General features: G+C 53.7%; 57 protein-coding genes, 1 tRNA gene and 2 pseudogenes (1 of these 60 only partly in view). 34 read left to right on the forward strand and 26 right to left on the reverse strand.

Features of this window, described 5'->3' with window-relative positions; all coding sequences use genetic code 11:
* Positions 1-461: 461 nt before the first annotated feature.
* Positions 462-683, reverse strand: coding sequence for a methyltransferase domain-containing protein (locus MELB17_RS26550; protein ID WP_413540299.1), 222 nt, complete (start codon positions 681-683; stop codon positions 462-464).
* Positions 684-722: 39 nt separating this feature from the next.
* Between MELB17_RS26550 and tnpA the strand changes: the two genes are divergently transcribed.
* The 3 genes from tnpA (at position 723) to MELB17_RS18610 (ending at position 3,690) form a co-directional block, all read left to right on the forward strand.
* The gene (tnpA, locus tag MELB17_RS26555; protein ID WP_007351877.1) at positions 723-920 is read left to right on the forward strand and encodes an IS66 family insertion sequence element accessory protein TnpA; all 198 of its coding nucleotides are present in this window, start codon (positions 723-725) and stop codon (positions 918-920) included.
* Between the two features lie 161 nt (positions 921-1,081).
* Positions 1,082-2,356, forward strand: a complete 1,275-nt coding sequence (locus tag MELB17_RS18605) for an MFS transporter (protein ID WP_007351878.1) — start codon at positions 1,082-1,084, stop codon at positions 2,354-2,356.
* Between the two features lie 203 nt (positions 2,357-2,559).
* Positions 2,560-3,690 carry an L-dopachrome tautomerase-related protein gene (locus MELB17_RS18610; protein WP_007351879.1) on the forward strand — a complete coding sequence of 377 codons (1,131 nt, stop codon included), beginning with the start codon at positions 2,560-2,562 and terminating at the stop codon, positions 3,688-3,690.
* 24 nt (positions 3,691-3,714) lie between these two features.
* Here MELB17_RS18610 and MELB17_RS18615 read toward each other — a convergent pair whose 3' ends face one another.
* From MELB17_RS18615 to MELB17_RS18625, 3 genes are all read right to left on the reverse strand, one after another.
* Complete coding sequence (locus tag MELB17_RS18615; RefSeq protein WP_007351880.1) at positions 3,715-4,908, reverse strand: CaiB/BaiF CoA transferase family protein; 1,194 nt, start codon at positions 4,906-4,908, stop codon at positions 3,715-3,717.
* Between the two features lie 200 nt (positions 4,909-5,108).
* The gene (locus MELB17_RS18620) at positions 5,109-5,690 is read right to left on the reverse strand and encodes a beta-class carbonic anhydrase (RefSeq protein WP_007351881.1); all 582 of its coding nucleotides are present in this window, start codon (positions 5,688-5,690) and stop codon (positions 5,109-5,111) included.
* Positions 5,691-6,415: 725 nt separating this feature from the next.
* Positions 6,416-6,835, reverse strand: a complete 420-nt coding sequence (locus tag MELB17_RS18625) for a VOC family protein (protein ID WP_007351882.1) — start codon at positions 6,833-6,835, stop codon at positions 6,416-6,418.
* 546 nt (positions 6,836-7,381) lie between these two features.
* On the opposite strand from MELB17_RS18625, the gene MELB17_RS18635 reads away from it, so the two are divergent.
* Complete coding sequence (locus tag MELB17_RS18635; RefSeq protein ID WP_050774962.1) at positions 7,382-8,059, forward strand: substrate binding domain-containing protein; 678 nt, start codon at positions 7,382-7,384, stop codon at positions 8,057-8,059.
* Positions 8,060-8,071: 12 nt separating this feature from the next.
* On the opposite strand, the gene MELB17_RS18640 is transcribed toward MELB17_RS18635, so the two are convergent.
* Positions 8,072-9,031, reverse strand: coding sequence for a LysR family transcriptional regulator (locus MELB17_RS18640; protein WP_050774963.1), 960 nt, complete (start codon positions 9,029-9,031; stop codon positions 8,072-8,074).
* Positions 9,032-9,148: 117 nt separating this feature from the next.
* Here MELB17_RS18640 and MELB17_RS25165 point away from each other — a divergent pair, with 117 nt between their 5' ends.
* Positions 9,149-9,388: a hypothetical protein gene (locus MELB17_RS25165; protein ID WP_036185521.1), complete on the forward strand. Its 240-nt coding sequence runs from the start codon at positions 9,149-9,151 to the stop codon at positions 9,386-9,388.
* Here MELB17_RS25165 and MELB17_RS24020 read toward each other — a convergent pair.
* The 9 genes and pseudogenes from MELB17_RS24020 to MELB17_RS18670 form a co-directional block, all read right to left on the reverse strand.
* The gene (locus MELB17_RS24020) at positions 9,316-9,585 is read right to left on the reverse strand and encodes a HigA family addiction module antitoxin (RefSeq protein WP_007351888.1); all 270 of its coding nucleotides are present in this window, start codon (positions 9,583-9,585) and stop codon (positions 9,316-9,318) included. The genes MELB17_RS25165 and MELB17_RS24020 overlap by 73 nt on opposite strands.
* A gap of 10 nt (positions 9,586-9,595) precedes the next feature.
* A pseudogene (locus MELB17_RS24025) lies at positions 9,596-9,874 on the reverse strand (type II toxin-antitoxin system RelE/ParE family toxin).
* A 232-nt stretch (positions 9,875-10,106) separates the two neighbouring features.
* Positions 10,107-11,677: pseudogene (locus MELB17_RS18650) on the reverse strand (transposase).
* Between the two features lie 117 nt (positions 11,678-11,794).
* The gene (locus MELB17_RS24030; protein WP_083796434.1) at positions 11,795-12,085 is read right to left on the reverse strand and encodes a HigA family addiction module antitoxin; all 291 of its coding nucleotides are present in this window, start codon (positions 12,083-12,085) and stop codon (positions 11,795-11,797) included.
* A gap of 17 nt (positions 12,086-12,102) precedes the next feature.
* On the reverse strand, positions 12,103-12,393 hold the full coding sequence (locus MELB17_RS18655) for a type II toxin-antitoxin system RelE/ParE family toxin (RefSeq protein ID WP_007351891.1): 291 nt from the start codon (positions 12,391-12,393) through the stop codon (positions 12,103-12,105).
* Between the two features lie 450 nt (positions 12,394-12,843).
* Entirely contained in the window at positions 12,844-13,086 is a 243-nt protein-coding gene (locus MELB17_RS18660; protein WP_007348099.1) for a BrnA antitoxin family protein, read from the reverse strand.
* Positions 13,061-13,354 carry a BrnT family toxin gene (locus MELB17_RS24035; protein ID WP_007348098.1) on the reverse strand — a complete coding sequence of 98 codons (294 nt, stop codon included), beginning with the start codon at positions 13,352-13,354 and terminating at the stop codon, positions 13,061-13,063. The genes MELB17_RS18660 and MELB17_RS24035 overlap by 26 nt, the downstream gene beginning before the upstream one ends.
* A gap of 372 nt (positions 13,355-13,726) precedes the next feature.
* Positions 13,727-14,848: an IS91 family transposase gene (locus MELB17_RS18665; RefSeq protein ID WP_007351893.1), complete on the reverse strand. Its 1,122-nt coding sequence runs from the start codon at positions 14,846-14,848 to the stop codon at positions 13,727-13,729.
* On the reverse strand, positions 14,848-15,699 hold the full coding sequence (locus MELB17_RS18670; RefSeq protein ID WP_007351894.1) for a tyrosine-type recombinase/integrase: 852 nt from the start codon (positions 15,697-15,699) through the stop codon (positions 14,848-14,850). The genes MELB17_RS18665 and MELB17_RS18670 overlap by 1 nt, the downstream gene beginning before the upstream one ends.
* 742 nt (positions 15,700-16,441) lie before the next feature.
* Here MELB17_RS18670 and MELB17_RS18675 point away from each other — a divergent pair.
* The 10 genes from MELB17_RS18675 (at position 16,442) to MELB17_RS18720 (ending at position 24,992) form a co-directional block, all read left to right on the forward strand.
* Positions 16,442-17,743, forward strand: coding sequence for a tyrosine-type recombinase/integrase (locus MELB17_RS18675; RefSeq protein ID WP_007351895.1), 1,302 nt, complete (start codon positions 16,442-16,444; stop codon positions 17,741-17,743).
* Between the two features lie 2 nt (positions 17,744-17,745).
* Positions 17,746-18,264, forward strand: coding sequence for a hypothetical protein (locus tag MELB17_RS18680; protein WP_036185523.1), 519 nt, complete (start codon positions 17,746-17,748; stop codon positions 18,262-18,264).
* A gap of 91 nt (positions 18,265-18,355) precedes the next feature.
* The gene (locus MELB17_RS18685) at positions 18,356-18,625 is read left to right on the forward strand and encodes a helix-turn-helix transcriptional regulator (protein WP_198136521.1); all 270 of its coding nucleotides are present in this window, start codon (positions 18,356-18,358) and stop codon (positions 18,623-18,625) included.
* Positions 18,622-18,894 carry a hypothetical protein gene (locus MELB17_RS18690; protein WP_007351898.1) on the forward strand — a complete coding sequence of 91 codons (273 nt, stop codon included), beginning with the start codon at positions 18,622-18,624 and terminating at the stop codon, positions 18,892-18,894. The genes MELB17_RS18685 and MELB17_RS18690 overlap by 4 nt, the downstream gene beginning before the upstream one ends.
* Complete coding sequence (locus MELB17_RS18695; protein ID WP_007351899.1) at positions 18,891-21,137, forward strand: hypothetical protein; 2,247 nt, start codon at positions 18,891-18,893, stop codon at positions 21,135-21,137. Before MELB17_RS18690 ends, MELB17_RS18695 begins: the two co-directional genes overlap by 4 nt.
* A complete protein-coding gene (locus MELB17_RS18700; protein WP_007351900.1) occupies positions 21,137-21,529 on the forward strand; it encodes a hypothetical protein in 393 nt (130 codons plus the stop codon). Before MELB17_RS18695 ends, MELB17_RS18700 begins: the two co-directional genes overlap by 1 nt.
* A complete protein-coding gene (locus tag MELB17_RS18705) occupies positions 21,526-21,981 on the forward strand; it encodes a hypothetical protein (protein ID WP_007351901.1) in 456 nt (151 codons plus the stop codon). The genes MELB17_RS18700 and MELB17_RS18705 overlap by 4 nt, the downstream gene beginning before the upstream one ends.
* A gap of 85 nt (positions 21,982-22,066) precedes the next feature.
* Positions 22,067-23,932 (forward strand): head maturation protease, ClpP-related, encoded by a 1,866-nt coding sequence (locus MELB17_RS23360; RefSeq protein ID WP_007351902.1) that lies wholly within the window; start codon positions 22,067-22,069, stop codon positions 23,930-23,932.
* A 247-nt stretch (positions 23,933-24,179) separates the two neighbouring features.
* Positions 24,180-24,404 carry a hypothetical protein gene (locus MELB17_RS18715; RefSeq protein WP_007351903.1) on the forward strand — a complete coding sequence of 75 codons (225 nt, stop codon included), beginning with the start codon at positions 24,180-24,182 and terminating at the stop codon, positions 24,402-24,404.
* Positions 24,405-24,494: 90 nt separating this feature from the next.
* The gene (locus MELB17_RS18720) at positions 24,495-24,992 is read left to right on the forward strand and encodes a terminase small subunit (RefSeq protein ID WP_007351904.1); all 498 of its coding nucleotides are present in this window, start codon (positions 24,495-24,497) and stop codon (positions 24,990-24,992) included.
* A gap of 357 nt (positions 24,993-25,349) precedes the next feature.
* On the opposite strand, the gene MELB17_RS18725 is transcribed toward MELB17_RS18720, so the two are convergent.
* Positions 25,350-25,435: transfer RNA gene (locus MELB17_RS18725), tRNA-Leu, on the reverse strand.
* A 208-nt stretch (positions 25,436-25,643) separates the two neighbouring features.
* Positions 25,644-26,276, reverse strand: coding sequence for a class I SAM-dependent methyltransferase (locus tag MELB17_RS18730; RefSeq protein WP_007351905.1), 633 nt, complete (start codon positions 26,274-26,276; stop codon positions 25,644-25,646).
* 233 nt (positions 26,277-26,509) lie between these two features.
* Here MELB17_RS18730 and MELB17_RS18735 point away from each other — a divergent pair, with 233 nt between their 5' ends.
* From MELB17_RS18735 to MELB17_RS18755, 5 genes are read left to right on the forward strand one after another with little or no spacing between them, the layout of a single operon-like run.
* Complete coding sequence (locus tag MELB17_RS18735) at positions 26,510-27,937, forward strand: cytochrome ubiquinol oxidase subunit I (protein ID WP_007351906.1); 1,428 nt, start codon at positions 26,510-26,512, stop codon at positions 27,935-27,937.
* A gap of 2 nt (positions 27,938-27,939) precedes the next feature.
* Entirely contained in the window at positions 27,940-28,941 is a 1,002-nt protein-coding gene (gene cydB, locus MELB17_RS18740) for a cytochrome d ubiquinol oxidase subunit II (protein WP_007351907.1), read from the forward strand.
* Complete coding sequence (gene cydD / locus MELB17_RS18745; protein WP_007351908.1) at positions 28,942-30,708, forward strand: thiol reductant ABC exporter subunit CydD; 1,767 nt, start codon at positions 28,942-28,944, stop codon at positions 30,706-30,708.
* A complete protein-coding gene (gene cydC / locus MELB17_RS18750) occupies positions 30,701-32,338 on the forward strand; it encodes a thiol reductant ABC exporter subunit CydC (protein WP_007351909.1) in 1,638 nt (545 codons plus the stop codon). The genes cydD and cydC overlap by 8 nt, the downstream gene beginning before the upstream one ends.
* Before the next feature lie 28 nt (positions 32,339-32,366).
* Positions 32,367-33,524 (forward strand): iron-containing alcohol dehydrogenase, encoded by a 1,158-nt coding sequence (locus MELB17_RS18755; protein ID WP_007351910.1) that lies wholly within the window; start codon positions 32,367-32,369, stop codon positions 33,522-33,524.
* Between the two features lie 32 nt (positions 33,525-33,556).
* Here MELB17_RS18755 and MELB17_RS18760 read toward each other — a convergent pair whose 3' ends face one another.
* The 3 genes from MELB17_RS18760 to MELB17_RS18770 form a co-directional block, all read right to left on the reverse strand.
* Positions 33,557-34,798 (reverse strand): saccharopine dehydrogenase family protein, encoded by a 1,242-nt coding sequence (locus MELB17_RS18760; RefSeq protein ID WP_036185527.1) that lies wholly within the window; start codon positions 34,796-34,798, stop codon positions 33,557-33,559.
* A gap of 84 nt (positions 34,799-34,882) precedes the next feature.
* Positions 34,883-35,821 (reverse strand): electron transfer flavoprotein subunit alpha/FixB family protein, encoded by a 939-nt coding sequence (locus MELB17_RS18765; RefSeq protein WP_007351912.1) that lies wholly within the window; start codon positions 35,819-35,821, stop codon positions 34,883-34,885.
* On the reverse strand, positions 35,821-36,570 hold the full coding sequence (locus MELB17_RS18770; protein WP_007351913.1) for an electron transfer flavoprotein subunit beta/FixA family protein: 750 nt from the start codon (positions 36,568-36,570) through the stop codon (positions 35,821-35,823). The genes MELB17_RS18765 and MELB17_RS18770 overlap by 1 nt, the downstream gene beginning before the upstream one ends.
* A 373-nt stretch (positions 36,571-36,943) precedes the next feature.
* On the opposite strand from MELB17_RS18770, the gene MELB17_RS18775 reads away from it, so the two are divergent.
* Positions 36,944-38,596 (forward strand): electron transfer flavoprotein-ubiquinone oxidoreductase, encoded by a 1,653-nt coding sequence (locus MELB17_RS18775; protein ID WP_007351914.1) that lies wholly within the window; start codon positions 36,944-36,946, stop codon positions 38,594-38,596.
* A 60-nt stretch (positions 38,597-38,656) separates the two neighbouring features.
* On the opposite strand, the gene MELB17_RS18780 is transcribed toward MELB17_RS18775, so the two are convergent.
* The 5 genes from MELB17_RS18780 to MELB17_RS18800 all read right to left on the reverse strand — a co-directional run bounded on the left by MELB17_RS18780 (position 38,657) and on the right by MELB17_RS18800 (position 43,165).
* Positions 38,657-39,118 carry an FKBP-type peptidyl-prolyl cis-trans isomerase gene (locus MELB17_RS18780; protein WP_007351915.1) on the reverse strand — a complete coding sequence of 154 codons (462 nt, stop codon included), beginning with the start codon at positions 39,116-39,118 and terminating at the stop codon, positions 38,657-38,659.
* A 106-nt stretch (positions 39,119-39,224) separates the two neighbouring features.
* Positions 39,225-40,271, reverse strand: coding sequence for a phosphohistidine phosphatase SixA (gene sixA / locus MELB17_RS18785; RefSeq protein WP_036185531.1), 1,047 nt, complete (start codon positions 40,269-40,271; stop codon positions 39,225-39,227).
* A 64-nt stretch (positions 40,272-40,335) separates the two neighbouring features.
* The gene (locus MELB17_RS18790) at positions 40,336-41,364 is read right to left on the reverse strand and encodes an NAD(P)H-dependent glycerol-3-phosphate dehydrogenase (RefSeq protein WP_227498975.1); all 1,029 of its coding nucleotides are present in this window, start codon (positions 41,362-41,364) and stop codon (positions 40,336-40,338) included.
* Between the two features lie 85 nt (positions 41,365-41,449).
* Positions 41,450-41,941, reverse strand: a complete 492-nt coding sequence (locus MELB17_RS18795) for an STAS domain-containing protein (protein ID WP_007351918.1) — start codon at positions 41,939-41,941, stop codon at positions 41,450-41,452.
* An 18-nt stretch (positions 41,942-41,959) separates the two neighbouring features.
* A complete protein-coding gene (locus MELB17_RS18800) occupies positions 41,960-43,165 on the reverse strand; it encodes a PP2C family protein-serine/threonine phosphatase (protein ID WP_007351919.1) in 1,206 nt (401 codons plus the stop codon).
* 148 nt (positions 43,166-43,313) lie between these two features.
* On the opposite strand from MELB17_RS18800, the gene MELB17_RS18805 reads away from it, so the two are divergent.
* On the forward strand, positions 43,314-44,786 hold the full coding sequence (locus MELB17_RS18805) for an HD domain-containing protein (protein WP_007351920.1): 1,473 nt from the start codon (positions 43,314-43,316) through the stop codon (positions 44,784-44,786).
* On the opposite strand, the gene MELB17_RS18810 is transcribed toward MELB17_RS18805, so the two are convergent.
* A complete protein-coding gene (locus tag MELB17_RS18810; protein WP_007351921.1) occupies positions 44,761-45,837 on the reverse strand; it encodes an NAD(P)/FAD-dependent oxidoreductase in 1,077 nt (358 codons plus the stop codon). The two genes, MELB17_RS18805 and MELB17_RS18810, sit on opposite strands and share 26 nt — an antisense overlap.
* A gap of 40 nt (positions 45,838-45,877) precedes the next feature.
* Between MELB17_RS18810 and MELB17_RS18815 the strand changes: the two genes are divergently transcribed.
* The 10 genes from MELB17_RS18815 to MELB17_RS18860 all read left to right on the forward strand — a co-directional run bounded on the left by MELB17_RS18815 (position 45,878) and on the right by MELB17_RS18860 (position 54,517).
* A complete protein-coding gene (locus MELB17_RS18815) occupies positions 45,878-46,834 on the forward strand; it encodes an acyl-CoA desaturase (RefSeq protein ID WP_036185550.1) in 957 nt (318 codons plus the stop codon).
* Positions 46,831-47,298: a nuclear transport factor 2 family protein gene (locus MELB17_RS18820; RefSeq protein ID WP_007351923.1), complete on the forward strand. Its 468-nt coding sequence runs from the start codon at positions 46,831-46,833 to the stop codon at positions 47,296-47,298. The genes MELB17_RS18815 and MELB17_RS18820 overlap by 4 nt, the downstream gene beginning before the upstream one ends.
* On the forward strand, positions 47,295-48,089 hold the full coding sequence (locus tag MELB17_RS18825) for an SDR family NAD(P)-dependent oxidoreductase (protein ID WP_007351924.1): 795 nt from the start codon (positions 47,295-47,297) through the stop codon (positions 48,087-48,089). The genes MELB17_RS18820 and MELB17_RS18825 overlap by 4 nt, the downstream gene beginning before the upstream one ends.
* 33 nt (positions 48,090-48,122) lie before the next feature.
* Positions 48,123-49,388, forward strand: a complete 1,266-nt coding sequence (locus MELB17_RS18830) for an NAD(P)/FAD-dependent oxidoreductase (RefSeq protein ID WP_007351925.1) — start codon at positions 48,123-48,125, stop codon at positions 49,386-49,388.
* A 72-nt stretch (positions 49,389-49,460) separates the two neighbouring features.
* Positions 49,461-50,354, forward strand: a complete 894-nt coding sequence (locus tag MELB17_RS18835; protein WP_007351926.1) for a DUF1365 domain-containing protein — start codon at positions 49,461-49,463, stop codon at positions 50,352-50,354.
* A complete protein-coding gene (locus MELB17_RS18840) occupies positions 50,342-51,625 on the forward strand; it encodes an SAM-dependent methyltransferase (RefSeq protein WP_036185534.1) in 1,284 nt (427 codons plus the stop codon). Before MELB17_RS18835 ends, MELB17_RS18840 begins: the two co-directional genes overlap by 13 nt.
* A complete protein-coding gene (locus tag MELB17_RS18845; protein WP_007351928.1) occupies positions 51,622-52,143 on the forward strand; it encodes a DUF2878 domain-containing protein in 522 nt (173 codons plus the stop codon). Before MELB17_RS18840 ends, MELB17_RS18845 begins: the two co-directional genes overlap by 4 nt.
* Entirely contained in the window at positions 52,140-52,949 is an 810-nt protein-coding gene (locus MELB17_RS18850; protein WP_007351929.1) for a hypothetical protein, read from the forward strand. Before MELB17_RS18845 ends, MELB17_RS18850 begins: the two co-directional genes overlap by 4 nt.
* 89 nt (positions 52,950-53,038) lie before the next feature.
* Positions 53,039-53,851: an exodeoxyribonuclease III gene (gene xthA, locus MELB17_RS18855; protein ID WP_007351930.1), complete on the forward strand. Its 813-nt coding sequence runs from the start codon at positions 53,039-53,041 to the stop codon at positions 53,849-53,851.
* Between the two features lie 36 nt (positions 53,852-53,887).
* Complete coding sequence (locus tag MELB17_RS18860; RefSeq protein WP_007351931.1) at positions 53,888-54,517, forward strand: TetR/AcrR family transcriptional regulator; 630 nt, start codon at positions 53,888-53,890, stop codon at positions 54,515-54,517.
* Between the two features lie 24 nt (positions 54,518-54,541).
* Here MELB17_RS18860 and MELB17_RS18865 read toward each other — a convergent pair whose 3' ends face one another.
* On the reverse strand, positions 54,542-54,994 hold the full coding sequence (locus MELB17_RS18865; RefSeq protein ID WP_007351932.1) for a phasin family protein: 453 nt from the start codon (positions 54,992-54,994) through the stop codon (positions 54,542-54,544).
* A gap of 158 nt (positions 54,995-55,152) precedes the next feature.
* Between MELB17_RS18865 and MELB17_RS18870 the strand changes: the two genes are divergently transcribed.
* Entirely contained in the window at positions 55,153-55,584 is a 432-nt protein-coding gene (locus MELB17_RS18870; protein ID WP_036185558.1) for a TIGR01244 family sulfur transferase, read from the forward strand.
* A gap of 45 nt (positions 55,585-55,629) precedes the next feature.
* A protein-coding gene (gene hemH, locus MELB17_RS18875) for a ferrochelatase (protein WP_007351934.1) crosses the window boundary here: on the forward strand, positions 55,630-56,451 show its 5' portion. 294 nt of this gene lie beyond the right edge of the window; only the first 822 of its 1,116 coding nucleotides appear in the window; it begins with the start codon at positions 55,630-55,632; the stop codon falls past the right edge of the window.

A 56,451-nucleotide genomic window follows, 5' to 3' on the forward strand; every position in this document is an offset into this window, starting at 1 on the left:
CACCGCAGAAGCCAGATCAGACACAACGGCAACAGCCAAAGCAAAGGCAAACACGGGGCAGCGCCGGCCAGCTGCAAGTGAAGTCGAATGCACAACTTAAACCCAGTCAATTAATGTCTTGACTCAGGGGTCCACCACATTCTTCACCTTTAGGTAGTCTCGTTCGGCTTGAGTCAGCCCAATGTCATTTGTAGATTGGGCGGTTGCAGGATTCAGAGTCAATAGAAACCAGCCTGCAATCAGAGTGATGAAGAACCTTTTAACATAATATTTTTGGCTAGACTTTATGTACAAGACTTTTACTCTGAACCATCTTGCACGTATTTGTTTCTTATACATTTTATGTTTTGCCGTTAGCAAGAATATCAAAAAATCTCCATGTGGCTTATGCACCACGCTTGCATCTATAATTTCAACTTTTTGAAAACCAGATTTTTTTCAGCATCAACAATTGGCTCTCATTAAAAACCAAAATGGTAGACGCCGCTATCTTCTGTATGGAAACGTCCACCTTCCTTGTCAAGATCAGATATAACAATTATTCCGCCATTATTTTGCAGAGAATGGAATTTAACGAACATCGCACCAATACCTTTTACATGGTGCATTGTCATTGAAGATATAACCCCGTCAAATGTATCAGTGAAATCTGTAGATTCTAAGTCAATTTCCAGGATATCAATGTCCCAATCAAGACTGCCTCATTTTCTATCAAACTGATCATGCCCATCAAGCACTCCCTTTCCGATGGCGACGCCCACCAGGACAGCCAGCACCGTATTGGACAAGGATTTGAGTTGGTCGACGTGTCCGGCAGCGCTTACTGCAAGCAACAGTCACTGATCTATCATCAATTCGTTTACTGGCGCCGGAAGCTGGCTCCGACTGAAGACTGTTGTTTTGCGCAGTTAGGAGAATAGATCTTTCCCGGTTTTGTGAAAGGAAAAACCGGGACAGGTTTATTTTTAAACACTATTTCTGGTACAACTAAAGCCCAAATTACATCTATGAATCTGACCCGACTTCCGGTTTCCACGCTCCTGTTTCCGGGAATCCTCAATGCCTGACTGGCGGAGGTGGCATGAAGTCTCTCTCGAACACAGGGTTTGCGCTCTTTGGTGCAGCGCTGATCGCGATCAGCTACGGGCTCGCGCGCTTCGCCTTTGGTCTATTTGTACCCCCTATCCGGGCCGAGCTGGGTCTTACGCCTGAAGTAATCGGTATCATCGGCGCGCTGCCGCTTGTCAGTTTCCTTCTGGCGACGTTGGTGGCACCGCTCTCCGCCGATCGTCTCGGTGCCCGCAACACGGCCGTCCTGTCGTGTGGTTTCGGCGTCGTCGGTATGGCGCTTATCAGCCAGGCGTCTGGTGCTCTGTCGCTCGGAGTGGGCGTGTTCGCGTGCGGCATCTGCACAGGCCTTATGATGCCGGCGCTCACGGCCGCCATGCAGGCTATGGTGAGCCGCGCGGTGCACGGCCGTGTCAGTTCAGTCATGAATGCGGGCACCAGCATTGGCGTGGCCGTTGCCGTACCGGTGGTTCTTTTCCTGTCTGGCGCCTGGCGCTCCGCGTACCTGTACTTCGCCATTCTGGCGGGGATTGGCGTCATTGCCGCGTGGTACTTTATCCCTTCCGTGTCTCGGGTCATTCCCGCGAACGCTGCGTCGACAACTCCAATCAGCGCCCTGCAGTGGTGGCGTCTGTTCAGGCTTTCGCTGTTTGCATTCGTGATGGGCTTCGTTTCCTCTGCGTACTGGATCTTCGCACCCGATTTAATGGTCACCCTCGGCGGCCTACCGCCCTCTGCAACCGGGTGGCTGTGGCTAGCGGTTGGTATTGCCGGCATCGGAGGTGCCGTGGTGGCCGACCTGGCCGATCGCAACAACCCACCCATTACACACTCACTGATGCTGGTGATGTTATCCGCGAGCTTGGCACTGCTTGCTGCCAGCCCTGATCAGCTGGTACTCGCGGCATTCTCTGCGCTGGTCTTCGGTCTGGCCTATATGAGCCTGACGGGGCTCTATCTGATGACCGGCATTCGCCTGTTGCCGGGCCGATTGTCGATGGGGCCGGTACTGCCGTTCATGGCTGTCTCGCTCGGGCAGGCAACTGGCTCGCCCGTTGTCGGCATGCTGGTGAGCGAATTTGGCTACGCCAATGCATTTGCCACCTTTTCCGCGATCGGCATCCTGGTAGCAATGTTGTCGCCCCTGTACCCGCGCTACATTGACCATGAGCCCGAGGAGGAGCAGATTGAAGACCAAACCGGCCTGCAGGCGGCCTACAATTACCAGCTCCTGGACGAAGATGGAGAGCCTCTGGCACCCGTCGCGGATGAGGCCGAGAACCCTTAGCAGACCACAGCATTTTGCTAGAGTCATCAGGATTCGAATAACACTGGTTTTATGACTATTCCTGCAGTTTTTATCACTAATAATCCGCTGACAATACCGTAGATTGCTTTTAAAGGTGGGTGACGACTCAGTTTATTGGCATTTTTTGATCGGTCGTCTGACGCAACTCGTACATGCAGGCTCAATCGGTTAAGGAGTAAGTTATGAAGATTTGTGTTTCACCGCAGGCACTGGGCGCGCTGCTGATAACGATGCTTCTAGTCGGTTGCAGTGCCGTTGGCAACGGGAATCACAGCGCGGCCGCCGCACCAAACGCCCCGACACTCGAGCCGGTGCGCGGAGAAATGCGAACCGTCGCAATGCTGCAGATTCGCCCCGGCAACGTTGCCGTCAGTGCGGAAGGCCGTGTTTTTTCCACCATCCATCCGATGGACGGCGATCACGACGTCCAGCTTATTGAGGTGACCGGCCCCCACAGCTACCGTGCCTGGCCGTCCACCGGGGTTCAAACGCACAATGGTAACTACCAGGATGCCACGATCGACTCGCCGCTAGGCATCGCACTGGATGGCCAAGGTGGGCTCTGGATTACCGACACGGGCAAGCATCTGGGCAAAACCCGAATCTGGGGGTTTAATATCGCCTCCGGTGACTTGATCCGGAAAGTAACCCTGCCAGCAGATGTGGCGCCGAAAGGCAGTTTTATTCAGGATCTGGTGGTTGACCGGGACCGGGGCTTTGCCTATCTGGCGGATATCGCCAATCCCGGCCTACTGACGGTAAACCTGGCAAGTGGCGAAACCTGGCGCTTTCAGGGTCATGCATCGCTTCAACCGCAGGCCGATGCGCGCATGGTGATCAATGGCGAGGCCATACAGTTTGGCGGCGCATCAGCGAACGTCGGGGCCAATCCCATCACCCTGTCGGATGACCGCAGCACCGTCTACTTTGGCGCCATGAATGGTCTGGACTGGTTCAGCGTGCCAGCCAGACTGTTGCGCGAGCATGCCAGTGCCCAGCGAGTTGCGGATGCGATTGTCCGGGTTGGGCCCAAACCGGTGTCTGACGGTGCCGATACCGACGCTGCAGGCCGACACTTTTTCACCAACCTGAATCACAACGGCATTGATGTGCTGCCACCCGGAGGTAATTTGGAACCCCTGGTACGAGACGAGCGTCTCAGCTGGCCTGACAGTGTCCGCATGGGCCCGCAGGGCTGGCTCTACGTTGCGGTCAACCAGCTGCACAAAGCGCCACCGTTCACAGGTGGTAAAGATCAAGGCAAGCCGCCCTACTCTATCTACAAGGTCTGGATTGGAGAGATTGAGAAGTAATACTGAAATCCATCGTGGCAGCTCTTACTCTGGCAGGCCTGCCACGCCTGTATCGACCATCGTTTGTATGTCACCCCCGGAATAGCCACAGCCTGCCAGCAAAGCCACGGTGTCCTGACCGAGGGCCGGGGCGCCTTGCAAAGGTTGCGTTGGCGCGGCTGAAAATCGGGCCGGGGCGCGGGTCTGGCGAATATAGCCAGCCTGCGGGTGGTTGTACTCCACCAGTAAGTCATTGGCCTGAACCTGTGGATGGTTCAACACCTCCGTGCGGGTCAGTACCGGCGCGCAGGGCACCGACTCTTCTTCTAGTCTCGCCAGCCAATGCTCTGCCGAGTCTGACATGATAACGGACTGGATCAGATCAAGCCGAGCGTCGATGTTTTTCTGCCGTAGCTCTGCCGTCAAGAACCTCGGGTCCTCGGCCCATTCCGGCCGATTCACAGCACGGATCAGCGCCTGCCACTCGCGGTCATTCTGCACCGCGATGGTGACATAACCGGTGGTCGTCTCGTAGATCAGATCCTGAAAGCTGGCGGCGGCCTGCTGTGGCAATTCGCGTTGCACAAACGTTTGGCTGCCCATGTCAGAACTCCACAGAAACGCGATGATGGCGTCCAGCATGGACAGCCGGACATGTTGACCCTCACCGGTGCGCTCGCGGGCAAACAGGGCCGCGGTGATGGCCTGGGCAGCCGTTACGCCGGTGAGTTTGTCAGGCAGGATGGTTCTGACCAGTTGCGGACGCCGTTCGTCAGTGCCCGCCTGCACCGTGGCCAGACCAGACAGGGCCTGAATCAGCGGATCGTAAACCGGCCGCTGGGCGAAGGGACCGGTGTCACCAAACCCACTGATGGACACCATAATCAGGTTCGGAGCAACCTTGCGCAATTCGTCCTCGCCCAGGCCCATCCTGTCGATCACACCGGGGCGGAAATTCTGCACAAACACATCGGCGGTGGCCACCAGCTTTAACAGCGCTTCGCGACCCGCCGGCTCTTTCAGGTTGAGCGCCACCGACTTCTTGTTGCGGTTGTTATTGAGAAAAGACGCTGACACATTGCCCTGCCGATTGGCGGCAGACCGAGTGAAATCGCCGCCGGACGGATTCTCGACCTTGATCACCTCGGCGCCCTGGTCTGCCAGCATCATGGTAGCCAGAGGGCCAGACACCATGGCGGTCAGGTCAATAATTCGGATGCCGTTGAGTGGGCCAATCATGTGAGTGCTCCTGTCGTCAGCTCAATTTATACCCGGTTCGCCATAGCCCGCGTACCTTTGGAAGATGGTTTTATATTTGCCACCGCAATGGTACCAAATACATCGTGTGTCCGGATGACAGAGACGTAAAGTGGTGTAGTTGTAGCGTAGCGAAAACCGCGCCGATTTTAATCGTCCAAGTGAATTTGCTTTGTTAAATTTTAACTCGCCTTTCCCGCTTCTGTTGCTTCAGGAACCTCAACAAGACTTCCAGTTTTACAATCGTAAATATAACCATAAATAGGGATATCGCGAGGAACCATTGAATTACTTCTAATTCGCTCTACATCAGATAACACGCTTTTAGCTTGATCCGTAATAGTAAGCCACTCGATAAAATTACCGTCTGTCGTGCCACCACCAGCATTACTATCATGCCAGCCTGATGCGTCAACACTGGCTGTTTTTAGACTTCCAGACAACAAATCACCCATAATCTCATTATTGAATGTTTCCATTCCGCAATCTGTATGATGGATAACAAACCATTCTTTTGTACCAAGTAATTTGTAAGAAATTACTAATGAACGGATGGCATCATCACTTGCTCTGCCGCCTGCATTACGAATCACATGGGCATCGCCTTCGGCAAGACCTGCATATTTAGCGGGATCTAAGCGTGCATCCATACATGTCAGGATGGCAAACTGCCTGCCAGGAGGCATTGGCAAATTGCCTTTATCTCCAAAGCCAGCTACATAATTAGCATTTGCTGATGCTACTTCTTCTACTATTTTACTCATCTTCATTCCCCTTTGTGGTTCAGCTTATTTTATTGTGGTTTCCACTGCGGCGATTATGGAAACCTAACTCCTAAACATTTAATAGTCGTGCGCAGCATGACCATTAAATGTCTGTTGGACCAAGCATCCAGTGCCGCAGCTATCGAAAGGTGCATAAGAATAAAGTAATTTGAAGGCAAGGCCTGATCGGAAAATCTGGCGCCAGACGCGAATCAATGCCGGCGAATTTTGGTCTCATTAGATCCTTCACGAGGCGGCTCCTTGTTGTGATTCCCCTCAGATTACCTCTCAGATACCCGTTTTTCCAGTCTTGGGTCGCATAGACGCCCAGCTCACAAGGAACTGTCGGTTTCCACCCAACGGATCAAGGCGGGGAAGCTAGCCCTGTTCCAACTGGTGGGTGGCCATCCATCTTCAACTGACCGGGCGAGGGTCGGTAATAACGGGCCAGCGCGGTGACCACATAGAGATAAATTTGCTGGGTTCGGGGGGAGAAGCCATGTTGGCACATGGCCTGGATCATGGTTTGACGTAAGGGTGTCATGAAGGTACCTCCTCTTTTGAAAGCCCACTCGGGCTACTCAAAAGTATCCGTCAATCTACCGGATCTTGCGGAAAATTCCCGGGCCCACTCGCGACCGCGAAGCGGTTTGGTTCAACGCTGCGCTAAAGGGCGTATTCTGGCGTCGCTTTTCAGCGGATTGTTAAGTGGCATGATTTTTAGATCAATCACGCTCTTCGCAAAGCTGTATCTGTGCTCCAAAGGTTTTATCCATTTTTAAGTCTCTCACCCACCAATTAAGCAGACCCTTTCTGTCTAAACTACTCGTGGGTAAAATGCCTTCTTTTGTTAGTTCATCAATGGTGCCGTGGATATCGGAAACTTCGAGAGACATCAAAAAGAATCCTTCGCCATTTTCTTTCAAAAACCGCCCTGGTATAGAGTTAACCTCTGTTGGTTGAACCAATACGATCCATTGTTCGCCTACCTCCGTTCTGGCTGTTATAACACCTCGGCCTGGTAACTCATCCCTTATAAAGTCATTCCCGCCTAATATCGCTTTATATCGTAAAATAGCTGAATTTAGGTCTTTAACTATAAAGTTTATGTGATGAATCTTCCTAACGGTCATATTGAGTCCCATGTTGTACGTTCTACCATTGAACGCGAAGCTAATGTGCGCGGTTTACGGCGTTACGGTTGAGCGAGTTGTTAGCAGCTTCGGCCTGAAGACGTTCAACCAGCCCGACCTTGATAATTGACTGCCGCGTGACCTTCCTCAAGCTTTTTTCGAAATTTCTAGCTTTCATAGAGTTCTACCTTGCTCCGCCAGGGCCTGATCCTCCGCAACGCCGCGGGTTTTATTCGCCTTAGGTAGCGTGGCATAAAGAGATGCAATAACGATCAGTGACCCACCGAACCACCCCAGCGGTCCAATGTCTTCCCCTAGCCACCACACAGCAAAGATAGCGCCAAATGCTGGTTCCGACCCCATCAACAATGAAACTTTGGAGCGACCCTTGCCTGCTCTGTACTCCCTGATGAAGAATGGGAACAAGCAGAGGAAAGCTTTCCCTGATTTAGCCTTCACGTCAAACTGCTGGAGCGGACCACTCGAAACCTTCGTCTTAACGCTGCAGGTGAGCGAGTTTTCGCGCAATGCCGGATAACTCTAGACTCTGCACGCGATGTGCTGGACGTAGCGGATCGGATTTGTGGGGAGCCTCAAGGGCGGTTGAAAATCGGCGTACCCAAGGCTTATGGTTCCCAAGTATTGAAAACCATCATTCCGTCTTTCCTGAACACGTATTCCAGTGTCGAGATTCAGCTTCTGGTTACCGACAGAACAATGGATCCATTTTACGATGACGTAGATATTCTGGTGACAATCACCGATAAACCGATCGAGAGCTTAGTTGCCGTTTGTCTGGGCGAGGTACGTTCGGTGCTTTGCGCATCTGAACGTTACATTGCAAAAAGAGGACATCCTGTTCATCCGAGTGAACTGGCTGACCACGACGGCCTTTCACTGGGCGAGTCAGCCCTCGACAACGTCTGGTCTTTTGCCAAAGGGCGCGAGACAGCGAGCGTTACGACCTCTGGTCGCTATATTGCCAACCACACCGAAATTCGTAAAGACGCGGTTCTAAACGGATTCGGAGTGGGCCTGTTTCCCGACTTTTCGGTAACGGATGAAATTGAAACGGGGGTTATGATTCAAATACTGGCGGATTGGTCGATTGTTGGGAAATACCAAGGACAGGTAAATCTGCAGTACCCACAATCACGATATATCTCACCGTTGGTCAGAGCGTTTGTCAATTTCGCCAAGGGAAATTTAGGGGTCGGGGCAGTTCAGGTTTCGTAACAACGAAACAGGCTAGCGTAATAGTGGCCCGGCCAGGCGCTGTTTCTGTGCCCGGACAGCTTCCGTCAGAAAGTCCATCAAGGCATGAATCCTCACTACGCCTCGCAGGTCCGGGTGCATCAGAAACCACAAGCCGTATTCCAGCTCGGGGATGGGATTTGTGAGCTGGATAATGTCCGGGTCTTCGTCCGCCAGATAACAGGGCAAGACGGCCAGCCCCATGCCAGAGCGAATAGCACTGAGTATGCTGACCAGAGTATCAACACGGTAGACACAGGCTGCCTTCAGCTCGTTATTGTCCATCCACTGATCCAAGGCTGAATCCTTTAGTCTTGGCCCCGCACCGATCCAAGGCTGGCTGACAAGCGTCTCGACGGAAGCCCCCGGTGTCAGACCAAAGCTTCGGTGTGCGTAGACGGCCTGGCCAATGGTGGTCAGCGGTCGGCCGATCAGATTTTCAGGGGGACGGTTGGATGGGCGAATGGCGACGTCCGCTTCCCTGCGTGTCAGGTTGAACAACTCGTTGGAGATGGCAACATCCAGCACGATGCTTGGATATTTACGCCGGAATTGCGTGAACAGAGGCGCCAGCAATCCCATCAACAGGGAGTCCGTTGTGGTCGCCCAGATTTCTCCACTGGGCTGCAGGTCGCGACCGGCGACTTTACGTTCGGCTGCCAACGCGGCCTCATCCATAATTCTGGCCGTGTCGGCGAGTTCTTCCCCTGCAAGAGTTGGCCGGTAACCGGTACGACTCCTCTCAAAGAGCGTAACGCCCAAGCGCTGTTCAATATCTCCCAACCGCCGGAAAATAGTCGCGTGACTTACACCCAGGGCGCGTGAGGCGCCAGATAGAGAGCCTGCGTTTACGATTGCAAGGATGATCTCAAAGTCATTCCATGCCAGAAGACTCCGTGTTTTCTGGGTAACGGTAGAGGACTGTTTGCTCGGCTTCCCTGTTTTTTTTTGCAAAGTCTGTACTCATCTTTTTGGAATAGTTTGCATTTTAAAACAACAGTAGCATGTACCTGAACCCATGAGAAAACCAACGCTCCCGTTTCTAGGGGCGATGTTATGGAGATCAGAGGCATGATGATTTCAGAAGAGGTACTGTATTTTCAGAGTGGCGGCCCGGTTACTCACCGGGAAGACGGCGAAGTGGCAGACAGGAGTGTCGACGACTCACTTGAGGGAACTATCCCGCTCAGATACCGGGATGGGGTGGGAGGTATTGATCTTGAGCAGGTGAGGCGGGATCAGCTCCAGGCTCGGCGACAGGTCGTCCGGGCGATGATAAGACGCTTGAAAACGCTGCTGCGTCGGCGTTGAGAAGTCTTAGGCGCGAACGCGATAGAAAGCCGAATAGCCATTTCGGGACTAATACCAGCCCTGCCGTTCAGCACGGCGCTTAGAGTTTTTCGGCTTACCCCCAATGCTTCTGCGGCAACCGTTACAGACAGGCCAAGGGGTTCCAGACAAAGCTCTCGCAAGACTTCACCCGGGTAGGGTGGGTTGTGCATCAACATCGGCGGTACCTCAGTGGTAATCTTCGTAATTCACTATCTCGGCATCTCCGTCCTCAGACCGGAACGTCACTCGCCAGTTACCACTGACCGTCACTGACCAAATTCCGGTGCAATTCCCGAGAGCTCGTGCAGTCGAAGGCCTGGTAAGTCCATATCATTGACGTCTGACGCTGCATTTAGCCTACCGAGAATAAGCCGAAGCCTCTTTGCATGAGCGGCCTGAATCCCTGCCGGTGCTGCCAGACTTGAAGAATTTAGCCAAGCCCTTGTGTTTGAAGCTTCGAATCATTCCTTGAATGTACCCTGCAACGTATCGGGTATCAAAACCACATAACGAGGCTGTAGAAAAACCCTTCTCAGAGCCTAATCCGCAGCCACTCTGTTGTTTTTTTAAACCCTGCGATCAACTGCTGCAAGTTTGATCATTTGCTGGCAACACTACAGCATTATTGATATCCGGCGCTGAACACTCTACACATGGCCGTCTGTGACCTATATCTGGCCATATCCTAGCCCCGGTTTCATGCTGCTAACTGCCCATAATTCGCCAGCTTCTCAATATTATGCACCAGGCAATACAACTGCCACTGACCCTGCACTTTTTTCTTAGTTCGCAGGCTGATGCGATTCAGACGTTTGTTACTGCCAATGTTGCCGAACACGGGCTCAACCACGGACATGCGATGACCGTAAATCGCTTTGCCTTGTTGGCTATCGACTCGGTGTTTCATCCAGTCGGTATACGTCGGGCCGCGCCTGAGTTCCAGAGTGTAAGAGACCTGTCTTCCTTTGCCTTTACGATGATCTGCTGAGCTGGGGTTTTGCATACATTGATGCTTTCGCGGGCAGTGGCGGCACTGCAATAATCGCCCTTGGAAGTGGGCTCTGGGTACGCCATTTTGGTCGGTTCGGGTGCCTTCGTGGCGCAGGGATTCTCCGGCGGGACAGATGCACGTCATCGTAACCGGGTCGAACTGGAATTCACTGGCCGGAATCACGTGTCTCCAACCGCTCTTCGATGGGGTTTGCGGGCGCTTACCATACTTTTCTTTCTGCTCGGCGAACTTGGGATCACGGCTGCGGAAGCGATTGTCCGGGATGTAACCGTTGATCTGGTGTTCATGCAGATACTGCATGTTCGCTTCGTTAGCGAAGCCGGTGTCAGCGGTCACGATCGCGCCGGTTTGATAGATGTTGTCGGCAATGCCGAGCTTTTTATAACGACGCTGAACCGTCTCCAACACCGGCTTTAACGTGTGATGTTCCTGGCCTTCACCGAAGGCTTGTGCATTGATGATGACCTGGTGTTTCTTGTCCACCGTCGCCACGCCGTTATAGCCCTGGATCGTGCCTTTGCTGGTGGTCATCTTGCCGCTTTCGTTATCGGTGATGTTGCTTTTCACTTCCTTGAGTCGTTTACCCTGGCCCAGCCTTGGGCTGTTCGTCTTCAGGAAACGGTCCACTTTTTTCATCGACTCATCCAGAGAGAGCACGGTTTTCGCCCTTCGAATATCTCGATCCAGTTCCGCTTCCGTCTCCGCCTCATCCCGTTCGTGATGCTCATGCAGGTGGTGGCGAATCAGTCGCTTCAGCTTGGCCCGCTTTTCGCTCAGCTCTTTAAAGGTGCCAGACCATTCCTTCGCCGCGTCTGATGACATTTTGCAGCCATCTATGGCGAACAGTTCGTTGCCCAAAAGACCCTGCTCATGACACACCAACAGTATTTGCTCGAACAGTTCTTCAATCTCATCGGCGTGCTGGCTGACGAACTTAGCCAGGGTGGTGAAGTGCGGCACGGTATCGCAGGACAGCGCTTTAAAGAGGATGTTGGTCTCGCAGCACCACTGGATCTCGCGGCTGGAGGTGATGCCTTTGGAGTAAGCAAACAGAATGATCTTCAACAGAATGGCAGGATCGTAGGCCAGTCGGCCGGTGTCGTCGTTGCGATATTTCGGGTGAAACACCGTCAGATCCAGCTTGTGTTCGATCAGGTAGTGAACCGCGTGCTCGAAGGTGCCGGACTGGAGTTATTCTGGTAGTTGATGACCACCATGGAATCTTGATCGTAGTTGTAGTGCTTGAAACGAGGCATACCGACGGCTCCCTGTCTGTTTTCTCAATACTACCAAAATCGGTCCGACTTGGGGTTTTTCTACAGCCTCAACGCCGCCATTTGCGGAAACTGAAAGTTGTCCGCAACATGGCCTTACTACATGCCTGCCGCGACCAATGGTTCGATATGGTGACTCGGACGATTTGCTGACAGCTCATGTATGGACTGAAGATTGAGCCAAAATTCAGGTGTTGTACGTAGTGCCTCAGAAAGAAGCCATGCTGTTTCTGGCGTAACACCGCGCTTGCCACGAACAATTTCGTTGACACGCTGCACTGGAATACCGACATGGGTAGCGAGCGCTTTTTGCGTTAGCTCCAGAGGTTCCAGAAATTCTTTGAGCAAAATGACCCCTGGATGTGTTGCGATTCTATTGCTAGGAATCATGTGGTACCTCCAAAGTGTTAATGATAGTCCACGACTTGGACATCAGTTGCGCTATTCTCGGTCCAGCGAAAAATAATGCGCCACTGGGCGTTAATACGAATGCTATAGAATCCCTTGAGTTCACCCCGTAATGGCTCGAGCCTGTTGCCCGGAGGGGAACGAAGGTCATCAAGCGCCTGCGCAGCATTCAGAACATCGAGCTTGTATAGCGAGAGTTCATGTATCTGGCCTGGGAGCTTTCTGGCATAGCGGCTAGATATACCGTTAAAGAGGTCAGAGGTACCTCGGTCGCCGAACGATGTGATCATATACCGAGATTAACGGATTCACGGTATTCATGCAACGCCTAAAAGGGGCATGTAACGCTTTGCGCCTGACCCCGACAGGGGCGCACTGGCGCAACTTGTTAAGTGGCCTCTAGCTGACATTTGGAAACCAAATACCACGTTCAGTGCATACGCCCATGTTTGGAATAACGTGGTCTCGATCGAGGGTTTGCACGTCGATGTTCTCTATATAGTCATTCAGCACAGGTTTTAGGCTCATGATATAGCTGTTTGAATGAATTAGCTCCAGGGCCTCATCACTCGACACGGCCGTAACACCTATTCCGCGGCACTCTACCGCAGTGAACCAATATCGAATCAAGTGTGGACTTCTCATGGCCTCTTAACGCCTAGCACAACGGCGTAGTAATGTTGGCGACTTTGCTGCGTGTTTTTGCGGCAAAGGTGCCAATATTACGGAGTCCGTTGGTGCTACTTGTTAGCATTTTTTTGATGTGCCACATACTCATCCAGTAACTCACGAATCATTTTTTGATACTGCATGTGGTTAGTTTTGGCGGCCTGCTTAAAATATGCAACACTCTCGGAACTTAATGAAATAGTTACTTTAGTATTTTCACTTTTTAATTTCAGCTCTTCAGGTGAAGGTAAGAAGTCAGCAACAAGTCTTACTTCACCAATTGGCTCATCAGTGTATTGAATTTGCTTGTTCATATAATTTTCTCCCTTTTCTCCAGTAACCAGCACCAATAATTCTGATCTGGTTATTTCGATAAGTAAAACGAACAGTTAAGATGCCTGAATTTTCTTGATTTAAACCAAAACAAAAATAACGTTTTTCATCTTGGCTATGTACAACATCTTCGGCAATAACACGTCGATCATCTTTGAATGCATGTTGAGCATCGTAAAACGATACGCCATGCTTTTCTTGATTTTCGAGGTTTTTCGCCTCATCCCACTCAAAGTTTGATTTATTCATAGGGAAATTATAACGGTAGTATGGGCATATAGCCATACTCGGTTTGTATTTTTATGCTAACACCTAAGCATTTAATGGTCGTGCGCAGCATGACCTTTAAATGTCTGTTGGACTAAGCCGCCAACGCCGCCGCTATCGAACGATGCTTAAGGATAAAGTAATTTGAAGGCCGGACCGAAACGGTACATCTGGGGCCCTGTACGAAGCAATGTCGGCGGGTTTTGGTCTCATTCGATCCTTCATGAGGCGGTTCCTTGTTGTGATTTCCCTCAGATTACCTCTCAGATACCCCTTTTTCCAGCGTTGGCCCGCAGAAATGCCCAGTTCCTTTAGAACGGCTGTTTTCCAAGCACCGAACCAGGCGGAGATGGGTTAGCCCGTTGGGATCACCGCTGGTCTAAATCGTGGAATCTGGCGAATCATGCGAACCACACCGCTGTCACAGAGTAGGCACGGCCAGCATCGCTGAGACGCCGGGCTCTCCAGTGTCGCTTCTGGTTTGGGTGGCTGCGATAAGCAGTGCCGGATAACCGCCAGTTTGCGGCGTCGAGTGCAGTTGCTCAGGTAGCCAAAATGGCGAATTCGCATAAAGCCCTTCGGCAGGATATGCATCAGGAACCGCCGCACGAACTCCTGGCCATCCAGCCATTGGGTCTTCAATCGGGAATGATCCCGATAGTCCTTATAGCGGAAGGCGATACGGTCATCCTCCATCGTCAACAAACGCCCATTACTGATGGCGATTCGGTGAGTGTAGCGAGCCAGATAATCCACCACGCTCTCGGCCTGGTTCAGGCAGTGTCGGGTGTAAACCACCCACTCGTGTTGCATCAGGCCGTCGAGCACACCATCAATCTCACCGTTGCGGGTCACCCGGTGCAGTTCGCCTGCGTTCACCGCCGCCCTCAGCAACGACACCATGCGCCCTCGAAAACGCCGGGATAAGGCCCGTACCGGGAACAGATAGTGGCTTTTGGCTTTGCGCCAATCACCGGTGCCGGTCAACACTCCGCCGGGGATCAGGCAATGCACGTGCACATGTCGGCTCAGGTTCTGTCCCCAGGTGTGGAGCACCGCTGTCATACCCAGTTCGCCGCCGAGATGCCGGGTGTTGCGCCCAAACTGGTTAAGCGTGTCCCAGACTGCGGCGAACAGACAGCGATAGATCACGTCGGGATGGAGCTGAACCCAGCCGTTCAAGGTGTGAGGTAGCGTAAACACCAGATGGAAGTAAGGCACCGGCAGTAACAGGGAGCGCTGACGTGCGCTCCATTGTTCAGTGGCATGGCCCTGGCATTGCGGACAATGGCGATCCCGGCAACCGTAATAACAGACGGAGCGGGCCTGGCAATGATCACAACGCATGTCCATACCGCCCATGCGGGCGGTTCGGCAGTCCGTTAGGCGGGCGCAGACTTTACGACGGTGACTGTCCAGTGTCTGACCCGGGAGAAATCGCGCCAATAGGCTTTGAACGCTCAGTGTGCCCGCCATCACGCACCTCCGAGACTTGCGATCAGGTCTGCGGGACCCCCGTTTTGGGGTGTGACACCTGGCAACCAGTGCAGATACCGTTGAGTGCTGCGCAAATCGCTGTGCCCCAAGAGCCGTTGCAGCTCATGAATGGGCAACCCCCGCTCCAGCTGGTGCGTGGCGTAGGCATGGCGCAAGGCGTGAATGCCACCGCATTTTTCAATGCCACTGGTGGTCTTGGCGGTGTGGTAGACCTTCTGAGGCGTGGTGATATGAAGGTGTCTGTCCGGCAGTAAATCGCTGGAAAATAACCAGAGCATGGGATGGCGAATCTGCCAATAGCGACGGAGCGCCTGGAGTACTCCGGGAGCCAGGGGCACCATCCGGTCTTTGGCGCCCTTGCCTTGTTCAATCCGCAGCAGATGGCGTTCACCATCAATGTCTTTCACTTTCAACGCGACCGCTTCGCTGACGCGCAAACCGCATCCATAGGTGACGGATAACAGGGCTTGATGCTTGGGGTTAAGAACAGCGGCCAGAAGGCGCGTGACTTCCTGGCGTGTCAGTAATTCTGGAATGCGCTGAGGTCGCTTGGGCAGCACCAACGTTACATCGAAGTGCGCCCAATGCAGCACCTTCAGATACAGAAACCGAATGCCATGGAGGTAAACACGGCAGCTGGCCGGTGACAGGGAACGCTCCTGCACCAGATAGTTGAAAAAGACGTGTAAGTCTTCCACCTTCAACTGATCGGGCGAGCGCCGATAATAACGGGCCAGCGCGGTGACTACATAGAGATAGCTGTGCTGGGTGCGGGGGGAAAAGCCATGTTGGCACATGGCCTGGATCATGGTCTGACGTAGCGGTGTCATGACAGTCACTCCTCTTCTGAATAGCCCACTCGGGCTACTCAAAAGTATCCGTCAAGACACCCAATCTCGCAGGAAATGATCGGGCGTAGTCGCTACCGCGAAGCGGTTTAGTTCAACAGTGATTAGACCGCGTTCCGCGATATTGCAGAAAAGGGCGCTCCACATAACTCCGCATTTTCCTTTTCTCCCGAAGTCTCAAATTCTCACATTACCAAGAGCTTAGCTCATTCCAGCCACTGTCGCCAAGTAATCGCTTGACCTCTCGTTTTTGCTCGTACAATAAGGCTGTATGTAGTTACAGCTTTGAAAAGTGCAAACTATTATGGACGCCAGGCAACCGCGACCGCAGGCTCAGTGCTGGAAGGTTTTTCGTGCAAAACTGTGGTGTGTGGCGGAGTAGTTTTCTAATCAAGATCATTACGTATCGAGAAAACAGCTTTGCGGAGGGAAAATGCGCATCAATCTGTCTATATTACGTCTACATGAGAAAATCGAAGGAGATACGAAGAGTCGAAAAGACTCGTAAGTTATTGATTCTAATGGTGCTCCGAACCGGAATCGAACCGGTACGACCGTGAGGTCGAGAGATTTTAAGTCCTTTTGTTTGAGTTTGAATAATCCCTGTTCACTATTAAGAGCTTTGAACTTTCAAGTAGTTAGGCCATAATAGTCCCTCGTGTGTATGAGTAACTTTGAATTAAAGTGATGCACCAGTGATGCACCAGCGAGATACGGGGACGCCATGACCGATACCAAAAAGCCAGCCAAGCAAACGCTAAACAAGACCAATCTAAACCGGATGGAGGCGACAGACGGAAAGCGCCTTATTGTTTGGGACACCGCAATACAGGGCTATGGCGTTCGTGTTATGCCGAACGGTAGCAAAACCCTATTCTTTCAAGCCCGCTTTAAAGGTGAAGTTATCCGCGTCACCATTGGCCGATTTTCAGGCGAAGCCGCCAGCGCAGAAGCAGGCCGCAAGCGGGCCAAAGGGATCAACGCAGAACTGGCTAATGGTATAGACCCCCGCCCCGAAAAAAAGGCCGCAGAGGCCGCCACGTTTGGCGACATGATGACGGGTTATGTGGATCTGCTGGAATCCAAAGGCAAGAAATCCGCGCGCAACGTGTCTAATCAGATCACCGCAGACATTGAAAAAAAGCAGCGGGCAATCTGGAGCAAGCGGGCTGCTGATGTAGACCTAGACGATTGTATAAAGATCGTTGCCGCTGTTAAGGATGCGGGAAAGCTACGCCAAGCCGACAAGATCCGCTCTTATATTCGTTCAGCCTTTACCGAAGCAATCAAGGCGCGTGGCAATGTGAACGCCCCGGCGAAGTTGCGGAATATGAACATCAAGATGAATCCCGCCCGCGATATGGTAAAGGTGGAAGGATCGAGCCAGGCTAGAACGCGCGCCCTTTCCGTTTCGGAATTTCAGGCGTACTGGGCAAGAGTAAAGGCCCAACCGGAACCCGCCCGCTCCCTTGGTATGCTGCACGTTCTAACCGGCGGCCAGCGTATTGTTCAGCTATCCCGCGCCACCCTGCACGACATAGACCGCGACACCCAAACCTTGACCCTGCTGGACTACAAAGGCCGCAGAACCGAACCCCGCCGCCATTCAATCCCATTGCTACCTGACGCGCTGCAATGTATCGAAAACGTAACCGGCGCAGGTGAATTTGTGTTTAGTTGTGATGGCGGGCTGAAGCCTGCCCACGAGCTTTATCTAAACGATCTGGTGAAGCGTATCCAGAAGGATATGGAAGCCGCCAAAGAGCTTGAAGGTGGAGCGTTCACCGCTGGCACTATCCGAGCAACCATTGAAACCCGGCTGGCAGCCAAACCTTACCGCGTGAGTTCTGACGTTCTGGCGCAATTACTTAGCCACGGCTTAGGTGGCGTTCAGGCCAGGCACTACCAACACCACGGATTTCACGAGGAAAAACTAGAAGCACTCGAAATGCTGCAACGCATGGTAGAAGGCCAGCCGGAGCCAACGGCGCAAGTTATACCGTTTAGAAGGGAGGCCAGCGCGTGAGGATGCCGGAAGAAACAGAGAAATGGATCAAAGAATGCACCGATTATCTGAAAGGAAAGATGGCGCGTGACCAGGAGTTCGAGCGTCGTTTACCGGGAGAGTGTGAAGCGTTACCGCTCAGAACCGAAACTAAGATCCGATTAGAAGATGCCCTGAAAAAAGCCAAGGCGTTACGGGATTCTCTTTATCCGCTCGTTATGCAAGCCCGCGACATTCCCTTTCTTGGAATGGAAAAAAGAATCAACGACGCTTGGCGAGGGGCAACAGATGCAGCCGTGGCATGCACCTTGGCACTAACTGACTCAATACCAGAACCCGGAAACCGGGCGCTGCAATATCAGTATCACCGGAGTGCCGTTAAGTTAGCTGCCAGCTTTTTTTCAGAGCCGAGCCGCAAAGAAACATTGGCAATCGCAAGGAAGATTATTGAACGATCCGGGTTGAGTGATGATTATTCAGAGCGTTCGGAGCAAGAATGGTGGAGTTCAGTCAGGGACGACCTTTATAAAACTGGCAAATAGCACCCCCGGTTTTTCAATACCTATCTGCTAATAGTCAAAGCACTTAAAAATTCATTCTGACCTCACGTTCAAACACCTGTGAGGTTAGATCATGCGAAGCACCACTTCTTTACAAACTACGCAATACAGCGCCGGCACCCTGCCCCCGGAAGCATCCGTAAACATGCCCCGGTTATGGGATCAGAAAGTTCTGGCCGCCTACCTTGGAAAGTCTACAGCATGGTGCGAACGCGCCCGCTGGGCCGGTGATGGCCCCCGCTTTGTAAAGCTGGGCCGCCACGTTCGGTACAAGGCTGAGGATGTTCTGGCATGGATAGACGAAAACGCCCGCACCTGTTCAGGTATGGAGGGCGCATCATGAGCTTTAACACCCTAACGCCAAAGGCCCGCCAGTATTACCTGCAAGACCGAATCACCAAAACAATGGATATAGCCGCCGCGTCTATCGCCGTTGGTGAAACCATCGAAAGCATGATAAACGCCCGCGCCGAAGCTGGCACCGAGAATCTGGACGTTATCAACAATGATGGCTTAATTGGTGGCCTGGCTGCTGCCCTGCGGATACTCAACGAGAATCAGCTCGAAACATTGGGGGATCTGAATGAAATGGTAGCGGGGTACTGGCCATGAGGAAGGCGGCCCCCGCCAGCGTGGAACTGGCAGAGGGCGCAAATCAAATACAGCATGTGGATTATAGCACTGCCCCGCACCCCTACCTAGAACGCAAGGGTATAGACCTGGCTGAACTGCAAGCCGCTTGCCATTGCCTCGTAGAAATCCGCCAGATCAGGTTAGGTACCTTTTCTGGCCCCGCCTTGTTCCGTCAATTGCCGGATGTTGATGGGATCGCCCACGGCTATGAGCGGATTTTATCGGAGCGAATCAGCATCGACGCAGATTCAAAACCAAATGATAAATTCACGACTAAAGGCGGAAAGGTAGCTGGAACATTCACACCAATTGGTTTTGATGTTTCCACACTAAAGAGCATGGATGGCCGCCTTATCGTCTGCGCCGGCCTGGCCGATGGCTACCGCCTACATGAAGCGACCCAACTGCCTGTTGCGTGTGGCGTAGGCGAGGCAAACATACCCGGCAACATTGATGCAATCAGCAAAGTGAACCCAAATCTGAAAATGATTGCCGCAGTGGATAACGATAAGGCTGGCAAGTTGGCTGGCGCAAAATCTGGCTGTTCCTGGACTTGTCCGCAGTCTGCAAAGGATTGGAGTGATGTTTATCAGGAGTCTGGCACTGATGCCGTTCTGGCTGAATATCAGGAGGGTATGACCGCGCCGGCAAAGCCGCAACCGGAGTCAAAAGAAGAAGCCGACGAAGAAAAGCAGGCGCAATCAGACAAGATTGTCTCGTTTGTCCAAACCTTCAACGAGCTGTTCCACGATGACAACGATACTGCTTATGCCCGGCACATGGACACCGGAGAAGTTAGACCGCTGGCGGGCAAGGCATTCCGGCACTGGCTAACTGCTGCCTTCTACGAGCAAAACGAAAAGGCTGTCAGGGATCAGTCGTTACGTGAGGCCCGGATGACGCTTGAGGGTATCGCCATGCAAGACCATCGCCCGGTGTATATCCGTGTGGCCAGCATTGGCGGTAATCATTATCTGGATCTGGCAGAGCCGGGGCAAAGCGCCACCATCTGCCTGATGCCCGGTAAATGGTCGATTCAAGATGCGCCGGTTATGTTCAGCCGGTCTGACAGCTCCCAGGCATTGCCGCGCCCTGTTCCTGGTGGCGATATTAGTCAACTGTGGAAGATTGCCAACGTGATGCCGAGCCAACAGATTCTGATTGTTGCCTGGCTGGTGGAATGCCTACGAACAGATACGCCCTTTCCGATTCTGGAAATGTTTGGCGAGCAAGGGTGTGCAAAATCCACCACACAAACAGCTTTCCGAAGGCTTATTGATCCGAATGCCGCCGACTTGAGAGCCGCACCCAAGTCTGCCGAGGATCTGTACGTTACCGGCGGCACAAACCACTTTATTAGTCTTGAGAACATAAGCCACCTGCCGGCACCGATTCAGGATGCTCTATGTGTCATTGCTACCGGAGGAGGATTCGCCAAGCGCAAGCTATACAGCGACAGTGAAGAAATCGTTATCACCCTGAAACGCCCAGCGATTCTTAACGGCATTGTGGCTGCAATCACTCAACAGGACGCGGTATCACGAGCAATCAGTATAGAGCTGCCGGTTATTACCAACGCCAGCCCGAAGAACAAGTTAGATGCTGAATATGAAAAGAACCGGGCCAGCATTATCGGCGGATTGTTGGACATTGCAGCAAAGGCGCTGGAATACCTGCCGGAGATGAGCTTGCCGGCGGATCAGCGGCCTCGCCTGGTGGAGTTCGCATATCTTGGAATGGCCGTTGCCAAGGCCATGGGCCAACCGGTTGATGTCTTTCTTGAGCAATTCAACGCAGCCCGCCAGGACGGACTCGAGCGAACCCTCGACGCCAGCCCCGTAGCAAGTGCAATCAGGGATTGGGCAGAAACAAACCCGGACCGGATAGAAGAGCAATCAGCAAAACACTGGCTGAATGTATTGGAAGACTACAAGCCTCGAGGCTGTGATTCATGGCCCAGATCCCCAAAAGGTTTAGGTGATGCAATGCGACGTGCGGCACCCGCACTCCGACAGCTTGGTATTGAGTGCAAATGCCTCGGGAAGATTGGCTCGACGGTCAAATGGTGCATTGGTCAAAAAAAGTCTTCGATTCAAAGTCGTCAATGTCTTGAAGTCGTGCACGAATCAGAAAATCAGCACGACTTGACGACTTCCACGACTTCAGATCAGAGAGTTTTTTTAGGTGAAGGCCAGAACCCTGAGAAAAGGAGGGTTTTTTAATGGGCGCTATCGACTACCTGCACCAACATGGCCTCAACGCAGAAAGCCTATCTGATAGGCAGATTGCTGTCTGGCCTGAGATCTCAATCACTCCTGAAATCGAAAGCTGGATCATTCAGCACAAACAGGAATTGATTGCAGAGTTACAACAGGACAGCAATCGGCAAAACCCTGATGTGATGGTGGCAGAGATCGCCGCCATTATTCAGGCCGACCCCGACCAGTTACGCACCCTGCTGAGTGCTGACGACCTGGACGACATAGCGCAAGGCTACAACAGCCGAACTTATATGCTCGACTACTTTCGTCTGATGCGGGCTGATGGAAAGTTGCCGGTATATGCCGCAGATGGAGAGTGCGACAGATTCGCCAATCAGGAGCAAACGTCATGAACCTGACCCCGATTGATGCAACGCTGAATTTTATGGAATGCCTGGAACAAAAAAAGGAGATCCCGGAGGATGTTAAAAACTGGCTTCTGGCTGGCCTGCAACGCTACCGCGCCGGTTATGAGAAAACCCTGGATGATGCCCTTGGTTTGTCCGTTGGCCCTGGCCAGGCACACGACAGGCTCCCTGCGGTATGGCGTCGGGGGGAGCGCAACCGGCTAATCAGGCAAGCCGCCGCCAACTTGGCCGCCGATTACCCGAAGGTACTCACAGCTAAGCTGATTGCTTTCGCCATGAATACGGCGATACCAGCCCTGCACACGCTCAAGAAATGGGAAACGGTTGTCATTCTGGCAAAGCTGCGCAATATCTGTATGAACCAGGTGGGTGATTCTAACTTGGCTTTAGGCTGGAAAAGAACGCTCGAAATCATAAACGGCGACGGCTGTTTATAGCCTGATTATTCCGACAAAACCCGCAGTATTTCAGACACATACCCAATATTTTAATATGGTTCCAGTCATCACAGGAGCCAGATCCATGACGCAAAAAATTAAAGCCCTATTAGCCCAAAACGAAATCTATATTTATGGCCCGATTGGTGAAGGCAACGTCTCTGCTAAAGCCTTTGTTGACGCCCTCAAGACCCTGGACACCGCCCAAACCGTGAATGTTCGCATTAACAGCGAAGGTGGCGACGTTAGCCACGCGATTGCGATTTACAACGCCCTGAACGAACTGCCAGACGTGATGATTCACATTGATGGCCTGGCCGCGAGTTCTGCCTCGTTTGTGGCAATGGCCGGCAATAAAACCCTAATGGCAGGCAACGCAATCCTAATGATTCACCGCCCCTGGACAGGTGCCGTAGGTGATTCTGACGCCATGCGCCAAACCGGCGAAATCCTGGACAAGTTCCAGCCCATTCTGGTGAGCGCCTACGCCAAAAAGACCGGCCTCAGTGACGACAAGCTAAACGAAATGCTGGCCGCCGAAACCTGGCTCACCGCTGCCGAAGCCCTGGAACTGGGGTTTGTTGATGAAGTCATCGAAGCAATGGCCGTTGCCGCTTCTGCCGATCTATCAGCGTTCGATCAGGTGCCGGAGCGGATCGCCCAGATCCACAACCACGCCCGCGCCAACTTCCAACAAATTCAGGACATCGTTGATTTGTTCAAAGGCGAACGCGTCATCGAAAACGTCACCGCCCAAAGCCTGATGGCGAACGGCAAAACCACACCCGAAGCCGTGCGCGCCCACCTAATGCACGAATTGGGCAAGCACCACAAACCAACCTCTGGAGTATTCGCAATGGATCAGAACGAGCACCTTAAAAACTTTATGAGCGACGCCTCAGACGCCATTCTGATGCGAAACAACATAGCCGTGAAGAACGTATCAGCCGGAGCGCGGGAACTAGCCGGAATGAACCTGGTGGCAATGGCTGAAAAGCACCTGAACCTGACGGGCAAATCAACCAGCCTGATGAGCAAGCGCCAAATTTTAGACACCGCTTTCGCTGCCACGCATTCAACCAGCGATTTCGGAAAACTGCTAGGCAACACCGCCGGCAAGTCACTGCGCCAAGCCTACGAAGAAGAATATGGCTCACATGAGATCTGGACTGGCGAAGTTGAAGTGCCCGACTTCAAAGACCAAAGCCTGGTTCAACTGAGCGAAGCGCCCGACCTGGACAAAATCGCCGAAGGTGCCGAATACAAATACGGCACGTTCTCAGATGGCGGCACGACCTTCCGAATTGAGAAATACGGCAAGCTGTTCTCGCTGACCTATGAAGCCATGATTAACGATGATTTGCAGGCGTTCACTCGCTTGCCGCAGGCTTTCGGCAAATCGGCCAAGCGCAAAGAGTCGGATCTGGTTTATCAGGTATTGACCGGCAACCCGACGCTGAACGATGGCGTGGCCCTGTTTCATGCAGACCACGGCAACTTGGTAACAGGCGTAACCGGCCTAACGGTTGAATCACTGGCAGAACCCCGCTCACTGATGCGTAAGCAGAAGGGCTTAAACAGCGCCGCGCCGATTAACATCACGCCCCGCTACCTGATTGTGCCGGCGGCAATGGAAACCCGCGCCGAACAACTCCTGGCGTCAATCGTTGACCCCGCACTGAACAACGACACCGTGAACCCGGCATTTATTCGCGGCCTGACTCTGGTTGTCGATAGCCGCCTGGATGAAGTGAGCGAAACAGATTGCTACCTGGCAGCCAACCCCGCCCAGGTGGACACCATCACGCGCTGCTACCTGGCCGGAACCCCGCGCCCCTATTACGAAATGCGCGAAGGTTGGGAAGTGGACGGAATGCAGGTTAAAGCCCGTATGGAGTTCGCCGCTGTTCCGGTGGACTACCGCGGCCTGGTGAAGCTGCAAAGCGCGTAATCAAATGCGGCTGCAAAGCCGTCAATGAGCCTTACCGGCTTTCCTCCCGGTAGGGTTAGCGGCTCTGGTACATGGCCCTGACAATGTACCCACGACAGCACCCAGGCTGTAGCCCCTCGGCATGGGTGGCTGGTGAAGGTAGGGACACCCGACAAAAAAACCCTACAGCCCGGAGCGTACCAGCGCGGGCAGATGTTGGCAGACCATCCGCAAAAAACTGTCACCTACCCACCCCCAGGGGGGATCTATGAAGCCGAACGAACTCAAAGCCCGATACACCAACCACCCGCTGGGATGGGCGCTTCAGCAACTTGAGCAGGCACCCGCAAGCGAAACCGGGCAGGCGTCATTTGTAATGGCCCTGACGATTTCAGAGTTGCTGTGCTGGCAAGGCGAGCTAACCGAAGCCGAGCGCGATTGTTTCCACAAAGAAGCAACGACGCTTGCCGTGCGAGATCAGGTGAAGCATTAAAAAAAGGTACTCCCGGACGGGGTGGCCATGACGGGTGCGTGGAAGCTCGAGTTCTCGCTACTTACGAAAATTTCAAAAGGCGGTTGTACTATGATTGACGAACCAAAACCCCATTGGCTGAACCAACAACAGATGGCAAAGAGCCTTAACCTGACTGTTTCCGCGTTCGCACGATGGGAAGTTGAGCCGGTGGCAAGAATCGGCAAACAGGTTTTTTACGATGCGTATTCAGTATTGGAAAATCGGCTGAGTAAAGCAGGCCCGGCCGGCAGCAATGGCGACATCGAAGCGGAGCGCCTGCGGCTGACCAGCGCCCAGGCAGAAGGCCAGGAGCTAAAGAACGAACTATCGAAAGGAAAGATCGCGCCCATTGAAATTATCACGCTGTCACTGTCTACCGTGGCCGGAGCCGCCGCCGGCATCCTGGACAGCCTACCGCTCAACATCAAACGCCAATACCCAGAACTGAGCGCCCAAATGATTGAAGCTATCAAGCGGCAATGCGTGAAGGCTCAGAACGAAATCAGCCGGCTGGATTCGGTTGTCGTCGATAAGCTGGAAGACTACCTGAACGAGCTGGAAGCATAGCCGGTGTGTCGTTTCTGGAAACGCTGCCCATCGCACACGCGCCCGTGAGCGTTCTGTTTTCACTGTCGCTTGTAGACAGTGAGCTGCCCATCGCACACGCGCCCGTGAGCACTCCCGAAAGTTTGGGAGCCTTGCCATTACCTGCAAACCCGCCTGTGAGTATTCCACCGATGGGGGAGAACCGGCAACGCCCTAAACTCTGGACACAGCAAAACGGCCACGTATGGCCAATATGGGCCAAGGGCAAGAAATCAAAGCAGAGTTCAGATCTAAAGAAGTGCCAGTACCCTCCTGGCAGTACCACCACTAGGCAGGTGGCGCGACCGCTAGGCAAATCCATGCGAGCGGTTTAAAAAATGGTGCCCGGAGCCGGAATCGAACCGGCACGACCAATGGTCTCAAGATTTTAAGTCTTGTGTGTCTACCAATTCCACCATCCGGGCATTTATTTCTACACGATGCACCAGCGATGCACCGCACTCAAAACCTACCAGTAACCACTTGATAAACTTAGACTTTTAATCAACCAAAAATAGATTTTAAGTCTCTTGTGTCTACCTATTCCACCATCGGAGCATTTCGAGGGGATGTTTTTGAGCGGGGAATTGTATAAGGCCGCGTTCGCTAACGCAATTCGGATTGGCTTCTAATTTAAAAGATCTGTTCTGAATGCACCGCAACACCCCGGTAAATGTAGCCGGCAATGCGCGGCGCATTTTCCAGATAGAAGGTGTCTAGCTCAACGATATCAAAGTCTGCGCTGCGGATCAGTTCGGCAATGGGTCGGTTCAGGTGGCAGCCGCCGCCGATGCGCTTCCAGGCCGGCGTTATTCGGTGTTGCCAGCGCTGAACCTTGGCATCCGGTGATTCGCCGTGCTCCAGAAACAGCAGTTTGCCATCGGCTCGCAATACTCTTTTCATTTGGATCAGTGCTTTTTCCCAGCCGGCGATGCTGCACAGTGTAAAGGTGAGCACCACTGTGTCTATGCTGGCGTCTGCAAGCGGAATTTCCTCGCCCGGCAAATCCAGCCACTCTAGGGGCACTGGTGATCGGTTGGCATTTTCGATGGCTTTGTGACGCATGCCGGCCGACGGCTCCAAGCCGTATACCCGCGTAACCTCGCTGGGCTGGTAAAGCGCGAGGTTGATGCCTGAACCCATTCCCACTTCCAGCACAATACCTTTTGCCCTGGGTACCAGGCTCTGGCGCAACGCCATCAGGTCGTCACTGGCGCACACTTTGGCAATCAGGTGCGGCAGTATTTTTTCTTGGTAGAATCCCATTCGTGACACGCCCGTAAGTTATTAATTTTTTTGGCTAAGCTATAGTCTCAGCACGTCGTTACCTTAGGTTCTTAATATAGGTCATGAGTGCGACAATCTGTCCGACGCGCGCGGCTGTATAAGCTAGTACGATGCAGTAACCTGCTGGTAACAACAACACTAAAGATACCAAAGGCTGTCGGCGCCAGGGGCATTAGCCCCGTTGTCTTGTGTGAGACGTTACCGGAGGTTCTATGGAACTCGATCCCATCTTATTGTCGCGAATACAATTCGCGTTCGTGGTGTCTTTCCACGCTATTTTCCCAGTATTCACTGTGGGTCTTGCCTCTTATATCGCCGTGCTGGAAGGCCTGGCCTTTAAAACAGGTAATCAATCGTGGGTTCGACTGTCGTCGTTCTGGACCAAAGTTTTTGCCGTGGTTTTCGGCATGGGCGTGGTATCCGGGATCGTTATGTCGTTCCAATTTGGTACAAACTGGAGCAATTTTTCCCAAGCAACTGCAAATTTTCTAGGGCCAATGTTGAGTTATGAGGTGATAACGGCGTTCTTCCTGGAAGCTGCGTTTTTGGGCGTTTTGTTGTTTGGCCGTAATAAAGTTCCGCCCGGTGTGCATCTGTTCGCGGCCATTATGGTGGCTACCGGAACCTTCATATCGACTTTTTGGATTTTATCGGCCAACAGCTGGATGCACACACCGGCAGGCACTGAACTTCGTGACGGCGTTTTCTACGTGACGTCCTGGAGCGAAGCGATTTTCAACCCGTCTTTCCCCTATCGCTTTGCCCACATGGTGCTGGCATCGTTCCTCACAGGTGGCTTTGTCGTGGCCGGCGTGAGCGCCTGGTATCTGCTCAAGGGCCGCGAAGTAGAGGCCAACCGGAAAGCGCTGTCTATGTGCCTGTGGCTGCTGTTGATCGTGGCGCCGACTCAGGCGGTGGTTGGTGATTTCCACGGTTTGAATACACTTGAACACCAGCCCATGAAAGTGGCCGCTATGGAAGGCCACTGGGAAACCGGTACCAACGTGCCGCTGTTGCTGTTCGCTATTCCAGATCAGGAAAACCAGACCAATCATTTTGAAATTGGTATCCCCAGTCTAGCCTCCCTCGTGCTTACCCATGATTGGAATGGCGAGATTTTGGGTTTGAACGAAGTCGCGGTCGAAGAGCAGCCACCGGTTGCGATCGTGTTCTGGTCTTTCCGCGTCATGGTGGCCCTTGGTTTGCTGATGATTCTGTTCGCGCTGACGGGTTTGTTCCTGCGCCGTGGCGATAAATTCTGGCGCACCAAATGGTTTTTGCAGGGTCTGCGTGTCATGAGCATTACGCCGTTTATTGCGGTATTGGCCGGTTGGTTTGTGACCGAAATCGGGCGCTCGCCCTGGCTGGTTTACGGCATGCTCGATTACTCAGCGGCCATTACACCGTCACTCACCGGCGGCATGGCTCTATTCACCCTGATTGGTTACGTGGTGGTGTATTCGATGGTGTTCTCCGCGGGTGTTTACTATTTGATGCGGGTTTTGTTTGAAGGTCTTGAGGCGGATTATGAAGAGCCTGAATCACAGACCGAACGGCCGAAGCGTCCCCTTTCTGCGGCGCACACTAAATTTGAAATTGGTAAAACCAATGGGCAACCAGCGAACCAGGGAGGGCACTGATCATGGAAATGATTGATCTGGCATTAGTATGGGCGTTCATTATTGGTTTCGGCGTGATCATGTATGTGATGATGGATGGCTTCGATCTGGGCGTGGGGATTCTGTTCCCCTTCGCGCCCTCAGAGCAGGATCGCGACACCATGATGAATTCGGTGGCGCCTGTTTGGGACGGTAACGAAACCTGGCTGGTGCTTGGCGGTGCCGGGCTGCTTGCCGCATTCCCTCTGGTTTACTCCATATTGCTGCCCGCTCTGTACATCGGGGTGTTCCTGATGCTGGCGGGGCTTATTTTTCGCGGCATTGCGTTCGAGTTCCGCTTTAAGGCGCGCACCTCGCGCTATTTGTGGAATTGGGCGTTCGCCGGTGGCTCTACCGTGGCAGCCTTTGCACAGGGGGTGGTGGTGGGTAGTTACATTCAAGGCTACGAAACCGCCAATCGGGTTTACGTCGGTGGCGCGCTGGATTGGTTAACTCCGTTTACCGTAATGACCGGCCTTGGCTTGATTGCCGGCTATGCGCTTTTGGGTTCCACTTGGCTGATCATGAAAACCGAAGGCCGGCTGCAAGAATGGGCATATAAGATCAGCTTGCCTCTTCTTGCGGCGGTTTTAGTTGTGTTCGGTATCATTGGTGTATGGACGCCGTTCGTGGATGACATGGTGCGTAACCGCTGGTTCGACAACCTGAGCATAATCTGGGTGCTGCCGGTTCTGACCTTACTGTTTGCGTTTCAGATTTTCCGTTCCGTGCGCAACCGGCTTGAAGGCATGCCGTTCGTGGCCACCATCGGACTGTTTATCACGACGTATTTGGGGCTGATTGTGAGCCGCTGGCCCTACGTGATACCGCCCAACTACACCCTGTGGGACGCAGCATCGGCGTACAATTCACAGCTGTTCCTGCTGATAGGTTTACTGGTTGTGATCCCCTTTGTGCTGGTGTACACCGCCTGGACCTACTGGGTATTCCGCGGCAAAGTGCGCGCCGGCGAGGGATACCACTAAGTGGCTGAGCCCGAAGCGCGAAACGCTAGCGCCTTGAATAACGGTGGTACCAGTGATTCGTCGCCGGCACCACCGGGTGCAGAGGTGAAACAATGGTTAAAAAGCTTGGCCAAGGCACACAGCAAAAGCGTTAACAGCACGGCGGTAGCTGGTTTGTTTGCAGGCTTTGCTACCATTGTACAGATGACCTTGTTAGCCACGATTATTCACCAAGGTTTGGTGGAAAAAGTCGCTTTAACCGCACTAACGCCCTATTTTCTGGGCCTGCTGGCCACGCTGGGCGTTCGGGCACTGGCTCAAGGCTGGCAAACCACGTTGGCGTCACGTTGCAGCAAACAAGTGCGCCAGCAGGTGCGTCAGCAACTTAACGATTGTTGGGAAGCTACCGGGCCGGTGAACCTGAACCAGTCTTCTGCTGGCACTCACAGCCGCGAATGGCTTGACCACGTTGATGCTCTGCACGGCTACTTCGCACGTTTTCTTCCGCAAATGCTGATTGCCACCCTGCTACCGCTGATGATTCTGGCGTTTGTATTCTGGCTAGACTGGCTAGCGGGACTATTTTTACTGTTGGCGGCACCACTGATTCCGTTGTTCATGGCATTGGTGGGTATGGGCGCTGAATCACTGAATCAACAGCACTTTCAAACCGTCAGCCGCCTGTCCGGCCAGTTTCTGGATAAGGTGCGCGGGCTGACCACTCTGCAACTGTTTCAGCAAACCGGCCCCGCTTCCGAGGTTCTGCAACAGCGCTCGGACCAATACCGGTTTATCACCATGAAAACCCTGCGGGTGGCGTTTTTGTCGTCAGCCGTGCTGGAGTTCTTTTCGTCTGTGGCCATCGCCGTTGTGGCCATGTATGTGGGCTTTGGCCTGTTGGGCTACATCGATTTTGGCCCGGCAGCGGATTTAACGCTGTTTTCCGGTTTGCTGGCATTGTTGCTGGCCCCGGAGTTCTTTCAACCCTTACGCACGCTGTCACAGCACTATCACGATCGTGCATCCGCCCTGGGTGCCGGCGCTGAAATTTTCAGCCGGCTTAACGCGTCAGAGCCGATTGGCCCGCGGGTTCACCCTGCTCCCTCGCAGGACAGCCCCGGGGTAATGGTTCAGGACGTCAGCGTTGGCTTTGGCTCTGGCTTTGGCAAAAACAAGCTGTTGTTTGACCGGGTGTCGTTCAGCGTCGGCCGCGGGCAAGCACTTGCGCTAACGGGGCCGTCCGGAGGTGGTAAAAGCACCTTACTGAATATGATAGCGGGATTTATCGCCCCACAAAGCGGTGCCATTACCATTTTTGACAAAGCCCCCGGCCAACAAGCGTTTGGCTGGTTAGGGCAAAAAGGCTTTTTGGTTGATGGCACCTGGGCCGACAACCTGCGCTTAACCGCACCGCAGGCCAGCGATAATGATATAGCTGCCGCGCTGGAACAGGTTGGCCTGGGCCCTTTGCTTGCTGAGCGCGCAGATGGCATTCACAGCAAAGTGATGGAAGACGGCCAGGGCCTGTCGGGTGGGCAGTCACGGCGCCTGAGCCTGGCGCGCATTCTGGTGGCAGATTACGACCTGATCCTGCTGGATGAGCCCACGGCTGCACTGGATGCCGAAAGCGAACAGCACATCGTGCAAACCCTGTCCAAATTGAAGCAGCAAGGAAAAACCCTGGTGTTTTCCAGCCATCACACGGCATTGCTCACACTGGCTGATCGGGTACTGCAGGTGGTGAATGGCCGGTTACAGGCCGCGCCTGAAGGAGGTCACTATGATTAATGCCCTGCGCCCTTGGTTGCGGCTGATTTTTCACCGTCGTAACCGCTTGCTGATCGGTGCTTTTCTGATTCTACTTACGCTGCTTGCGGGTATCGCTCTGTTGGCGCTGTCTGGGTGGTTCATTACCAAAACAGCCCTGGTTGGCCTGTTGATCGCCATGGGTGTTCAGGCCACGATCGAGCTGTATCTGCCCGGCTCGGCCATTCGCCTGTTTGCGGTTTCGCGTACGGTATTCCGCTACCTGGAACGAATTTACAATCACGAAACCGTGCTAAGACTGTTGGCCGACATTCGGGTAACCCTGTTTAAACACCTGGCCCTTGTGCCCCGCAGCCAGCGCTCGCCAATGACCGGCGCACAATGGCTGTCACGCTTGCTCACCGATGTGGACGCGTTGGATACTCTTTACCTGCGCCTACTTGCCCCGACGGCCCTGGCGGCGCTGGTAAGTGTTGGGGTTATTATCTTGGCCGCGGCGGTGTTTAGTGTGCAAACCGGCGTTTTGGTCGCTGCGTGCCTGGGCCTTTCCTTTGTGGTGGCAACGGGCGCTGTCTACATGGGCACCCATAGCCTGGCTCAGACTCAAAGTGAGCGCCAGGACACGCTACGAAGCCAGCTGGTTCAGCACATTGAAGGTTACGCAGAGCTTACCGCCGCTGGCCGTGCCCGTAACCACAGCGCTTTGCTGATGCAGCAGGCCGAGCAGTTAACCAGCGAGCAATGCAGTATTGAGGCTCGGGCTGGCTGGCACCTTGCCGGCTCAAGCCTGTTGATAAACCTGGCAGTCGTGGTGGCTCTGTGGATGGGGTTTAGCCTGTACCAGCAGCAAATGCTGTCGGGCCCGGTGCTGGTTTTGCTGCCCATCGCTTTATTGGGATTAGGCGAGGTGTATGGCGTGTTGCCCGACGCGTTTTCCCGCCTTGGCGGCACTGTGGCAGCTGCCCGGCGCTTGAACCGCGATACCGCAGAAAGCGCCGAGCACGGCGATGTCACCTTGGCGAAGACGACTGGCCTGGCAACGCCTGAGAACGGCGATTTTGCGGTCGCGGTTGATGATCTGCAGCTGCGCCACGGCGACAGTCAGCCTTTGCTGGCCCGCCCTCTCAGCATCAAGCTCAAGCCCGGGGAGTGGCTAGGCTTTACCGGCCGATCAGGCAGCGGAAAATCGTCCCTGGCAGACGCTCTGAGCGGGCTGATAAACCCATCAGGCGGCAGCGTTAACAGCCTTCCTGTTGCTTACCTGACTCAGCAAACCTATCTGTTTGACGACACCTTGAGCATGAACCTGAAAATGGCCAACCCGGAGGCCAGCGATGCCGATCTATGGCAAGTGCTGGACCTGGTCGAGATGGGGGACCGCTTTGGCGGCGAGCCGGCCCAGCTGGATACCTGGCTGGGCAGTGGCGGCAATTTTCTGTCTGGCGGCGAAGCCCGGCGCATCGCGCTGGCGCGAGTGCTGCTAAGCCCTGCGACCGTGTTCGTGCTAGACGAGCCATTCACCGGTGTCGACAAAGCCCTGCGCGACCGCATATGCTGCCGCTTGGAGCAACGTTTGGCGGGCCGTACGGTGATCAGCCTGGCTCACAGTGTGGATGCACTGGCAGGTGGCACCGCTACGATTGCGCTTTAATATAAATATAAAAATTTCGGGGTCTGCTATGTCTTCGCAAATAATACTTCCACGCATTCTACAGGTTGGCGCCGGTGCCAGCGACGAATTACCCAATGTACTTGCCAGCCTTAATTGCAGCCGGCCGCTGATTATTACCGACAAGATGATGGTCGAACTGGGCTATGCAGACTCGCTCAAGGCGTGCCTGTTGCAACGTTCGATCAGTGCTGATGTGTTTAGTGATACCGTCCCGGAACCCACAGTGGGCTCTATTCAGGCCGGCGTTGAGCAGGTTCGCAACGGCGATTACGATTGCATCGTCGCCCTTGGCGGTGGCAGTCCGATTGACAGTGCCAAAGCGATTTCGATATTGGCCCGCTTCGGTGGGGTAATGAGCGATTACAAATTTCCGCGCATCGTCAATGAAAGCGGTATTCCGGTGATTGCGGTGCCAACCACCGCCGGTACAGGTTCGGAAGCCACCCGTTTTACCATCATCACGGATGAAACCAGTGATGAAAAAATGCTCTGTGTGGGCATTGGCTTTATGCCGGTTGCGGCGCTGGTGGACTACAACCTGACCCTCACCGTACCTGCCCGAACCACCGCCGATACCGGCATAGACGCCCTGACTCACGCGATGGAGGCTTACGTCAGTCAGAAAGCGAATCCGTACAGCGACTCCCAGGCGCTGGCCGCCATGCGTTTGCTGGGACCCAATCTGCGCACCAGCTATAAAGACGGATCCAACAAACCGGCCCGTGAGGCCATGATGCTGGGTTCAACCCTGGCGGGCATCGCATTTTCCGCTGCGTCGGTGGCGTTGGTGCATGGCATGAGCCGCCCTATCGGCGCTGCGTTTCATGTGCCGCACGGTTTGTCGAACGCGATGCTGTTGCCGGCCGTTACCGAGTTTTCCATCCCCTCAGCGCCAGAGCGCTACGCGGACTGCGCTCGGGCCATGGGCGTTGCTGACGAGGCCGACACCACCAACAGCGCCAATCAGAAACTGCTAAAAGAACTCTATGCGCTCAATGAAGAGCTTCAGGTACCAACCCCTGGCGGCTTTGGTATTGATCGCGCCAGATTCTTTGAGTTAATACCGACTATGACTCAACAGGCCCTGGCGTCAGGGTCCCCCGGTAACAATCCGCGAGTGCCAACGGCACAGCAGATCGCCGCGCTTTACGAGAAGCTCTGGTAAGCCAGCAACATGCCGTTGACTGGAGCCCCGCTTTAGCGGGTTTCCAGTACGTCAAAGCTCAAACCGGCACGGCTGGTCAAGCGCTCCAGCAACGGCTGGCCCAACAAGGATGCCGGGGTCCAGAAACCACCGTCCCGATTTTTCGGAATATCAAATGCCAGGCAGGTTGCCGCTTCGCCGAGCATGCGGCTGGTGGCACCGTAACCCGGGTCGCGATCGCCTTTAACCCGGGTAATGATCGTGCGCCCGTCAGCCGTTTTTCCCACAAATCGTATGTCAAAAAACCCAGCCTGCTGGGCGTCCGGGCTTGGGCCTTCTCCCGGCTGCGGCACGAATTTTTCAATAGCCCAGCGTGTTGGTTTCACCGCAGAACCCATAAAAAACCCTGCCAATGCTGCAGTGATACCGTAAGCAACCAACCGGCCCTTCACACCGCGGCCGGTCATAACAGCTTCGTCGTAAGTGAATTCCTGGCCGTAGCGGGCATTTTGCAGAGCATTGGAACGGTGAATGACACGGGTGTTGATGGCGCCCATCACAAACGGTGCCAGCCAGCTGTTTAGGGTTTTATCAAACCCGGGGCCTTTCAGCGAAGGCTGACGGGTTTTCGAACGGTGGCCAGTTGGGCTGATGGAGAACGGGTTCGCCATAGAGCGTCGCAGTTCGGGATCGGCGGCCATTTCCTTGGCGATGTTGATCATTGACGCGACTGTGCCGCCGGAGAGTGTTCCTTTGGCCGCTTTCAAGCGCATACGTACATCCAGGCACACGCTGCCAAAAGCGCTCTCTGCCTGTTGCTGAAGGAACCAGACACCCATATCTGAAGGTATAGAGTCGAAACCACAGCAATGAACGATGCGTGCGCCGGATTCTTTCGCCGCCGCTTCATAGCGCGACACCATTTTGCCAATCCATTGTACTTCGCCGGTAAGGTCACAGTAATCAGTGCCGGTTTCGACGCAGGCTTTAATCAGTGGTTCGCCGTAAAGCGCATAAGGGCCGACCGTAGAAATGATAACCCGGGTGCGCATGCACAGTGCCTGCAGCGCTGGCTCGTCGGTGGCATCGGCGACCAGTAACGGCAAATCGGCAGCGCCTGACCCCAGCTGGTTTCTGAGTGTTTCAAGCTTTGACTGGGAGCGGCCGGCTATGGCCCAGGAAACATCACCACCCACGCCATGGGTGTCGTACAAATACTGAGTCAGAATCTGACCGACAAAACTGGTGGCGCCGAACACCAACAGATCGTAAGGGGGCTGTTTGCTTGCACTCATCACTTTTCCTACCTGCGTTTTCAAACGTAACTTCATAAAAAAGGCACCAAATAAGGTGCCTTTTTCAATAAAACCAGAAACTTATTACGCTTTCTTAAGTTCTTCTTCAAGTTTCGGTATTGCTTCAAACAGATCCGCAACCAGGCCGTAGTCTGCTACCTGAAAGATAGGTGCTTCTTCGTCCTTGTTAATCGCAACGATCACTTTGGAGTCCGACATACCCGCCAGATGCTGAATAGCACCAGAGATACCAACGGCAATGTACAGCTGTGGCGCAACGATTTTTCCGGTTTGACCTACCTGCATATCGTTGGGCACGAAGCCGGCGTCAACAGCGGCTCGAGATGCACCGACAGCGGCACCCATCAAGTCGGCGATCTGCTCCAGCATTTTGAAGTTTTCGCCGTTCTGCATGCCACGGCCACCAGAGACGACAATCCCGGCGCTAGCAAGATCAGGGCGGTCCGATTTGGCTTTTTGCTCACTAACAAACGTGGACAAACCTGCATCTTTTACCACGTCCAGCTGTTCCACCGATGCCGAGCCACCTTCTGCTGCTACCGGGTCGAAGCCGGTTGGGCGCACGGTGATCACCTTAACACTATCGCTGGATTTTATAGTGGCGATGGCGTTACCCGCATAAATCGGGCGAACAAAGGTGTCTGGGGCTTCAACACGAATGATGTCAGAAATCTGAGCCACATCCAGCAATGCCGCTACGCGGGGCATGGTGTCTTTGCCCGTACTGCCGGCAGCTGCCAGGATGTGGGTGTAACCTTCGGCCAGCTCAACAATCAGCTGGCTAAGATTTTCACCCAAAAAGTGGCCATAAACCGCGTTATCAGCAACCATCACCTTATTCACGCCGTCAGCCTTTGCTGCAGCTTCCGCGATGGCAGCCACGTTTTCACCAGCAACCAACACATCGATGTTGCCACCGATGACCTTGGCGGCTGCGATAACACTCAGGGTCGCCTGCTTCAGGCTGCTGTTGTCATGTTCAGCAATTACAAGGATGCTCATCAGATCACCTTCGCTTCGTTCTTCAATTTGTTAACCAGCTCTGCCACGTCTGCAACTTTGATACCTGCCTGGCGTGAAGCCGGGGCTTCCACTTTGACAATCGTCAGGCGCGGAGTGACATCAACACCCAGATCAGCCGGGCTAATGGACTCTAGAGGCTTCTTCTTTGCTTTCATAATATTGGGCAAAGACGCATAGCGGGGCTCGTTCAGACGCAAGTCGGTGGTAACAACCGCAGGCAGCGTCAGTGAAACGGTCATCATGCCGCCGTCTACTTCGCGCGTTACGTTTACTTTGTCACCGTCGATCACAATTTCAGACGCGAACGTACCCTGGCTCATACCTGCCAGCGCGGCCAGCATCTGGCCCGTTTGGTTGTTGTCTGAGTCGATGGCCTGCTTGCCCAGAATAACCAGATTGGGTTGCTCTTTATCGGCCACAGCTTTCAACAGCTTGGCAACCTGCAAAGACTGAATCTCTGCGTCTGTCTCAATGTGGATGCCACGGTCTGCGCCCAATGCCAGAGCGGTGCGGATCTGCTCCTGACAGGCTTTGGGGCCAATAGAAACCACCACAATCTCGTTCACAACGCCCTTTTCTTTCAGCCGAACCGCTTCTTCAACAGCGATTTCGCAGAATGGGTTCATTGCCATTTTGACGTTAGCGAGATCAACGCCGGAGTTGTCCGGCTTTACACGCACTTTTACGTTGTAGTCAACTACTCGTTTTACAGCAACCAGAACCTTCATAGATTCCTCGTTCTTCTACGATGTGTTTAAAGACGTATCAGCAAATTCAATGGAAGTATTTGCTGCAGGAGTGCACCAATACTGCCGATAAAGCGAAAGCGGGTCAATACAAATGGCGCCGTTTAGGTCATGCCGGCACAGCCGTAGCGGCTTGAGAACAGGGAGGAAATCCCCACAAATCAATTAAAACAAACGTTTGTTTGGCGTACCAGGAAGACGCAAGAAGAGTTACTATAGATACAACGCTAGCTTAACTTTAGCAGCACGCAGTCGTCTGCAGGGTTTTTTACACGTATAATAGCGCACAGATTTTGAAGAGCCCGGTTCAGTCGTGACTGTCCAACATTTAAAAAATATGGTTGAGGAGACTAACGTGGAACGCGAATCGATGGAGTTTGATGTCCTGATCGTCGGTGGTGGTCCTGCTGGCCTTTCGGCAGCCTGTCGCCTGATGCAACTCGCCCAGGATGCAAGCCAGGAATTAACGGTTTGCGTAGTGGAAAAAGGCTCCGAAATCGGCGCCCACATCTTGGCCGGTACCGTTTTTGAGCCAACCGCTTTAAACGAGCTGTTTCCAAATTGGAAAGAGCTGGGCGCACCGTTGAATACTCCGGTCACCCGTGATGATATTTTCCTGCTGAAAGATCAGGAAAAGGCCACAAAGATACCCAATGCTTTTGTGCCAAAGAACATGCACAACCACGGCAACTACATTATCAGCCTGGGTAATTTCTGCCGCTGGCTGGGTGAGCGTGCCGAAGAGCTCGGTGTTGAGGTCTATCCCGGTTTCGCGGCTTCGGAAACAATTGTTGAAGACGGCCAGGTGAAAGGCATTATTACCGGTGATATGGGCGTCGCCCGTGATGGCAGCCATAAAGACAGTTACATGCCCGGAATGGAACTGCGCGCTAAATATACCTTGTTCACAGAAGGTAGCCGCGGCCATTTGGGCAAACGGTTGATCAACGAATTCAAACTAGACGCTGGCAAAGATCCCCAGCACTACGGTCTTGGCATTAAAGAGCTGTGGGACATAGATCCAGCCAAACACGAACCGGGCCTGGTCGTGCACACCACGGGCTGGCCGCTGAGCGAAAGTCACTCTACCGGTGGTTCTTTCCTGTATCACCTTGAGGGTGGCCAGGTGTATGTGGGCCTGATTACCGATTTGAACTACAGCAACCCGCACCTGAGCCCGTTTGATGAAATGCAGCGGATCAAACACCATCCAGAAATCAAAAAGCATCTGGAAGGCGGCAAGCGCGTGTCTTACGGCGCCCGGTCCATCACCAAGGGCGGCTTTAATTGCCTTCCGAAGATGAGTTTCCCAGGAGGCCTGCTGCTAGGCTGTAACGCCGGAACCCTGACCTTCTCCAAGATTAAGGGCTCTCACACGGCCATGAAATCTGGAATGATAGGCGCAGAAGCGGTATTTGAAGCGCTGAATGCAGGTAAAAGCGGCGAAGAGATCACCAGCTTTGAAGACCGTTTCAAAGATAGCTGGCTCTATAAAGAGCTCTACAAGGACCGTAACTTCGGCCCCAGTATTCACAAATTTGGCCCGATCATTGGCGGTGGCCTGGCGTATCTGGAGCAGAATATTCTGGGCCGCAGCCTGCCTTTCACGTTGCACGACACCGTGGCCGATCACAATACGATGAAACTGGCTGCTGACTGCAAGTCGATCAGCTATCCGAAACCGGACAATCGACTAACCTTCGACAAGTTGACGTCGGTGTTTATCTCTAACACCAACCATGAAGAAGATCAGCCGGTTCACTTGCAGCTGAAAGATCCAAGCATTCCGATAGAGCACAACTTGCCGAAGTACAACGAAGCGGCTCAGCGGTATTGCCCCGCTGGCGTGTATGAGGTGGTTGAAGCGGAAAATGGCAGCGGCAAACGCTTCCAGATTAACGCGCAGAACTGCGTGCACTGCAAAACCTGCGACATTAAAGACCCTTCCCAGAATATTACCTGGGTAACGCCAGAAGGCGGCGGCGGTCCAAACTACCCGAACATGTAATAGTATCAGGCAAAAAAAAGGCTCCCGAGGGAGCCTTTTTCACGCACAGTTCACAATGGATCAGTGAACGTGACCGTGTTCCTGTTCTTCGTCTGTTGCGTCGCGAACTTCAACAACTTCAACATCAAAGTGCAGGTTCTCGCCAGCCAGGGGATGGTTGGCATCAATAGTGACGGTTTCGTCACCTACTTCAATTACGCGTACCACCTGAGGGCCGTTCGGCGTCTCTGCCTGGAACTGCATACCCGGTTCGATGGACTCTACGCCTTCGAATGCGCTGAGAGGAACCGGCTGAACCAGCTCGTCGTTCTTTTCGCCATAGCCTTCAGCAGGAGCCACTGAAACTTTCATGGCGTCACCGACGGCTTTTTCATTCAGTGCGCTTTCCAGCCCACTGACGATGTTCTGCGCGCCTTCCAGGTAAGACAGCGGCTCCCGACCTTCTACGCGGGAGGAATCGAGTTCTTCTCCCTGATCATTGGTGAGAGTGTAATGGATGGATACAACGCGGGGTTGTGCCATGTGATCTCCTTGCGTGTCTTAAATGACTGTATTGAATTCGTGTATACCCAGCTTAACAACGACTAAACCGCGATACTCGTCATTTTTTGGGGCGCAGGCAGACTTTTCAACCGTTGCCGGTCAATTTATAGAAATTACCTTTGCTGAACACACCAACCACGGTTTCACCGTCTACTATGCGCTCAACGGCCAAATCCGCCAATTCGTAGTAAGCCGCCGTCACCAGTCGTGCTTGCACGCCATGGCGCACCGTTATCAACGGTCGGGGCTCACCGGTTTCCCGGTAAGTCTCCATTTGCAGCGGGTGGTCAGCGCAAATACTGAGGACTTCTCCCACATTGGTGGTTAGCGTTAACGTTTGTTGTTCGCCCTGCCCGCTCACCGTTAACGAATGAGCCAACAGTGGTGTGTCGTCCACTTGAATGCGCCATTTCTCGACCGGTGAAATCAGGTAATACTCGCCGTCGTCTTCTAGCCGCAATATGCTGGAAAACAGCTTCACCAGCGCCTCGCGCCCTATAAGATTCCCTTTAAACCACCATTGACAGCTGCGATCTATGCGCATTTCCATATCGCCGGAGAGCGGCGGATGCCAGTCTTGCAGTGGCGGTAAACCTTTGGCAGGAACAGACTTTGCTAGCGGTTCCAGATCTATCGACTGTTGGCTCATAGAAACCTCCCTTGAGGGGTCGCTGCGGTGAAGGTCAGGGGGAAAACGGGTTTTCAGATCAGCGCAGCCGGGGCCAACGATGGGCATGTCCAGCAGCACGGCTTGGGCTGTCATGAACGCTGCGCCACGCCAGTGGCCGTCTGTCAGCAGGCTGGTGAGCACGCCTACCAATGGCATGTGCGATACCAGCAACAACGGTGAAGCCGTATTGGCCCGTAAGGCGCCCAGGCAATGGGCAGGATCGTCGTCTGGCGTAATGAACAGCTTTTCTTCAACCGGACAATTCAATATTTCGGCCACTATCGCAGCGGTTTGCCGGGCACGAACCAGCGGGCTACACCATATAAGCTCAGGGCGGCTATCACTTTCCGCTAGCTGGGCGGCCACTCGGGCAACCTGTTGCCTGCCCACGTCGGTAAGCTCGCGCTGATCATCCTGTGCGTGCCGGCCCGCTTCGCCGTGGCGCATTATAAGAAGCTTCATCAATAACCTCTAAGCGCATGATTAACATTAAAAACGTCGATATCAAACCGCTATCAAACCGCTATCAAACAATGGTACGCGGCAGGATAAACTCCACATCGGAGTTTTGCGCGGCCGTCATCAAGCCGCTGATAACAGCCTTTACAGACGCATTGCCATATAGAATTTCGTGTAAGCCGTGCACCAGCGGCATTTGAATACCCATGGCCTCGGATTTTTCGCGCACCAGTTTCAGAGTGTAAATGCCCTCTGCAACCTGCCCCAGCTCCGCCGCAGCTTCATCAAGCGGCTTGCCTTTGCCAATTGCGTAACCAATACGGAAATTCCGGCTTTTGGCCGATGTACAGGTAACAATCAGATCACCAACGCCGGCCAGCCCCAGGAAGGTCATAGGATTGGCCCCCAAACTGACCGCAAAGCGGCTCATTTCCGCCATGCCACGTGTAATCAGCATGGCTTTGGCGTTTTCGCCCATCTCCAGAGCCGAGCCTAGGCCGGCGACGATGGCATAAATGTTTTTCAATGCACCCGCCAGCTCCACGCCGTACATATCCACGTTGGCGTAAACCCGAAAATACTCGCAACCCAGCAGGTTTTGAACGCAGGCGCGCACCTCTGGGTCTTCTGACGCTATGACGGTGGCGGTCAGATCACGATTTACAATCTCCGCTGCTAAATTGGGGCCGCTGAGCACACCAATACGGCATTGAGGAATTTCATCCTGCAGTATCTCGCTCATTAGCTTGAAACCCTGGGCTTCAATACCTTTGGTCAGACTAACGACTATCTGGCCATCGCGAAAACGACCGGCGTGCTGGTGAATGACGTCACGGAAGGCTTTTGATGGAATGGCAACAAAGACAATCTCAGCGCTGGCAACTGCGCCGGGCAAATCTGTAGTGGGTTCGATATCGCCGGCCAGCGCAATGCCGGGCATGTAGCGCTCATTCCGACCGGTTTCGCGGATGCTGTCGGCTTGAGCTTGGTCACGCATCCAAAAATGCACCCTATGGCCATTTTCAGCCAGCACCTTGACCATGGCTGTACCAAAACTGCCGCCGCCAAGCACCGCTACATCATGGCGGGCTGGCACATTGGAAGCGTTGCCCTGCGCGGGCGCTGCTGTTTTTTCGAACATAGGTTTTTCACTTTTCAGGAATAATCATCCCGTTTTTCGCTCAGCCGGTTTCTTCGAATTCCAGGGCGTGAACCAGATTTTTGAATTCTTCCCGATTGTGGCTGTTCATGCCCATCAATATTTTATGGGCTTCCAGTACCTTGTCGCGAACCTCTTGTTCACTCGCCTTCAGCTCCGGAATTTCTTCCAGGCGCTCCATGCTGGAGACCGGCTCGTTGACAATAATAAAAATACTGTCGAAACCCATCGAACCGATGATGCGTGTGATATCCGGGTGGGTGGAAATCAGGCTGGGCGTGCATCCGCTCTGTTTTTTGGCGGCCAATGCTATTTTTGCCAAAAGTCCCAGGGTTGTGCTGTCGATGACTTCCGTTTCAGACAAGTCGATGACCACGGTTCTGAAATTGGGATCCTGAGTGATGGACTCAACCAGGTTGTCCAGGGTCGAGCACAGATTCAAGCGTATTTCACCAACAAACCTCAAGACATAAATGCCTTTTTCTTCCGCTTGCAGAATTTTATAACCAGCCATTTTCCACACTGCCACTGTTTAGGACGACGGGCATTCTGAATCACGTAAAGCGTCAGTGACCGACACCATAGCGATATCATCGGGTAATTCCGTCATCTCATCGAGATTCAAAGCCTCGCTCAAAGAGGCGATAGTGTGACTACCTCCTGATACGAGTTCAAGTAGTGTTCGCTCCTTTTCATCCAGGCTTTTAGCCGGTATGACCTCCAGGATACCGTCTGAAAACATCAGCAACCGGAACGGCGCCGTCAGCGCCAGCTGAAATACCTGCCATTCAGGCTCTTCAAACAGCCCGACGGGAAGCCCGCTACCTTTCAAAAATTCTGCCGGCTGATTTTCAAACACAATAATAGGCATTGGGAGATGAGCACCTACCGTGTAGCTCAAAACCCGTGTTTTCAAGTCAATAATGCCCATAAAAATAGTAACGTGCTTTCCCAGGCCGGTATCTAATAGTTCTGAATTTATACGTTGTAAAAAGAGCTCAGGGTGCATGATTTCATCATTAAACCCGCGCCTTAAGTCACGCCGCAGCCTGCTGGTCAGATTTTTCAGTAATACCGTAACAAACGCAGAGCTGGCGCCGTGGCCAGACACATCCGCGATGTACGCCATGACTTTGTCATCGTTTAACTTGAAATAGTCCAGAAAATCGCCGCTCAGAAACAATGATGGCTTGATCAGGTGATCAATAACCACGCCGTTCACTTCCATGTTGTGTTCTGGCAGCATTTTCATCTGCACTTTACGACCGGCCCGGTGATCAGCGCTGAGTTCAGACATACCCGATCGCAGCTCCCGGTTGGCGTCTTCCAGCTCTTGACGGTATAGCTGATTCAAGCGATTGATCCGTGCTCGCTCAAGCAGCTTTGCAATCACATCGTCCAGAGCTTTACGGTCTGAACTGCAGGGTTTTAGCAGGAAATCTGAGGCACCGGCTCGCATGACCGCTACAACATCAGCACCTGTGGCCTGTTCAGCGCAGGCCACAATCGGTATAAAATACTCGCTGTCTTCGAGGCGGTTTGCCACTTCCCGAATGGCGTCTGGCGGTAAATCTGCAAATATGATGTCGGGTGCTGGCCCCTCGTAAAGCGCGCTGGCCGCTGACGGATTTGAATAACCCAACGCGTAAAAGCCGCGAACTTCCAGGTAACGGGACAGTTCAGCACGCGCATTTGCGTCGGAATCAATGATCAGAATGCGCTGAGTACGCGAAACCATGGCAGCTGCCCTAAACGACTGACGAGAAGCGGAAAACAGAGGGTACAAGGCCTATTCTGGCGTTCCTCTGTGATATAACAACCGGTACGAGACCATTACGAAATCATCACGAAGCCAAGAGTATCATCAATTTTAGGGAAAGCCGATTATGAGGCGCGCCGTAAACGACTTGCTCGGAGCCTACGACAAACTGATTATGGACCCGGTTCACGGGGCCATTCCCCTGTACCGCCATGAAATACAGGTGATAGACCACCCGCTGTTCCAGCGCCTGCGCAATATCTGCCAGAACGACATTCTCAGCCTGGTGTTTCCCGGCGCCACCCACTCGCGATTCTTACACAGCATTGGCGTGATGCACGTGGGCACACGCATGTTCCGCGCGATGATCGACGCCTATCTGCGCGAGCGCCAACTCAGTGAACAAACCGACCTGACCCTGAGCCAACTTGACGCTATCGACTATCTAGCCAAAACCATTCGCTTGGGCTGCCTGCTTCACGACAGCGGCCACTCCAGCTTTTCTCACCAGTTCACCCAAGCTCGGCACATTCGCGAACTGATGTCGCGGCCAGGAAGATTTGAGGATTTGTGGGCCGATGTGGATTTTCGCCAGTACCACCCGCAGCCACCGGAGGAACTGGAGCACGAGCATTATTCTGTGCGCGTGGCGCACGATGTTCTGAGCGCTATAGATCTGGCCGCCGCCGGGCTGAACGCGGTCGACGTTATCGGCATTATGGAAACCACAGAGGTAAAGCCAAGCCCTACTTTCTGCAAGCACGCAGTGACTTTTTGGGAATTTATCGCCGGGGCCGATGCTCACGGCGGCGCCATTGTGGAAAACGATATTCCGGGGATGGTAATGAACCTGCTGTCGTCTATCGTATCCGGCGAAATCGATGCTGACAGGGCCGATTACATGCTGCGAGACGGTTTTCACTCATCGGTCACCATTGGCGGCTTCAATCTGGACCACCTGTTGAGCAACCTGCGCTTTGGCTGGAACCCTTGCGAGCCGTGGCTGGGACTGGCCATTACCCAGAAAGGCCTGGGCGCGCTGGAGGATTTCGTTTACAGCCGTTATCAGATGTATCGCAAGGTGTATGCCCACAAAACAGCGCTGGGTTTTGACTGGCTGCTGCGCGAGGCCATCAACGAAGTATTGGATGATGAAGAAAGTTTTCACTGGATTGATACATGCCTGAGCAATATGCAGTGGTTTGCGGAGTTAACGGACAACTTTTTTTGGGAAGCGTTTCGTAAAGTGGCGCGGCGCCAGCCAGAAAGCTTTTCATTCTGCATCGTGAACCGGGTAAAGCTACAACACCTGGATACCCAGGAAGATCTGAACCCAGACGCCATCGCCCAATACAGCCACTGGCTGGCCGGACAGTTGGCGCTAAACCCGGCCAATGTGGTGACCTGTTCGATGTATGCACGTTTTTCCAATATTCAGGATAATTTCAACGGCATAAAAGTTCTTGTGCGCAACCCCATCAATCGACGCAGATCGCTGCAGAAAATCACCGACGTCAGCGCTTTTTTCAGTAAGTTTGGCGACGGCATCATCACCCATTTTTACACACGGCCGTTTACGCCTGTTCCGATCCACCGATAGCGTCCACAAGGCTTACGGCGCTGTTGTAAGCGCCTTCTATGCGCCCACCTGCCAGCCAATCGCCGGCCAGACCCAATTGCTCACTGGCGAACCAGAGGTGGCCAGGCTGAGGTTCGCCACCGGCATCCGAACGGGCATAAAGCCAGCGGTGGGTTAAGGTTTCAAGCGCCGGTTCGACGTTGCCGCTCAGTTCGGCAAAGGCCGCCATCAAAGCGTCTACCACTTGCTGGGGGTCGTCATCCACGTGGGCATTTGTCCATTCGGGAGTTGCATGCAGCACCCACCAATGGCCCGCAGCAGGTTCATCCGATGCGTTCTCGCGACCCGGCTTGCTGGTGTTATCCGCTACCCAGAACAGGGGTGAATTGGCGACTCGGGCACCCTGGAAGCGTGGCCAGGGGTTAGTGCTGAACTTCACCGCTACCGCCCAACACGGCAAAATCTGTGACACCGCCGTGTTCAGTTCGGTGGCAAGTTGCGCCGCGCTGCTGTCTGCCAGCAGCTCACGAGCCTGAGCCGGCGGAGCGGTGATAATAACTTGGTCAAATGCTCCCAGATTTTGGCCATCAGCGTCCTGCAGATGCCATTTTTTAACCTGTGAGTCACGGTGTAGCCTTGCTACCCGGGTCTGCGCTTGAACATTCAAGCCGGCAGACAAGCCCCGGGTAATGGCGGTCATTCTGGGTGCGCCGACGTAACGCGGCTCGGCGGGAAATTCTGACCAGTCGCCGTTATCCTGCTGATAGCCAAGCAGCCCGTGCCAGGGAACAACGGTTTGCTCGCCGGCATGCTGGTGTAGAAACGGCAGAAAATCCGGATTCCGCGTTGTAAAGTACTGGCCGCCCATGTCCACTGACGTTCCGGTAACCCGCTTTGTAGACAGCCGGCCACCGGGGCCGCGGCTTTTCTCGAAAAGGGTCACATCGTGCCCTTGAGCCTTGAGCAAAACGCCTGCGGTCAACCCCGCCACGCCTGAACCAACAATGGCAACAGAGCGTATAGTGTCGTTAATAGTGCTTACGGTTCCGTCAGAAGAGTTGTTCTGGTACATGGTGTTGCAGTTTCCATCAGTAATTAAAGGCTTAAAGGGTATGACCCCAGTTCGACATTGGTTCTTAAATATCGTTCGATGGTTTGATTCCGACGCAGGCGCGGACAACCTCGACAGTGATTCACGGGCGCTCAACCTAGTTCGCGTTATACCATTTATTGCCCTGCATCTGTCATGCCTGCTGGTCTATTTTACCGGCACCAGCACCTTTGCGGTGATGTTCGCACTGGCATTTTTCTGGCTGCGAATGTTTGCGATTACCGGATTTTATCACCGCTATTTTGCCCACAAAACATTCAAGACAAGCAGGAAAACCCAATTTATTTTTGGGATCTTGGGTGCTAGTTCGGCACAGCGCGGGCCCCTTTGGTGGGCGGCACATCATCGCCATCATCACCAGCATTCAGACCAAGAGCAAGACTTGCACTCGCCCCAGCAGGGCGGTTTTTGGTGGGCTCACGCGGGGTGGTTCACGTGTGACGCCGGTTTTGCCATGAACGAACGCAAAGTACGCGATTGGTTGAAATTCCCCGAGTTGCGCTTTATCAATCGGTTCGACGCCCTGGTGCCGGCCATCGCGGCACTGATGATTTATGGCATAGGTGAAGGCTTGGCAGCTTGGGCGCCCGGGCTGGGAACGAATGGCCTGCAGTTATTAGTTTGGGGCTTCTTTATCTCTACTGTGGTGCTATTTCACGCCACTGTGTCCATCAACTCGCTGTCGCATGTGTGGGGTAAGCGGCGTTTTGAAACCGGAGACGACAGCCGCAACAACTTCTGGCTGGCGTTGCTTACTTTGGGTGAAGGTTGGCATAACAACCACCATCGCTGGCCGCAGTCTGTACGCCAAGGTTTTCGCTGGTACGAAATCGACATTACCTGGTATGGCCTGTGGTTACTGGCCCGATTAGGCATTATCTGGGATCTAAACCCAATTCCGAAAAACGTTCAGGAAGAAACCCGCAAGTTGGATTCCATCAGGAGAATGCAGTCATGACCATCGCGTCAACAATCGAGGTGGGCTCACAACATGCGGCTACGCCTCACGTTGTTAATCGCTTTCGAGAGCTGTTTAACACATTAGACAAAGGCAACCTGAATAAGCTCGCCGGAGTTTATAGTGAGCATATCCACTTTAAAGATCCTCTGGGCGAAGTTCATGGCCTAGATGAGCTGACTCGTTATTTTGCGGGCTCGTACCAGAACGTCATCGCCTCCCACTTTGTATTTGACCATGAAGTCGTTGACGAAGGCACCGTTACCCTTCCCTGGACTATGCACCTGCGCCACAAGCGCATCAATGGGGGCAAAGAAATTCAAGTAGAAGGCATCAGCCATTTACACATTGACTGTGGCAAAGTGAATTATCATCGTGATTACTTCGATGCCGGCCAGATGCTCTATGAAAACTTGCCACTGCTGGGCGGTATTATTCGCAAAATCAAGGAACACGCCGGATGAAAAACGTGCTTCAAAAAAGCAGCAATATCTGGCTTACAGGCGCAAGCTCCGGCATTGGCGAGGCACTAACCCGTGCGCTTGTGGCCGACGGCCATAAGCTGGTGCTTACCGGCCGCCGCCCGGAGCCACTGCAAAGCCTGCAACAGTTGGCTTCAGACCGTATCAGTGTTGCTGCCGCCGACACCACCAGTAGCGATGACCTGGTTACAATTGCGCCGGTTTTAGAAAGCCACGGCCCGCTAAATATGGCCATTTTGAACGCGGGTACCTGTGACTACGTCGACATTGCCAACTACAGCAGCGACGTTATTGGTAACAACATCATAACGAATGTGATGGGTACCGCCCGCAGCCTGGACATCGCATTGCCGGCGCTGCGCCGGGCTCGCGCCGAAGGCGAACCGGCGACTCTGGTCATCGTGAGCTCGTCAGCCTGGTGGCTGCCGTTCACGCGGGCAGAAGGCTATGGTGCTTCTAAGGCGGCGCTCAGCTATTTGGGCCATTGCCTTCGAGCTGATTTGGCACCAGAAGGCATTGATGTCGTCGTGGTATCGCCGGGATTTGTGAAAACGCCCCTGACCGACGCCAATGATTTTCCCATGCCCTTTATTGTAACCGCCGAACAAGCCGCGGAGCGCATTGTCAGCGGCTTGAAGAAAGGCCATCGTGATATTTCCTTCCCCAAACGGTTCACTTGGGCCATGAAGCTCTTGGGCGCACTGCCACAACCGGTTGTCGACCGAATGGCAGCCGCCATGGCGCGGCAATCAGCCGCTAACGCTTCCAAATAACCTGACATGATCTTTGCATAAGGCGAATATTTAATGAGTTTTCAGCGTCAGCGAATTGCTGTCATTGGTGCCGGTGTGTCTGGCCTCACAGCAGCCTGGCTGCTGGCAGAGCACCACGATGTCGAAGTTTTCGAGGCAGCGGATTACGCCGGAGGTCACACCAATACTGAACAAGTCTCTTCGGGCGGTCGTTTCTGGCCGGTAAACACCGGATTTATTGTCTACAACGACTGGACTTATCCGAACTTCATCAAGCTGATGGATCGGTTAGGGGTGGCGTCAGAAGTCAGCGACATGAGTTTCAGTGTCGACAGTCGCCGCACGGGCCTACAGTACAACGGCACGAACCTGAACACCCTGTTTGCCCAGCGCCGCAACCTGTTAAACCCTCGATTCCTGAAAATGATTCGCGAAATCTTGCGTTTCAACAAGGAAACCCGGCAGCAGTTGGCCGATCAAAGCATCGACGACAGCGAAACCCTGAGTAGCTACCTGGACCGCAACGGCTACTCGGCATACTTCCGACATTTCTACATCGTGCCTATGGGGTCCGCTATTTGGTCGGCATCCGAAGTGGTACTTGAGCGGTTTCCGATACGTTTCTTTCTACAATTTTTCAGCAATCACGGCATGTTGTCGGTTGATGACAGGCCTACCTGGCGAGTGATAACCGGCGGTTCTGCGCAATACGTGGGCAAAATGATGGGCCGCCTGGACGGCCGCCTGCGGTTGAATAGCCCGGTGCAGCAAGTGAAACGTGACGCAGACGGGGTTACCGTGGTGTGCGCAGGCGGAGAGCAACGCTTTGACCAGGTTGTATTTGCCTGCCACAGCGATCAGGCGCTGGCCATGCTGGCGCAGCCCACTGAAGCTGAACAACAGATCCTTGGCGCCATCGCATACCAGAATAACGATGTGGTATTGCACACGGACGCCAGTGTGCTGCCGTCGAATCGCCGGGCTTGGGCGGCATGGAATTACCTGATCCCTGCGAGCAGTCACGAGCCGGTATCGGTAACCTACAACATGAATGTTTTGCAGAATTTCCACAGCGCAGACGAGACGTTTTGCGTTACCTTGAATCGTAGCCACGACATAGCATCCGACAAGGTCATTAAAAAATTTGAGTATGCTCATCCGGTGTTCACCCTGGAGGCTGTCGCGGCACAAAAACGCTACGATGACATCGGTAACCAGAACCGCAGCCACTTCTGCGGTGCCTACTGGTTCAATGGCTTCCACGAAGACGGCGTAAACAGTGCGTTGCGGGTAACCCGCGCCCTTGGTGTGGAGCTCTAGCCATGCGCAGTAATCTGGACAGCAGCTACCTAGATAGTAACTACCTGAAGAGTAACTACCTGAAGAGTAACTATGAGCAGTGATTGGTTAGAAGGCAGCATACGCCACCGGCGCCAACATCCTGTGCAACACGAGTTCAGCTATCACACCGGTATGCTGGCGCTGGATGTCGACAACTGGCAGTTGGCCACCACGGTTAGCCCGTTGTTTTCTGTGGAACGATTTAACTGGCTGTCGTTGTATCGGAAAGACTACTTCAAGCCAGACCACGGCCGTTTAGGCCAGGCCCTGCGGGACTATGTTTTTGAGGCCACTGGCTGGACCCCCGATGGCAAAATCGAGCTGATCACCCACCCGCGCTATTTTGGCTACGTGTTTAATCCGGTCAGCTTCTATTTCTGTTACACCAAGGGTGACAACCCTGCCACCGGCGCCGTACCGAGGGTAATCATCGCGCAGATTACCAACACCCCCTGGCATGATCGCCACGCCTACTGCCTGGAAACCGTTGGGCATGCGGCCAACAAAGCGGGCTGGCGCAGCGAGCAATTCGAGTTCGAAAAACGCTTTCACGTGTCGCCGTTCAACGGCATGCATCAGAATTATCGCTGGACCTTCAGCTTTCGTGGACCCCAATTGCGCGTTCACATGAGCGTGATGGAAGAGAATATCCGTCAATTTGACGCCACCCTGGTGGTCCAACGCACGCCGCTCAGTCGTAAGATACTGCATACCAGCTTGCGCCAGTTTCCGCTGGAAGCATTAAAAGTCAGCGCCAGAATATATTGGCATGCGCTGAAACTGAAATTGAAAGGTGCACCGTTTTACACCCATCCGGACAAGTTGGAACCCAACAACCCGGCGTTCAGGCTGGGGCAAGAGGATTGCGGCTTGGATCTTGTACCAGAGCAATCCAATGATCAATCTCAAGGAACAAGTGGAAAGGTTAGCTCATGGAGAATATGAATACGTCTTCAGCGGTTTCGGCGAAAATTACAGCCGCGCGGCGGCCCTCTTCTATGGCTAGCCGGGTGGCGCGTTCACTGGTCATGCAGCAGCTGAACCGCCTGCAACAAGGCACACTGGTTATTCGTGAAGCCGGCGCCAGCGATGTCACCGTAGGGGATGGCAACAGGGCCTACCCTGCCGCCGAGTTGATCATCCACAATCACAGTACGTGGCGCGACCTACTCACCGGCGGCAGTATCGGGGCCGCTGAAGCCTATGTGGCCGGCGACTGGAGCTCCCCGAATCTGGTGTACCTGCTACGCTTTTTCAGCCGCAACATTGATTTGATGAATCGATTTGAAGACCGTTTCAGCTGGGTAACGAAGCCCACCCTGAAGGGGCTGCACTGGCTTAATCGCAATACGCCAGAAGGGTCGCGTAAAAATATCAGTGCCCATTACGATCTTGGCAATGACCTGTTCGAGCTGTTTCTAGACCCCTCTTTAATGTATTCGTCGGCCATCTATCAGGCGCCGGAAAGTACTCTAGACGAAGCGTCGGCCTATAAGCTCGATGTTATCTGCCGCAAGCTGGAACTCAAGCCTGGCGACCAAGTCCTTGAAATCGGTACTGGCTGGGGCGGTTTCGCTATTCACGCTGCCAAGCATTACGGCTGCCACGTGACCACCACCACCATTTCGGCTGAACAACTGGCGCTGGCAAAACAAAGGGTTGAAGCAGAAGGCCTGCAAGACCGCATTACATTGCTATTTGATGACTACCGCGACCTGAGCGGCCAGTACGACAAACTGGTGTCTATCGAAATGATTGAAGCCGTTGGCCCGCAGTTTCTGCCCAGTTACTTCGGCCAAATCAGCCAGCTGTTAAAACCTGAAGGCCTTGCGCTTATACAAGCCATCAACATGCCGGAACAGCGTTATCAGCGAGCCTTGAAAAACGTTGATTTTATTCAGCGCTACATCTTCCCGGGCAGCTTTATTCCATCATTCGGAGCCATGGTGGGCGCCGTGCGCGAGCAAACGGACCTGGTGCTTGCCCACGTTGAAGACATAGGGTTTCACTACGCCCGTACTCTTAATGACTGGTGTCAGCGCTTTCAGGCTCACAGCCAAAATCTTCACCAACGAGGCTATGACGACGCATTTCAGCGCCTTTGGCACTTCTATTTTGCGTATTGCGAAGCAGGGTTCAGTGAACGGGCCATTGGCGTAGCGCAAATTTTGATGGCGAAACCCGGCCACAAACACGCACCCATTCATAGCGTATGATTCCCTCACAAACCTATCGTAACATTCTGAATTTCGTCATGTTCGAGCTTGGTTGGCTGGCCTGCGTTATGCTCTCTCAGGCTTGGGCGCTGGCCATTGTGGCGGTATTTCTGGTGTTGCATTTTGTGTTGGTTAGTCAGCACAAGCTGGATGAACTCCAGTTTATTGTTATAGGTACTCTGGCAGGGTCTGTACTGGATGGCCTTTGGCTGCGCACCGGCATTCTTGCCGACACCAGTGGCGCTGCTGTCATAACGCCGCCCTGGCTGATTGCGCTTTGGGCCATTTTTATGACCTCGCTTAATCATTCCCTGAAGTGGCTGGGCCGCAACCGGCTACTGATGTTCCTGATAGTGCCCATTGCCGGGCCTTTTGCTTACTGGTCCGCCAGCGCACTAGGAGCCGTGACCCTACCCAATTTGCTGCCGTCTGTACTGGCACTGGCCGTGGGGTGGCTGGTGCTGTTTCCGGCGCTGCTGTCTCTGCGCGACTCTCTGTACCCAAGGCTTGCGCCATGAGCGCCCGCAAAGCAAAGCCAAAATTTTGGTGGTGTGCAACGGCTGCTCTTGCCGCAACGTTGGCCTGGGCGCCTGCTATGGCCAACGCCAGCGCCGAGTTCCACTTCACCGGCAGCGCTCGTCCTCTGGGCAGCGCAAACGCCGGCAGCGAGCTTTACCGCGAACAACATACGATACAGGGCGTCTGCCGCGGTAATCAGTTCAAACCGCAGAGCCACAGGGTTGAATATTTTGACGCCAGCTCTGATACCCCGTTCGCCTCCAAGCAGCTTCGCTATGACCGCGGCGAACAGCCTAGCCTGCTGCGCCCTGACGTGGAGTTCGTTCAACCCCGGTTCAACGAGCGCCTGACGGTCGGCTATGATTCAGGAAGTGTTGCCATCGAATGGCAATCACCCGCCCAGGGAGTTGAACAGTTTCGTTTGGACAGCAATAACAGCCTGGTGGTGGATTCTGGCTTTGACAATCTGGTTCGGCAAAACTGGCAGACCGTGGTTGAGGGCGGCTCTGTAAACTTCGAGTTTCTGGCGCCAACCCGCGGCAGTTACTATGGTTTTGTGATGGAGCCGGCCGATAATAAGAGCAACAGCGACCGCATTCGCGCCGATCATCTGATTCAGATTCGCCCGACCAGCCTGTTTCTACGATTGATAGTGGAACCCATTTTGCTTGGCTATAACCAGCAAGGTGCCCTGACCCACTATTCCGGCCTGACCAATATCCGTCTCAACCAGCAAGAAAATATTCAAGCGGATATCGTCTATAGCGTAACCGAATATCCCCCCTGTCCGCTGCTGGCACCGTAGACCATTCCTTAAGCGAAAACCAAGCGCCATTCCCTCGCGGTTTCAATGTGTTAAACTCTCATTAAACTTGTGCCGGAGAACCGTCCCCCATGATGTTTGTGTCATTCAACGTCAACAGCATTCGTACACGCCTACATCAGCTTGCCGCGGTTATTGAGCAGCTGGAGCCGGATTTTATTGGCCTGCAGGAAACAAAAGTCAGCGATGAAGATTTTCCGCTGGCAGACATCGAAGCGCTGGGTTACCACGTGCATTTCCACGGCCAAAAGACCCATTACGGCGTGGCGCTTATGTCAAAAATGGCGCCCGATAAGGTATACAAAGGCTTTCCGGACGATCTGGACAACGCCCAGCGCCGACTGATTACCGCAGACTTCACCGTGAATGGTGAAACCCTCACCGTTATCAACGGCTACTTTCCCCAAGGCGAAAGTCGCGATCACCCGGTGAAGTTTCCAGCGAAGCAGAAGTTCTATGCGGATCTGATGAGCTACCTGGATGAGCTAAAGCTGCGCAATACCAAAGTGGTGGTGATGGGCGATGTGAACATCTCCCCGACGGACAAAGATATCGGCATCGGCGCCGATAACGCCAAGCGCTGGCTGCGTAGCGGCAAGTGCAGCTTTCTACCAGAGGAGCGCCAATGGCTGGGTGAAGTTGAAAGCCGTGGCTATACCGATGTGTTCCGCCACCTTCACCCCCACGAAGCGGATACGTTCAGCTGGTTTGATTACCGCAGCAAAGGTTTCGATCGCGAGCCAAAACGCGGGCTGCGCATTGACTTGATCATGGCCAGTGACAACTTGCTGTCCCAAGCGAAAAGCGCCGGCGTCAGCTATGATGTTCGGGCTATGGATCGCCCTTCTGATCATGCTCCAGTATGGGCCAGATTCACGCTCTAATTATTTTTTCGTCAACCAGGAAGGTGGTCGCGGGTTATGGCAAAGATCAAAACTCGCGATCGCATTCTCGATACCAGCCTGGCGTTGTTCAACGCCCTGGGCGAGCCGAATGTAACCACGCTGCTGATCTCCGATGAACTGGACATCAGCCCGGGCAACCTCTACTACCACTTCAACAACAAAAGCGACATTGTCAGTGAATTGTTTGAAAGCTTCGAGCTTGAAATGCACGACCTGTTGGCCGTGCCTGCTGACGTCAACATAAGCCTGGACCAGCAAAATTTCTTTTTGCACTTGTTGTTCGAAGCGGTAGCCCGCTACCGTTTTTTGTACCAGGATCTTGTCAATGTGCTGTCGCGCCATCCCCGGCTACAGCCAAAATTTCGCAAAATATTGAAGCTGAAGAACACCGCGTTCCACACCATCTGCACCAGCTTCAGCGCCCAAGGGTTTATGACTATCGGCACCGAAGAGTTAGCGACTTTATGTGATCAGTTAACGCTAACCACTTGTTACTGGAGCAGTTTTGATACGCTTTCACATCTTGATGATCGTAATGCGGTGGACCCCGGTCGCGGCGTATACCAGACCATGTGCCTGATGTTGCCTTACCTGGCAGCAGAGGAAAAAGAACAGGCTTTGCTGATCAGCCGAAGTTATCTATAAAACAGTGGGGCTCTGGTGAGAGTGTCACTCTTCCTCATTAAAGCCCGGCGTTAATTCCTTTAGGCGATCAAGTTCTGCTTCCAGGCGCTCTACCCGCTTTTCCAAGCTCATGACATCTTCCTGCCGATACATTCCCAGGCGACGCAGAGCGCCAGATACCCGCTGATCGAACAAATGCTCGAGTTTATCCCAGGTGCCTGTGGCGCGCTCGCGTACGCCTTCTACCCGGTCTTCCACCGACTTCAGCTGTTTCTCGACCACACCGCGGGTGCGGTTTTCCATCTGCTCGCCTTCCTGCACCAGGCGTTCGAAAAAACGACCGGTATCTTCTTCGGCCTTGTTGAAGGCGCCTAGCCCTGCCAGCCAGATCTGTCGTGCCGAATCTTTTATTTTGCCCGGCAGTTGGGCATCGGAATCCTTTATTTTGTCCGGCAGCTGGGCATCCGCATCCGTATTTTTTTCTTGGTCATCAGTCATGACAAAACCTCCAAGCAGGCGCAGAAGCGCAAGTTAAAACTATGCACCCATTGTATTACAGCCGGCGCCCGATTGCAGTGGAGGCTTTCTTTTGCATGTTCGCCGCGGTATGCGATTATGGCCGTCTGTTTTCAAACTCGATTCCGGGAGATAAAGCCATGGACCTCAGAAAAATCAATGACCGTATTTCGGTAGCACCGCAGATTCAGATAGCCGACCTACCCGCCATCGCTGGCCTGGGTTTCAAAACCCTGGTCGCCAATCGCCCGGATGGCGAAGAACCTGGCCAGCCGCTTATGGCGGGTATTGAAGAAGCCGCGCGTGAACATGGCCTGCAGTGGGTATACATGCCGGTGGCCCCTGGGGACATCAGCGATGATGACGTGGAACGCTTCGGCGCAATGATCCGCACAGCCGACGCCCCCGTACTGGCTTTCTGTCGTTCCGGAACTCGCTGTACTGTTCTGTGGGCGCTCAGTTCGGCTGGTGAGACCCCGGCAAAGGAAATAGTTGAAAAGGCCCAAAGCGCCGGTTACGACATCAGCGGAATTGCGCCGCGGCTGGCTCAGCAGGCTCAGAAAAAGAGCTAATAAGCCGACACCCCACTCGCACAGGCCATCAGTCAGGATTCATTCATGCAATTTAAAGGTTCCGAACACTTCCGCCACAACCAACCGGAACGCCTGGGCGTGCTGGTGACCAATTTGGGAACACCCGATGCCCCAACCCCCTCGGCGCTGCGGCGCTATCTGGGGGAATTTCTGTGGGACCCTCGCGTAGTAGAAGTGCCCCGCCCTTTATGGTGGCTGATTTTGCACGGTGTCATCCTGCGCATTCGCCCGTCACGCAGTGCCAAAGCCTACGCCGGCGTGTGGCAGCCAGAAGGCTCGCCGTTAATGATACACACGGCCAACCAGGCCAGCGCCATTGGCGAAGAGCTCAAAGCCCGTTACGGCGACAATGTGGTGGTGGAGTTTGCCATGCGCTATGGCAACCCATCCGTGGCCAGCGCACTGGACGCAATGCAACGGCAAGGCGTGCGCAAAATGCTGGTACTGCCCCTTTACCCGCAATACTCCGCGTCGACGTCAGCCTCCACCTTTGACGCCATCGCCCAAGATTTTGCCAAGCGCCGCTGGCTGCCAGATTTTCGTTTTATCTCTCACTACCACGATTTTCCGCCGTACATCGAGGCCATGGCGGAGCTTATCGAGGCCCATTGGGTAGAGCACGGGCGCAAACAGAAGCTGATGCTGTCTTACCACGGCGTGCCGAAGAAATACCTGACCAAAGGCGACCCTTACCACTGCGAATGCCACAAAACATCGCGCCTGCTGGCTGAGCGTCTGGGCCTGGCAAAAGAGGAATACATGACCACCTTCCAGTCAAGATTTGGCCGTGAAGAATGGTTGAAGCCCTATACCGACGAAACCCTGAAGTCGCTTCCCGGTCAGGGT

Source organism: Marinobacter sp. ELB17 (assembly GCF_000169375.1).
Taxonomy (GTDB): Bacteria; Pseudomonadota; Gammaproteobacteria; order Pseudomonadales; family Oleiphilaceae; genus Marinobacter.

Excerpts from the sequence above, each read along its gene's own strand:
- MELB17_RS18805 (WP_007351920.1), top strand. The coding sequence starts at position 43,314 with ATGAGGCGCGCCGTAAACGACTTGCTCGGAGCCTACGACAAACTGATT.
- MELB17_RS18800 (WP_007351919.1), bottom strand. The coding sequence starts at position 43,165 with ATGGTTTCGCGTACTCAGCGCATTCTGATCATTGATTCCGACGCAAAT.
- MELB17_RS18850 (WP_007351929.1), top strand. The coding sequence starts at position 52,140 with ATGAGCGCCCGCAAAGCAAAGCCAAAATTTTGGTGGTGTGCAACGGCT.
- MELB17_RS18860 (WP_007351931.1), top strand. The coding sequence starts at position 53,888 with ATGGCAAAGATCAAAACTCGCGATCGCATTCTCGATACCAGCCTGGCG.
- MELB17_RS18605 (WP_007351878.1), top strand. The coding sequence starts at position 1,082 with ATGAAGTCTCTCTCGAACACAGGGTTTGCGCTCTTTGGTGCAGCGCTG.
- MELB17_RS18680 (WP_036185523.1), top strand. The coding sequence starts at position 17,746 with ATGCCGGAAGAAACAGAGAAATGGATCAAAGAATGCACCGATTATCTG.
- MELB17_RS18730 (WP_007351905.1), bottom strand. The coding sequence starts at position 26,276 with ATGGGATTCTACCAAGAAAAAATACTGCCGCACCTGATTGCCAAAGTG.
- MELB17_RS18770 (WP_007351913.1), bottom strand. The coding sequence starts at position 36,570 with ATGAAGGTTCTGGTTGCTGTAAAACGAGTAGTTGACTACAACGTAAAA.
- MELB17_RS18845 (WP_007351928.1), top strand. The coding sequence starts at position 51,622 with ATGATTCCCTCACAAACCTATCGTAACATTCTGAATTTCGTCATGTTC.
- cydB (WP_007351907.1), top strand. The coding sequence starts at position 27,940 with ATGGAAATGATTGATCTGGCATTAGTATGGGCGTTCATTATTGGTTTC.
- MELB17_RS24035 (WP_007348098.1), bottom strand. The coding sequence starts at position 13,354 with ATGAATAAATCAAACTTTGAGTGGGATGAGGCGAAAAACCTCGAAAAT.
- MELB17_RS18810 (WP_007351921.1), bottom strand. The coding sequence starts at position 45,837 with ATGTACCAGAACAACTCTTCTGACGGAACCGTAAGCACTATTAACGAC.
- MELB17_RS18755 (WP_007351910.1), top strand. The coding sequence starts at position 32,367 with ATGTCTTCGCAAATAATACTTCCACGCATTCTACAGGTTGGCGCCGGT.
- MELB17_RS18765 (WP_007351912.1), bottom strand. The coding sequence starts at position 35,821 with ATGAGCATCCTTGTAATTGCTGAACATGACAACAGCAGCCTGAAGCAG.
- MELB17_RS18715 (WP_007351903.1), top strand. The coding sequence starts at position 24,180 with ATGAAGCCGAACGAACTCAAAGCCCGATACACCAACCACCCGCTGGGA.
- MELB17_RS18675 (WP_007351895.1), top strand. The coding sequence starts at position 16,442 with ATGACCGATACCAAAAAGCCAGCCAAGCAAACGCTAAACAAGACCAAT.
- MELB17_RS18870 (WP_036185558.1), top strand. The coding sequence starts at position 55,153 with ATGGACCTCAGAAAAATCAATGACCGTATTTCGGTAGCACCGCAGATT.
- MELB17_RS18835 (WP_007351926.1), top strand. The coding sequence starts at position 49,461 with ATGAGCAGTGATTGGTTAGAAGGCAGCATACGCCACCGGCGCCAACAT.
- MELB17_RS18865 (WP_007351932.1), bottom strand. The coding sequence starts at position 54,994 with ATGACTGATGACCAAGAAAAAAATACGGATGCGGATGCCCAGCTGCCG.
- MELB17_RS18615 (WP_007351880.1), bottom strand. The coding sequence starts at position 4,908 with ATGATTGGCCCACTCAACGGCATCCGAATTATTGACCTGACCGCCATG.
- MELB17_RS18840 (WP_036185534.1), top strand. The coding sequence starts at position 50,342 with ATGGAGAATATGAATACGTCTTCAGCGGTTTCGGCGAAAATTACAGCC.
- MELB17_RS18695 (WP_007351899.1), top strand. The coding sequence starts at position 18,891 with ATGAGGAAGGCGGCCCCCGCCAGCGTGGAACTGGCAGAGGGCGCAAAT.
- MELB17_RS25165 (WP_036185521.1), top strand. The coding sequence starts at position 9,149 with ATGATGATTTCAGAAGAGGTACTGTATTTTCAGAGTGGCGGCCCGGTT.
- MELB17_RS18655 (WP_007351891.1), bottom strand. The coding sequence starts at position 12,393 with ATGATCACATCGTTCGGCGACCGAGGTACCTCTGACCTCTTTAACGGT.
- MELB17_RS18760 (WP_036185527.1), bottom strand. The coding sequence starts at position 34,798 with ATGAGTGCAAGCAAACAGCCCCCTTACGATCTGTTGGTGTTCGGCGCC.
- MELB17_RS18665 (WP_007351893.1), bottom strand. The coding sequence starts at position 14,848 with ATGGCGGGCACACTGAGCGTTCAAAGCCTATTGGCGCGATTTCTCCCG.
- MELB17_RS18705 (WP_007351901.1), top strand. The coding sequence starts at position 21,526 with ATGAACCTGACCCCGATTGATGCAACGCTGAATTTTATGGAATGCCTG.
- MELB17_RS24030 (WP_083796434.1), bottom strand. The coding sequence starts at position 12,085 with ATGATTCCTAGCAATAGAATCGCAACACATCCAGGGGTCATTTTGCTC.
- MELB17_RS18685 (WP_198136521.1), top strand. The coding sequence starts at position 18,356 with ATGCGAAGCACCACTTCTTTACAAACTACGCAATACAGCGCCGGCACC.
- MELB17_RS18735 (WP_007351906.1), top strand. The coding sequence starts at position 26,510 with ATGGAACTCGATCCCATCTTATTGTCGCGAATACAATTCGCGTTCGTG.
- MELB17_RS18820 (WP_007351923.1), top strand. The coding sequence starts at position 46,831 with ATGACCATCGCGTCAACAATCGAGGTGGGCTCACAACATGCGGCTACG.
- MELB17_RS18690 (WP_007351898.1), top strand. The coding sequence starts at position 18,622 with ATGAGCTTTAACACCCTAACGCCAAAGGCCCGCCAGTATTACCTGCAA.
- MELB17_RS18625 (WP_007351882.1), bottom strand. The coding sequence starts at position 6,835 with ATGGGACTCAATATGACCGTTAGGAAGATTCATCACATAAACTTTATA.
- MELB17_RS18700 (WP_007351900.1), top strand. The coding sequence starts at position 21,137 with ATGGGCGCTATCGACTACCTGCACCAACATGGCCTCAACGCAGAAAGC.
- sixA (WP_036185531.1), bottom strand. The coding sequence starts at position 40,271 with ATGAAGCTTCTTATAATGCGCCACGGCGAAGCGGGCCGGCACGCACAG.
- MELB17_RS18780 (WP_007351915.1), bottom strand. The coding sequence starts at position 39,118 with ATGGCACAACCCCGCGTTGTATCCATCCATTACACTCTCACCAATGAT.
- MELB17_RS18670 (WP_007351894.1), bottom strand. The coding sequence starts at position 15,699 with ATGACACCGCTACGTCAGACCATGATCCAGGCCATGTGCCAACATGGC.
- MELB17_RS18825 (WP_007351924.1), top strand. The coding sequence starts at position 47,295 with ATGAAAAACGTGCTTCAAAAAAGCAGCAATATCTGGCTTACAGGCGCA.
- xthA (WP_007351930.1), top strand. The coding sequence starts at position 53,039 with ATGATGTTTGTGTCATTCAACGTCAACAGCATTCGTACACGCCTACAT.
- MELB17_RS18660 (WP_007348099.1), bottom strand. The coding sequence starts at position 13,086 with ATGAACAAGCAAATTCAATACACTGATGAGCCAATTGGTGAAGTAAGA.
- MELB17_RS24020 (WP_007351888.1), bottom strand. The coding sequence starts at position 9,585 with ATGTTGATGCACAACCCACCCTACCCGGGTGAAGTCTTGCGAGAGCTT.
- MELB17_RS18610 (WP_007351879.1), top strand. The coding sequence starts at position 2,560 with ATGAAGATTTGTGTTTCACCGCAGGCACTGGGCGCGCTGCTGATAACG.
- tnpA (WP_007351877.1), top strand. The coding sequence starts at position 723 with ATGCCCATCAAGCACTCCCTTTCCGATGGCGACGCCCACCAGGACAGC.
- MELB17_RS18830 (WP_007351925.1), top strand. The coding sequence starts at position 48,123 with ATGAGTTTTCAGCGTCAGCGAATTGCTGTCATTGGTGCCGGTGTGTCT.
- MELB17_RS18720 (WP_007351904.1), top strand. The coding sequence starts at position 24,495 with ATGATTGACGAACCAAAACCCCATTGGCTGAACCAACAACAGATGGCA.
- cydC (WP_007351909.1), top strand. The coding sequence starts at position 30,701 with ATGATTAATGCCCTGCGCCCTTGGTTGCGGCTGATTTTTCACCGTCGT.
- MELB17_RS18620 (WP_007351881.1), bottom strand. The coding sequence starts at position 5,690 with ATGAGTAAAATAGTAGAAGAAGTAGCATCAGCAAATGCTAATTATGTA.
- MELB17_RS18815 (WP_036185550.1), top strand. The coding sequence starts at position 45,878 with ATGACCCCAGTTCGACATTGGTTCTTAAATATCGTTCGATGGTTTGAT.
- MELB17_RS18795 (WP_007351918.1), bottom strand. The coding sequence starts at position 41,941 with ATGGCTGGTTATAAAATTCTGCAAGCGGAAGAAAAAGGCATTTATGTC.
- MELB17_RS23360 (WP_007351902.1), top strand. The coding sequence starts at position 22,067 with ATGACGCAAAAAATTAAAGCCCTATTAGCCCAAAACGAAATCTATATT.